We start from the raw sequence: 54,260 nt of genomic DNA on the forward strand, positions 1-54,260 counted from the left end.
TCCGGGAGGCGGGGGCCGCTTAGCGGCCCCCGCGGTGACTACTGGTCGGTGGGGTCCGCGTCGTCGCCGTCTTCGGCGTCGACGTCGGCAGGGGTGAGGATCGCGGCCACCTGGTGCGCTGCCGTGAGGACGCGGGCGGCGGTGGAGCGGATCAGGTCGGCGTCCGCGTCTGACCATCCGGCGACGTAGCCGATCGAGTAGGCGGCGGTGTCGAATCCGACCAGTCCGGCGACGACGTAGGCGACGCTCTCGGCCTCGGTTTCCATGAGGCCGCGGTGCTCGGCGTACTCGGTCAGGTCGTCGGTGTGGCCGAGAAGGATGTGCGCGAGCTCGTGAATGAGCGTCTTCGCGGAGTGCTTCGGGGCCAGGTGCGACCCGATCACGACGCGGCGGGCGGCGGGGTCGGTGAAGCCGTTGCGGCCTTCTCCCGGCTCGGTGTGCTCGACGCTCCACCCGTCCGCGACCAGGTGGGCGGTCAGGGTGCCGATGACGCCGTGGTCATCGGTTCCGGTCAGGGGCGCGGTGAGGGTCGACTGGTCGGCGGCGTCCGGGTCGATCGGGTCGGTCTGGGCGATGTCGAACACGGGCAGGATCGGGAACCGGGGGTAACGCTTCTCGACGTCTTCGCCGTTTTCGTCCTGCTCGGTCACCTTCTTGGTGCTATAGCCGAAGATGCGGAGCGACTTCTCTCCCTTGCGGACCTGGCGGCCGAGGGCCTGCCACTTCCGGAACCCCGCCACCCGCTCGGCATCGGGGCGCTGAGCGAGGATCAACAACACGTTGTTGAGGCTGTACGTGTGGAACGCGCCCGCGAACTGCAGGAAGGCCGTCCACCGGTCCGAGTCGCGCAGCTGCTCTACCTGCGCCGCGATCGACTCGTGCAACGCGGCTGCCTGCTCCTTCCGCTGCTCGGGGGTGACGGACGGGCGGCGGGTGTTGGCGGTGCGCTTCTTGGTGGCGGTGGTGGTGCTCATGGTCTGTACCTCCGGGGTCTCGATCGGGGAGGATGGGAGGCGGGAGGGGGCAATTACGAGTTGTCCCCTCCCGCCTTGGTTCACTCCGCGGGCGGCGTGAAGGTGATCGTGTCGACGAACGTGGCGACTTCGACCCCTTCGAGGACGAACGTGCTCGCGAGGGTCCAACCCAGCGACGCGGCGGTCTTGAGTTCCGCGGCCCGCTCTCGCAGTCCCGCCGTCCTCGCCTCAGCTGCGTCGTCGGCCTTGCTGACAACCCGGGTCAGCGTCTCGATCTGGTAGCGCATGTGCTCTTCCTCTCCCTCTCGTTTTTTTGCCGTGAAGGCGACTTGTCGCCGCTAGGACGGGAGGGTGGAGTGCAACCCGAAGGGCGGTGGGGGAGAGAATTTCGGCGCGAAATAAGGGAGCGAAGCGACCGCGTGCCGAAAATCTCGGAGGAGCCGGCGGCTTGCCGCTTGCGCGGAACCCGGACGTCCGTACGCTGCCGAAGGCTTCACGGCAAAGAAACGGGCCGGAGGCCCAGACAGCGCCGGCGAAGCCGGTTCCACTCGGAGTGAAGCGACTCCCGGCCTGGGCCGGAAGCTCTGGGCTGCGACCGGTCCTGCGCGCCGGAGATCCTTCGTCCTCCAGAGCGCTGTTCGCGGCGCCGCTCTGCGGTGTCGTCGCGCTGCGAGCTCCGTCGAGCAGCGCCGGGGTCAGGGAGGGGGCGGAGCCCCTTGCCGTTGCGGCGGAGCCGCGACGCCGCCCACGAACGCTGAGACGCCCCGATGAGACCGGTGCCGGGTGTGCGTGGGGGCCGCTGGCTGCGACCCCCACGCTGGTTCACCTACTCGGCCGCTGTGTCCGCGTCCTCGACCGGGTCGACCGGCTCGGGCTGGATGCCCGCGGCGATCTTCTCTACGTCGGTCAGGCGGTGGCCCCACGCAGCCAACTGGTTCAGGTACGCCGCACCCTCGGTGGTGGGACGACGCCACCACTCGCGGTTCGCCGCGTTCTCGAACGCGGACAGCACCACGGCAAGGGCGACGTGCGGAGCCTTCGCGGGGTGCTGCTCCACCCAGGTTGCGACCGTGTCAGCGCCGTAGCCGCTGCCCGACTCGATGCTGAGCAGGTCGCGGATACCGCCGCTGTTGTCGGCGCGCATCGTCCACCCGTGACGGGTGCCCGCGACAGCGGCGAACATCGTCCAGTCCTTCGGCAGCGTCTTCCGCTGGAGGAGCGACTTCACGAACTCGGTCCGGAGCGTGTCCGCGGCGTCCCACGCCTTGTTGTTGGCGATCAGTTCCCGGCGCGCGGCCTTCTCGGCCTCCTTCTGCTCGGCCGCTTCTTCCTCGGTCAGTTCCACAGCCGGGGCCGTGCTGAACGAGTACCGCGGGTACTTCACGTGGTGCGCCTCCGGGGTCGTGCACACCGGGATCGCCGTGTGCTCACCCCACGCCTGCAGCATGACGGCGTGACCGGCGCAGCCGGTCGCGTGCGCCTCCGGGTCGAGGATGGGCCGGTCCTCGGCGTCGTCGTCCGCGTCGGTCAGGCTCGACAGGGTCGTGTAGTCGTCCTCGCTCGTGACGACGCGGACGCCCTTGGCTTCCCACTCCCCCGCGATCCGGGCCATGTCGGCCTTGCCCTGCCGGTCCTGACGGATGCGCTCGGCCGTGAACGGCAGTTCTTCGGCGTAGCCCTCGTCCACGCACGCCTGCAGTTCCGCGATGGCCTCCGGGTCGTCCTGGAACTCCGCGAACAGCAGTGCGTCGTCCAGGGTGAGGGCCTGGTCGGTGACGGCCTTCGTCGCCGCTTCCGACTTCGCCACGGCGAGGGTCGCCTTCACGGTGTCCCGCTTCGTGCCGGTCTCCTTAGCAATCGCGGTGACCGACAGGCCCTCGATTTCCAGCTGCCGGTACGCGGCGAGCCGGTCACCGTCCGTCAGGGCGGTGCGGCGCTCGTTCGCGACCAACTGCTCCGCGATCCGCTTGGCCGTGTTGTCGTCACGCGCGGTGACGAACACGGGCACGTCGCACCCGGCCTCGATGGCTGCCAGGACACGCATCTGCCCGTCCCGGACGACCACGCGGCCGTCCTGGTCGCGGTAGCCGATGGTCGGCAGGAGCACTCCGTGCTGCTTCACGGAGGCGAGGAACGCGGGGTCGAGGTCGGCCGCGGTGCGGACGTTGTTCTCGATCGACACGTTCAACGCTGGGAGGGTGACCAGTTCCACGCCCGCGGTGGGAGCCTGCTCGGTGGTGCTGGGCTGGTCCGTCAGGTGGGTGACGGCGATGTTGTCGATGATGCTCATGGTTTTGCTACGCTTTCCGGTAGTGACCGGGTGCGGGTCCTGGCAATTGATCCTTGTCGGGAACTCCGCACCCGGTCTGTTTCATTCGGGGGTGGTTAGGCGTTGCTGCCGCTGACGGCTTGCAGCCACGCGGTGGTGACCTGGGCGCGCTGCGCCGGGGTCAGTGCGATCGTGTCGCCGTCGTCGTCCACGGCGACGAACACGCCTGCTCCATGGAGCCGGTACCCGGCCGGGTAGCCGCCGAGTCGGCGGACGGTTTCGGACAGGACCGGGCTGTGTTCGGCCCGGTAGAGCCCTTCGTCGTCCACGAACACGTCGATGCCGTTCGGCAGGCCAACGACGTCGAACAGGTCGGAACCGATCGCCTGATTGAGGCTCGCGACGTGGGAGCCGTCCGGGCCGACGGTGATCCGAACGTCCTCCATCGTTCCGTCGATGTTCAGGCGAAGCCCGATCAGTCCGGTCGTGGTGCGGGTTGCTGTCTTGATCATTTCGTTTCTCCATTCCCCTCCTCGTTTTTTTGCCGAGAAGGCGGTTTACCGCCTAGCGGCCGGGAAGGGTGTGTCTACCCGAAGGGCGGAGGGGGAGAGAATTTCGGCGCGAAATAAGGGAGCGCAGCGACCGCGTGCCGAAAATCTCGGAGGATCCGGCCGCGCAGCGGCTAGACGCAGCCCGGGAGGCTGCTACGAGGGAGCGCAGCGACCGAGCCGCCGAAGGCTTCTCGGTAAAAAAACGGGCCGCAGGCCCAAGGCACTGGTCGGCGGAGCCGGCTCCATACAGTCAGAACAGTCCGCCGTAGGCGGTCCGCGGAGCCCTTCCCCCTCTCGAGCTGCAGCGCCGGTAGCGGATCCTCTGCGAGATCGTGTTCGCTAGACACATGAGCGACTTCGTGCGGACCAGCCCCGGACGGAACCCGGACGATCGCGACGCGCGCGCCGTCGACCTCGTCGCCGACGAAATGCGGCCGGCCGTCCGGATCCTGATCCGCGGTGCCTTGCCGGCGACACTCGAGCACGGCGGACGCGTCTGGGTCGCGACTGGTGAGTTCCACGACGCCGGCGACCGCCGACCGATCGCCGTCAGACGTGAAGCGGCCCCGGCTCGTTGGGGGGAACAAGCCGGGGCCGGTGAGCACGCGGACCGGCTTTGGGGGCTGGTCCTCGTGCTGACGCTCGAAGCGTTGGGGGGAACAGCTCGAGCGCATCTCTACGGTACCTCCGCACCGCCGACACCGCTCGAGGTCGCGCTATGAGGGGGCTGTGCGGTCCGCGCGGTGCTTCACAGCCGCGCGCCAGACCCACGCGGCCGTCGCGGCCTGACCGCTCCCCCACTCGATCAGGACCGCGTCAGCGGTCGCGGCGATCGCCTTCGCCTCAACCCGACGGTCGACGCCGCGGTAGGTGCGGATCCACGCCCACACCGGCGCCGCCGGTGCGACGTCACCCGCGAGGCCGCCACGGGCCTCCTGCGGGATCGAGACCGCTTCCTCGGGCAACCAGCGTCCGCGTCGGCGGACGCCCATCAGCGGCGCCCCGGTGGCCGCAGAGACCGCTTCTTGAGCCGGTCCATCGGAACCCACACGTGGTGCACGAACCCCATGTGCACGAGCTGCACGTAGACCACGTCGCCGTCGGCCTGCTCGACAAACCCGGGACAGGTCTGCGGACCCGACCGAGTGAACTCGACCTGCACCCACACCGCCGGGTAGCCGGACACCCGGTCAGGGCCCGCCGGAGCATCGATGCCGAGCGGCTGATCCTCAGGGGGATCGGGATGGCTCGGCGGGGCCCACCGGTGTTCGGGCATGACCCCGATGATGACCGCGGCCGCCGACACCGCCGGTCTCAGTAGTACCGTCGGCGGCGGCCGTCCTGCACCTCCCCGATCAGATCCATGGTCCGCTCCAGCGCGGCCACGGTCAGCGGGTAGTCGTCCGCGGAGCGGTCGAGGAGGTTCAGCTTCCGGATCGCCCGCCGACGGGCGACGGCGAGCTCGTCGACGGAGAGCCACTGTAACGCCTCGAGCTCATCAGTCATCCCCGCGGAGCGTACTCGCGGACCAGACTCCCCCTCCCCCTGGCCAATCGCCTCGAGTGCTGCAGCCAACGACGTGCTCCCGAACACGGCCCGTCCGATGGCCTGCGCAGCGCAGCGAAGACAGGGCGCAGCCGCGACGCGGTATCACGACATGAACGAGCTGGGAGCGGGACGCCTCCCCGCGGCCAGCATCGAACGAAGATCCGCCTGAACAAGCTCCCACGGCGTCCATTGTCGGTATCGCTCCGCGAGCCACGGAGCTGTGATGCCGAACTGGCCCATCTCAGGACTCGGGAGGAAGTGACCAAACGGACTGTAGATCGGATCGCCGTTCTCCCACGCCATGTAGGGCCCGATCCGTTCCATGGCGCCGAACTCATCCACGTCGACCTGTTCTTCCTCGACCTCAAGGATCCTCGCGCCAGAAGCACACCACGACACGTTGCGACCATCAAAATCGGGATCAACCTGGACAGGCCCGATCGGCGCGACGCGGTACAAAGACCCGGCCACGTCGTCGTCAACCTTGTAGAGCCCGCAGTACCCGCGCGCCATCTCACGATCCGTCGTGAAGTACACCCGCCGTGAATCGGTGGTTCCGTCGGCGTAGCCCTTCTGCAACGAATGAGCAGTGTCCGTCCGACCTGCGATCAGAGCCGCGTGCGCGGTGAGTAAGACCTCACCAGTTTGCAGACCCGGGGCGCCCCCGTGCCAGAACGTCGCCCCCGTGAGCTGGCGGGCGAGCCGCTCTGCCGCAACAGCCGCTACCCGTCCCTCCCTTGCGCGACGGGCTTTCGCCTGCTTGCCGCTCATGCAGCCCTCCCTGCGATCGTCGATCGGTTCAACGGTACGGCGGCAAGTTCACATCGCCGATTCCCGCGACTAGACCCGGTCTTGAGCCGATGAGGGAGCCCCGGCTCAGCGCGGCTGGTTGCGGAAGTCGTAGAAGGACCGGTCGAGAGTCGGGTCCTGCAGCGTCCAGTTCCGCCCTGGCTTATCGAGAACACCGGTAACGGTAAGGGGGAACTTCTCCCGGTGAGCCTGGATGGCGATGTCATAGTCCTCGCCGCTCAGGGTGATGCTGATCTTCCGCCACGTGTTGTCGACGTCGGCGCGGAGCACGATGTCACCGGCACCAACGCCGTCATCGTCACGGTCGTCCCCACGACGCAATTCAATGACAGGTCCCATAACCGTGACCTGCTTCGGAGGATCCTTCCGGACGAGCCTCTCGGAGACGTGATCGAGCAGCTGGACCGTTTCGCGGGTCATTTCGATCTTGCTGGCCACCGGAGTGCGCTGGCGCTCGACTGGCGCCCATTCGAAGCTCATGTCCAACGAGCGGAGGCCCTCACCGGACCCCATCGACTGCAGAGCCTTCACCATCGGCAGACGCATCCCGGACGCGATCGCGTCGTCAATGTTGGGTGCGTCGAAACGATTTTCGGCGACCTGCTTGGTGACGTCGAGGCTGCGCGCCAGCGTGGTCATCACCTGCCGGGTGAACGACGGTGCGAGCTCGTCGTCAGCGTCGTCGGCAGGGGCCTCATCGACGGTCGGGGGGTCGAGGCGCGCAGCGACTGTGATGATGAAGCTGCCGCGCTTGGTGTGACCCATGCGGACGTCGTCGTTCAGAAAGTCGTTGACGGCGGTGGGAATTCGGCCACGTCCAGTGGAATGCGGGTTCGCGGCGGTGAGGGCCGCGGAACGAATCATGTCGTCGATGTTTTCCAGCAGTGCGGATGCTTGCCGGAGTGGGATGGTGCCATCGCTCATGTGCTGGTCGACGCGGACGAAGAAGAGGTCGGCGCTGACCGCGGCGACCTGCTCGGCGAGGTTAGCCACGCTCCAGTCGTAGGTGTCGCTGACGCGAGAGAGGGCTTGCGACAGGCGAGGCCCGTAGTCGTCGAGGCCGGTGTCGCGAGGGATGAGGATCCGGCGGACGAGATCGCCGGTTACGCCGGGTTCGGACCAGATCTGCGCATAGCCGAGATCGGTTTGGATGGTCCAGTTCTGGGTGGCGAGGAACTGTGTCAGGCGTGTGGCGTCGACGACGTTGGCGTAGTCGCCGGCATCGTCGATCAGTGTGCCCGCCATGTGCTTGCCTCCTTCATCAGTTCAAGCAGCGTCGCAGGGCTGAGCACGTTCGCCTTGGGCAGGTGCACCGTCTGCGATTCGTTCCCCGAGGTCAGGGCCGGGAGATGATGACCCCACTGGTAGTACATGTGACTGCGTGCCAGGAGACCGTCGACGCTGCTGTCCAACCAGAACGCAGCGTCGTCCGGCGTGACGAGCACGCAGAGCATGTACGGCGTCGTCCGGTTGGTGCGCTTCATCTTCTCAAGAGTGCGCCTCGAGAGCGACCAAGCAATGGTGTCGTCGCGGTCTACGCGTTCCTGGCCCGTGCACTTGAGTTGCACATCGATCCCGGCGTCACTTAGCCCGTCGGGGGTGAAGTCCCCGTAATCGACCGTCGAGCGCAGAGAGATGTCTCGAACGTCGTAGTCCTGCCGCCATGTGCCGACATCGAGACCGGTGGCGCTGGCGAGCATATGGAGGTAAGCGAAGCTGAGCTCTTCCTTCATCCCGCCAAGCGGCATCGAGCCCGCCGGTAGGACGTGGGACCGAGCCCACGTCGTCTGCACTGCCCCCGCGCTGGTCACGGGTCGATCCAACCACATCGGTGAGCATGACTCGCGCAGTTGGACCCGTTCACCTCGTCACTTTCGCGGCAATCATCAGCTGTGACGCTGGCGGGTGCTTCGGAGGGCCAGAGTGCCTGCTAAGACCGGCTCATCGAACCGGCGGCCGTGTCAGCTCGACGTAGCCCAGACGATGCCACCGACCAGGGTCAACCCGAGAACCACGGCCGCCCCTGAAAGCCAGGGCTTCGCAGGCGGGGCCCATGTCTGCTTGCCCCACCCCTGATACCGCACGGTTTTCACGACCCCGACCGCGGTCAAGAAAACGCCGATTACTGCTCCGACAATCAGGATGACGAGAGCGGGGGCGGCGTCTGACATGACGCGAGCCTAACCGTGCCATTCACCTTTGGTCAGGGTTGGTAACCTGCCGACATGCTCCGCCCTCCCCGCCGACCCGCACTGTGGGAAGTGGTGCTGACCGTCGTGATGGGCACAGCCTTTCTGGCGTACGGGATCCTTACTCTGGCCCTTTCCTCTCCCGAGCATCTGGCGTACGTGTCACCGTCTTATCGATCACGTGGGCTGTCCACTCAGGGCTGGTCGATCGTCGGCGTCGTCGTCGGCGCCGCGTTTGTACTAGCCGCTGGCTGGGCAGGTTACTGGCGTCGTCATTGGCCACACCCGGGTCTCGGCGCAGACTAGGCCCTGACCCCCAGCGTTTCGATAGCCGATCGGTCGACGAACCTGGCTCTGGCCGTTGTGACCAATCGCGCGGATGATGTGCGACGTGCTCTCGATTCGACCGCGATCCAGTGATGACTGCCATCTGATCGTGTCATGGGTGCCGGACGCCGAGGCGTTGAACCTCTTCGCCGGCCCCCGCCTGCGATGGCCTCTGACCCTCGACCAGCTGACGATGGACGAACAGAGCCCTGAACGAACGGCATGGGTGGTCGTCGACGCTGGTCCCGAACCGATCGGCCAGTTCGAACTCACGATGCGCGACGGCCATGCTCACCTCGGACGGGTTCTACTCGATCCCACCGTGCGAAGCCGCGGCTTGGCCCATGACTTGGTGCGGCTTGCCGTCGCCCGAGCACGTGCACTCGGTGCGACCTCGATTGGTCTCAACGTCGTGAAGGGCAACCGCCCGGCCGTGCGGACGTACGAACGCGCGGGCTTCGTCGAGACCAGTCGACACGATGCTGTCGGGTCTCTCGCGATGACATTGAACCTGGCAACCCATGTCCGATAGCCGATGGGTAGCCGCCTCGCCCGCATCGGGCGGCGCTACTTACCGATCAGCGAACATCGAGTACGAGGTCGGGCGCGTCAGCGAGCGAGGGTACGACGTGTTGCGGCACGAAGGTATCGGCGTCTCTGCGGAGGTGAGCCACATCGTCGCCCGTATTGGCGATCAGAACCGGCGTCATCCCTACTTGAGCCGCCCCCCAATGCTCACGGCTTCCACCGTCACCGATGAACCAGCACTCCTCAGGCGGCACGCCCAGCTGATCCGCTGCCGCCCGATATGCGCGCGGATCCGGCTTGCGGTAGCCCAGTGACCACGACAGCAATGTTCCATCTACCCAAGCGGAGAATGGCGTCGTTGCCCATGCCTCCACAGTTTCACTGCTGCAGTCCGACAGAATCGCCAGACGGTATCCCGACTCGCGCAGCCGACGAAGAACAGTACGTGCGTGCGGATGCGCCTGGCGGAGGGGTGCGGTAGCCCGGAGATGATGAGCTGCCCCCAGCCGCGCAGCGTCAGCCGTCAAACGGTGACCACAACGCTCACCGATGGCCACGAAGGTGGAAGCGGTGTCGCCGAGGGCTCCGGTGCAGCGCTCGTTGAAGCTGGCCCGCATCTGAGTCGAGAACACCGAGGGCTCGATTCCCAGCACTCGTGCCGTGCTTGCCAGGATGCGCTCTCGCTCACCTTCCGCGGCAGGGTCGGTCAAGGTTCCGAAGAGGTCAAACACAACGGCTCGCACCCCTTGATGATGCACCGGGGCGAGGCTTGTATCTGGACGTCCCGATAGCCGATGGTCAACCGAACCGTCTTTCAGTGGATGTCCCTTGGTCCGCAGCGGGTGGTCAGACGAGGATGAACACATGAGACACGTCGTGGTGGTCGGAGCGGGCATCGTTGGGGCGTCGATCGCTTACCACCTCGCCAAAGCTGGCGCTGCCGTGACCGTCGTAGAGGGCCGTCACGCCGCCTCCGGTGCGACTGGATCGTCCTTCGCCTGGATCGGCAGAGGACCCACCCCGCCTCGTCCGGCACAAGCGGCCCTGCGTGCTCTGGTCATCGATGACTACCGGCGACTGGAAGAAGAGCTGCCCGATATCCGAGTCCGCTGGAAAGGCTCACTCCGATGGGACAGCAGCAGCAACTCGGACACCGACGCGGACACCATCGACCCTGATGCGGTGTCTCGACTCGAACCGCACCTGGTTCACGTACCCCGGCGGGCGACGTTCGACCCGACAGACGGGGCTCTCGATCCCGTCGCCACAGTCGCGGCACTGCTCGCCGGCGCAGAGGTCGCCGGCGCACGAGTGCACAGCAACGAGCGAGTCCTCGCACTGACAGAGCGCGACGGCCGCGTGGTGGGGGTCCGAACGGAGAACGACAGTGTCCCGGCGGACATGGTGGTTATCGCCGCTGGCGCGGACGCGACGACGCTTTGCCGGGATCTCGGCGTTGACCTCCCGGTTGAACCGTCACCGTCGATCTTGGTCAGTTTCAGCTCCGCGCCGGAGGTCATCCGGACCCTGCTCAGCAGCGATCAGATCGAGGTCCGTCAAACAGACCAGGGCACATTCAAAGCCGCGTGGGACCACAACGGCGAGACCTCCGATGAGGAACTGTACGCGGTCGGGCAGGAGGTCTTGGCGCGAGTGCGCGCTGCGGTGTCGGGGATGGACGACGTACAACTGACTGACGTGCAGGTCGGCATCCGCCCCATGCCCCTCGACGAAGACCCGATCATCGGGAAGATTCCCGGACACAAGGGTGCATACGTAGCCGTGATGCACTCCGGCGTGACCCTCGCGCCGACCGTCGGACGCCTGGTAGCCCAGGACATCATCGGCGATCAAGAGCCGCCCGAACTGGCCCCCGTCCGCTATCGCACCAACCAGCAAAAGCCGTCTCGTTAGCCGATCGGCTATTGGGACAGCCTCGCCAGCGCTGATGGCGGTGTCTATCGCCGGCGATCGTCGCGGTCGCTAATACAGTGGTCCAGTGACTGTCACCACAGCCCTGCTCGGATTTGCTGCTGTTGCAGCGGTGCTTACCGTAATCCCGGGTCTCGATACCACCCTGGTCCTGCGCAGCGCCCTCACACAGTCCCGCAGGCACGCGTTCGTGACAGCGCTCGGGATCAACACCGGAGCGCTGATCTGGGGAGCAGCGGCAGCGGTTGGTGCCGCCGCGCTCTTGGCGGCATCCGAGGTGGCGTACCGGGTCGTCACCATCGGCGGCGCCGCGTACATGGCGTACCTCGGTGTCACCCTCGTCGTGAAGAGCTTCCAGCGCGGCCGGCTCGAAAGAGTGGCCACATCGGTGTCCGAGCGGGCAGCGCCGCTCTGGAGGGCGTTTCTCACAGGAATGTGGACGAACCTGCTCAACCCGAAGATCGGCGTGTTCTACGTTGCAACGATCCCGCAGTTCATCCCTGACGGCGTCTCACACCTTGGCATGGGTCTCCTCCTCGCCGGTGTGCACGACGTCCTCGGTCTCACGTGGCTTACCGGCATCATCATCGCCGCTCATGCTGCCCGTCGCTGGCTCGTCCACGACCGCGCTCGACGCATCATCGACCGCGTCGCGGGCACCGTGCTCATCGGCTTCGGTGCACGCCTCGCCCTGGAACGTCACTGAGCGGTCCGACCGGATCTCCGAATCAGTCCGATAGCCGATCGGCTATCGGGACGGGGTGCACGGCGTGACGAAGATGCAGAAGGGGTGCCCGGAAGGGTCAGCGAAGACGATGAGCGGTTCGACGGGGTCCGCGGACCGGTCCGTCAGGACTGCCGCTCCGAGGCGTACGGCGCGAGCCCGCTGCTGTTCGAGGGCTGCTGTCGAGTCCACTGTCAGGTCGAGGTGGAGCATCTGCGGGGGTGAGCCTGTCGGCCACTGAGGTCGCGGCAGGTCAGGAGCGAGTTGGAAGGCCAGACGGCGAGTTCCGTCGTCGGCGGTCAGCACCAACCACTCGGGCTGCTCCGACTCGTCGGCGTCGGGTGCGTCACCACCGCGGTACCGGAGTCCGAGGAGTGACCGGTAGAACTCGGCCAGCTCGCGCGGTGCAGGGGTGTCGATGACGGTCTGCAGGAGGTGTGGGACGTCGTCTGAGGAGGGCATGCCCCTGTCTACCGTCCGGACCGCCATCGCTGTCCGGGCGGAACTAAGCCTCGTCGGTCAATCGCTGGAACATGAGGTGGTCCTGCCACTCGCCGGCGATCTTCAGGTACTTCGGAGCGAGCCCGAACTGCTGGAAGCCGTTGCGTTGAAGAACTCGCTGTGACGGCTTGTTCCCCAGCAGTGTTTCGTCTTGGACTCGGTGCAGGCCGAGCGTTGCGAACGCGTATGTCAGGGCCGTCGCCACGGCATCCGTCGCGAGCCCTCTTCCTGTTCGCTCCTGGGCAACCCAGTAACCCATAGCGCATGACTGGAAGGCCCCGCGGACGATGCCACTAAGTGTTAGGCGACCCACCACCGCCCCGTTGTCATCAAGGATGATGAAGGGTGCTGCGTCTCCGCGGTCGTGTCTATCAAGCGCCGCGTCGACGTCGGCTCGTTGTCCGGCGTCGGTGAAGAACTCCTCGGAACGAGTCGGCTCCCACGGCGACAGGTAGGCGCGGTTTAGGACTTGCAGCTCAGCGAGGGCTGAGCTGTCGGCTGGTGTTACGAGTCGAAGTCGGGTCACATGACTAGTTTGCAGGCGGCCGCCAAAGCGTCCGTTAGACGATCGGCCTCCGGCACACCCAGCAGTGGCAAGCTAACCTGAGCTGCTTGGAGGCCTACGTCGTGAACTCAATCTTGCTTCTGCTCGCCGGCCCTCCCGGCGGCGCTGGTTCTCAGCACGGCATGTCCGTGCCGGTATGGCTCATCGTTGCGGCCGTTGTCGTCATTGTCATCGTCGGAGTGGTCGGCATCCTCCGGCGTCGTCGCTGACGTGTCCGATAGCCGATGGCTTAGTGGGACGGCCGGCGTCCGTAGTGGGCGATGTAGTGCCACACCTTCTTCACGTCCTGCGTCGGAGCGCCAACCGGCCTGTCCGTCAACGACGCGGGCGTGAGGTGTCCAGTGCGCTTGTCCGCTAGCTGGCGGGCGAGGGCGACGACGTCGGTACCTCGGTACTCGGGGTGGGCCTCGATCACCGCCACCGGAACGCGGTACCCCCGATGCCACTCAACCGTCAGGCCGGAACGGACAGCGAGGTCATGAACGTCGTCGTCCTGGAACGACGGATCAAGGACGAGTGCTTCTACGTCGTCGGGTACGGCCACTCCTCCGTGAACGTGGGCCTCCACGTAGTGGTCCAGTGGATCGGGGGTCGGAGCGTTTCGAGCAAGATCGAGCAGCTGCATGCGATCGCTCACCCCGAACGTCGTCGGCTCGAACGTGCTGTCAGGGAACGCGAACGTCGATCGAGGGAGGACGTTGGGTCGGAGCCGGAGGTGAGCCGATCCGAATCGAGGTGCCGGCCCGTAGGACCCGACCTCGGCGGAGTCGTCCAGTGCGCCGTACACGGGTCGGAGGTCCGGTCCGTGGTCGTCGTAAGCGCCTCCGAAGATGCGGCTTTCCCAACTCCACCTTTCCCCACCACGATGCGCAGTCAGACCACCATTGCTCGTACCGGTGAGGAACTGTGAGTGGTACCGCCGGTCGCTCAGGATGGCCGAGAGGGTGCAACTTCCGTCGAACGGGGAGTACGGGTGAAAGTGCAAGCTCACGCGGCTGGCATCGGGCAGCGAACGACCTGCGGCTGTGCGCTGCCGGACAAAGCGGATAGCCGACGCAACGGGGTCCATCCTTCATTCGACCACGATCGCTAGAACGTCCGATAGCCGATAGCCGATCAGCCTTCGGACGGCGAACTCACTGTCAGGCGTCCGTGGTCGACGTCGAGGACCGCGCGCGTTCCGAGTGGCACGGTGACGAGGTCCTCGATGTGACCGAGGGGAAGCCCACCGAGCACCGGCACACCGAGCGCATCGAAGTGGTCGCGCAAGGTGTTGACGATGGTCCAGCCGCGGTCCTCGTAGCCGGCGAACTGGTCGACGCTCCCGAGCGCGACGCCAGCGATACCGTCGAGCGTTCCGGAGTACCGAAGCTGCGTGAGTGCCCGGTCGACCATCCCCAGCCCGGCCGCTCGGTTGATCTCTAGAAGGAAGATCCCGCCGGACAGGTCGAAGTCCACGACCCCGACCGACCGAGCCAGCATCTCGAGGTTCCCGCCGAACAGCGGTCCCTCTGCGCTTCCCGTCGTCGTGAGTTCAGCCGAGAGGGCGCCGGCATCGGCGTCGACGACCGTGTCAGCATCTTCCATGAGGAGTCGCCGGACGTGGTCGCCGTGGGCGCCGGCGATCGCGCCGTGCAGCACCGGAACGCCAGCGGTGTTCCACACCTGGTGCAAGGCGGTGATGTCGCTGTACCCGACGAGCACCTTCGGGTCGGCACGAAGTGCCTCGACGTCGATGTCCGGAACGATGCGGAAGCTGCCGCATCCACCGACGGAAGCGATCACCGCACGAATCTCCGGATCCCGGATCGCGTCATTGAGATCAGCCGCGCGGTCGCCGTCACTGCCGGCGAGGTAGCCGCGGTGGTCAAGCGCATGTGGCGCAATGACCGCTTGCAGGCCCCATGCCTCGACTCGCTGAGTGATCCACCCCGGCACGGAGTCCTCTGGCCACGATGCGGGCGAGACGATTGCGACGGTGTCGCCAGCGGTCAACATGCGGGGTCTGAGCGTCGTTGCTTCCATGTCTCGGGACCCTACCCAGCACCCCCGTCTCCGTCGGGATCGTGTCTCGATAGGCGATCGATCGCCGTGCAGCTCCAAGTCGTACGCTCACCGCATGCGACGTGCTCTCGACTTCCTCGGCATCACCCGAGCCAAGGGATCGCCTCGCCCCAAACTGCTCACAGCGGTCATTGGTGGCTTCGGATTGTTCCTCGTCATCTTCGGCGGTGCCGTGATCGCTGGCAACATGGACGCCGGCCGACCCACTCCAATTTGGATCGGTAGCGCGTTGATCCTGGTCGGCCTGGCGTGCTGGATCGTTGAAGGTGTTCTGAGTAGTCGTACAACGGGCAGCGGGCCCTCTCAGTAGCCGGATGGCTACTCAGAGAGCCCATCGGGAAGCTAGTAAGCGGCGTCGGATTGGCCGGCGTCGTTGCTTCCTGTGGCGAGAAGGTGACCGTAGACGCACCGAGCGAGAGTCTGCGGGGAGCCGGCAGAGGCCCAAAGCGCCTGCGAAGACCGGCTCCTCGAACCGGCGGCCTTGTCAGCTCGACGTAGCCCAGACGATGCCACCGACCACCGTCAAGACGAGAACCACGGCCGCCGCTGAAAGCCAGGGCTTCGCAGGCGGGGCCCACGTCTGCTTGCCCCACCCCTGATACCGCACAGTTTTCACGACCCCGACCGCGGTCAAGAAAACGCCGATTACTGCTCCGACAATCAGGATGACGAGAACGGGGGCGGCGTCTGGCATGACGCGAGCCTAACCGTGCCATTCACCTTTGGTCAGGGTTGGTAACCTGCCGGCATGCTCCGTCCTCCCCGCCGACCCGCACTGTGGGAAGTGGTGCTGACCGTCGTGATGGGCACAGCCTTTCTGGCGTACGGGATCCTTACTCTTGTGCTCTCTTCCCCCGAGCATCTGGCGTACGTGTCACCGTCTTATCGATCACGTGGGCTGTCCACTCAGGGCTGGTCGATCGTCGGCGCCGTCGTCGGCGCCGCCTTTGTACTAGCCGCTGGCTGGGCAGGTTACTGGCGTCGTCATTGGCCGCACCCGGGTCCCGGCGCAGGCTAGGCCCGTGACCCCCAACGAATCAGCCACAGCTCGAAGCCGCAGATTCATCCGCATCCTGGGCTGGGTCGCTGCTCCGGTCGGAGCCATAGCGCTGATCACGGGAATCATCGAGTCAGTGACAGGCACCGGCCTGGGCTGGCTGTCCATCATCCTCAGCGTCGTCCTCCTCGGCCTCGGTGGGCTGCTCATGTGGGTAAGCACCGTCCCTCGGCGAAGCCGCTGATGACGTCTCAGTAGCCGATCGGAGTCCGGATAGCCGGCGGCGGGAGCGGACCAATTCATGCAGTGCTGTTCCCATTGCGTCCCGGCGGTGCTGGCCCTACCGTCGACGCATGGAACCCGGCACCGTCGTGATCCTCACCGGCCCACCCGGCGCAGGCAAGTCGACGACCGCACGCTCGCTTGCCACGTCGTTCGAGCGCTCGGTTCATCTGCATTCGGATGACTTCTGGCACTACATCGTCTCGGGCGCAATCCCGCCCTACCTACCTGAATCTCATGGCCAGAACGAGACCGTCATGGAGGTGCTTCGCAGTGCAGCGTTCGCGTACGCGGCTGGCGGGTACGTCACCTTCGTCGACGGCATCATTGGACCCTGGATGCTCGACCACTTCTTGAATCCGCGCGATCTCGGCAGTGTGCCTGCGATGCAGTACATCGTGCTGCGGCCGTCGCGAGAAGAAACGCTCCGACGCGCGCAGAGCAGGGGCACACAGGACGCCTTGGTCAGCTCGGGCCCTGTCGTGTCGCTGTGGGACCAGTTTTCGAACCTGGGCGAGTGGGAGGGTCATGCGATCGATACGACGTCACACTCCCCCGCGGACACCGTGGCCGCGGTGCAATCGGCGATGACCGGTGCTAGCTACATCCTGAGCGCATCGTCCTAGCCAGCGCTGCGCGGTGGGCCGTGAAGCACCGCTCGCGGGTGCAAGAAGGGACCATCTAGCGTCTCGATAGCCGATCGGCTATCGGACAGAGGGAGACAACAGCCCTCCAGCGAACACGGTCGTATCCGCTTAGGCGAGAGACCAGACCGAACCGGGGGTGACGAGGGTGAAGGTCACACCGAGAGCTTCTGCGAGTGCTCCGTCCGATCGCTGGCTGTCCCCGACGACGGAGGCGGCGCTTTCGCCTGATGCGACCAACGCCTCGCGGACAGTCCGAGCGAACAGCTCGGAGTCCTTTTCCGCACCGATCTCTCCGGAAACGAAGGTGCGCGCGAAACGTCCGGCGAGGCCGGCCAGTTCGAGCTTGCGTCGCTGTAGGGGTGAAGATCCGTTCGTGGCGCACCACAGGGTGTGCCGGGCGCTGAGCGCGTCCAGAGCACCGTCGACCCACTGGTAGGGGATCACTGCGGCTTCGCGGTGCTCGCGGAAGCTCATCGCTGCCACGGTCGGGTCCTCGCTGGGGAGCAGGTCTCTCCACGTCCGCCTGTGAAACTCACTTCCACGAAGGCGAGCGTTGCGCGGTAAGGCACCGAAACAGTCGAAGTCAGTCCAGAGCGCTTCCCAGGAGCTGACGCCCGCGAGAGGGGGTAGATCGCGGAGACCGGATGCCTGCCATCGCTCGCGGACCACGTCGAGAGCATCGTGGAGTGTGATCTGTTCGCTGGTGCCGGTGAGGGCTTCGGACAGTGTCTGATCCCGGGCTTCAACGTCCGGAATCAAGGTGTCGTCGAGATCTATCAGAATGACCGTCACCCCGCGACAGTACGACGGGCCTCAGCAGGACGCGACGGTTGCGGGTTCGTCAGGATCGATCGTTTCTGACGTAGCTGATCCATCAGCGAGTAGCGAGCGAACCGCCTACAGCAGCTTCCAGCAGCGACAAGGAACGCTCCCCCGCGTCGAGGCGCACACGGGTACCGACCGGCATCGGAAGGTTCGGGCCCGCGTGCCCGATCTCGACGTTCCCGAGCACTGGGATCTCGCGGCTACCGAGAACGTCGAGGACGATCTCGGCCAGCGTGGGTGACGACCCGCCTGGTGCCAGTCCAGCGACGTCACGAGGTACACCGACGACCATGCCGGCGATGCGGTCGAGGATGCCCGAGTGCCGGAGGACCTGCAGGTAGGACCAGACGTACGAGGCTTCCCCGCCCATCTCTTCCCAGAACAGCACCGCTCCGTCGAACCACTCAAGTGGCACTGCGAACCGGGTGGCCTGCACCAGCGCGACACGGTTGATGACGCCTCCGATCAGCATTCCCTCGGCGCGTCCTGAGCGCCAGCACTCCCACGCGGCACTTGTCGGCAACGCCCCGATCGGATCAGGGTCGGTCAGCAAACGGAAGTAAAGGGCCTCAAGCTCGTCGCGCCGTTGCTTCGTCGCCGACATCCAGTTGCCGCCGAAGCCTGGCGTGGCCATGTCGGCGTGGAATCCGATGAGACCCGTCTGCGAGTAGAGAGCCAGGTGCAGCAACGAGAGGTCGCTGTACCCCAGGATCGGCTTCGGATCGGCACGAATCGCGTCGAGATCGACCAGATCCAGGTACCCGAAAGCCGTCTGACCGCCGTCATTCGCAACGATGGCTCGGACCTCGGGATCACGAAGGAGAGTGTTCAACTCGGCAGCGATCTGCACTGGATCGGCGGCGCTCCACCATCTGCTGCGCCCAGCCTGCAGCAGCGGTGCACGACGCACCCGGAAGCCCATCCGCTCGAGCAGACGTTCCGTGTGCTCGACGTTCCCTTCGTACTCGGGAAGAAGCGGGGCGGACAGCGAAGCGATAACGACGAGATCCCCAGGCTGAAGCGCACGAGGACGGAGAAGTTGGCGCGCGGGTTCGGACACCGTACGAGTATCCGCCGCCAGCGCCGCAGGCGTCGAAGCAGGATCGGGACGGGTGCGGATGCGTCGTGGCCCCCTGTCACCTCGTCTCGGTAGCCGATCGGTCTTCGGGCGTTGAGACACTGGATGTGTGGCGGAGTTAATTTACGGATCATCGTGCCTGGCGGGTGATGGTTCAGGTCATGATGGTTGTCATGGTCGATCTCGAAGTGCTGGTACGTGCAGAAGTTTCCCGCTTCGTGACGACGACGGATGTCCCGGGTGTGGCGGTCGCGGTCGCAGCAGGCGGATTGATCGTTGACGCGGCCCATGGTGTCCTTAATGTTGACACGCAGCATCCCGTCGATAAGAAGACACTCTTCCCGGTTCAGTCGATCACGAAGGTGTTCACCGCCACTTTGGTCATGCAGCTCGTCGATGCCGGGCTCATCAGGCTCGCAGCGCCGGTGCAGGAGTACCTGCCTGAGTTCCACACGCAGGACCTCGAGGCGAGTCCAGAGATCACGGTTGAACACCTTCTGACCCATACGGGTGGGTTCGAGGGTGATCTGTGGGAGCCGACGACAAGTAACTCGGATGCGCTCGACCGGTTCGTGCGCGACTTGGTTGCCAACGCCGAGCAGTACAACAAACCGGGAGCCGTGTTCTCGTATTGCAGTGCAGGCTTCGGAGTTCTCGGCAGGCTGGTCGAGGTCGTGTGCGGTATGACCTACGAGGAGGCGCTGAGGACGTGCCTGCTCGTGCCCCTCGGCGTCGAGCGGGTGGCGTTCTCGGCCAGTCAAGCGCTGGCGTTCGCGACGGCGATTGGTCACGTCCGCGCGGACCCCTCCAGCCCGTTGGCCCCCACTCATGAGTGGGCACTCATGCCTCCGTCGAACCCTGCCGCGGGGAACCAGCTCGCGATGAACGCTCGCGGGCTCTTGGCCCTCGGGAAGATGTTCCTGGCCGAGGGTATCGCTTCAAGTGGCGAACGGCTCCTTAGCCAAGCTTCTGCCACGCAGATGCTCCAGCCGTACATCAATCACCGCAGCCAAACGGGTACCGAGTCATGGCAGGGGCTCGGCTGGCGTCTCCCCAGACCGGGCCTCGCCGAACATGGTGGTGGCGCCCCCGGTATCGCGGCGCTCTTGACGATTGCTCCTGACCGAGACGTCGCCGTGGTCGTTCTGACGAACAGTGACGCGGGCGGAGCATTGGCCGGCCAACTGTCCAATGCGCTTCTCTTCGATCTGGCCGGCATTCAACCGGAACCGGCTCCAGCCGTTCCAGCATCCGATCGGCTGGTGTCTGACGCTGCACCGTATCTCGGCGTGTATGCGAACCGGCAAACGCAGTTCGACGTGAGCAGTGGGAGCGACGGGCGGCTTTGGTTGACCGAGCAGCCATTGAACGAAGCAGCAGCGATGAACCAAATCGTGGGGACTGAGGTCTGGGCTGCCAGGAACGAGATCCGCCCAAACGGCGACGGCACTTTCTCCGTGGTTACTGGGACGCAGGCCACCCGGTTGGTGTCGTTCCTTGACCCAGCTCCAGACGGCGCGTTCCGGCTCTTTGCAGGGGAACGCGTTGCGTTGCGGCGGAAGGTTCCCCCGACATCGCCGTCTTGGGTTGGCGGGAACGCCTAACACGCTGCTGACCGCGGCCAGCAGCGTTCGTTAGCCGATCGACCAACGGACGAGCTAGAGCCCCGCTGCCTCTTCTTCAGCGACTGACCCGACAAGCTCGGCGATCTTGACAACGATGTCCCGCATTGGTTCCTCCGCCGTGCTGAAGCCTCCACGGGAGGCGAGCGTGGGGCTGACCTGGTCGAGCTCCTCGAACGTCACGCCATGCATAACCGGAACGAGAAGGCTGCGGCGGAGCAAGGCGCTCAGCTCGTTGCTCGCTACGCTCCGATCGGTCCGCAGCTTCTCGAGCATCGCGGGCGTCACGAGCACGATTCCCATGCGCGAGCTCACGAGACCTCTGTCGATGGCAACTCGCATGTCAGTACCGGGTCGAAGGCTTACCTCGCTAAACCAGACTGATACGTCCTCGTCGAGGAGCATGTCGTACACGTCTTTCGCATCAGCTTGACGGTCCGGCCACGCGTGGCACAGAAACACGTCCTGCTCCTGTGTGCGCACGACGACTGCCTCGCGCACCGATCCAAGATCTCGCACCTGCTGTGCAGTGTATGAAGCCGTCGACCCCTTCGGCTGCCACGAGGGCCGTGCGCTACGCGCGCCGGCACCCGTGCTTCCGCCGCTAGTCAGGCTTTCGCTCCTGCGCACCGGAGCACTTGGCGATGAGTACGAGGGATAGGACCGCGGAGCGGAGTATCCATACCCGCCGCTCCGTCCGTGGACTGGGCAGGCCGCGGCCCCGCTTGCGGTGTGATGACCTCGAGAAGGCGCAGTGCAGTAGGACATAGGTCAGACGGTAATAGTGACCACCGACATGAGCAATGGTCTGGTTCCCCTTAGGAACGAGCGGTGCCCGCGTTTAATGGCCGATCGGCGGCCGGGGCGTGAGACGTCTTACTTCGGATCAGCTCGATGCACCGCGCGGTAGACAGTGGCTCGTCCCACACCGAAGAGCTCGGCGAGGTCGCTAGTGGTATGGCTGCCGGCACGGTGCAGCTCGACCAGGTGCTTCTCCTGCGCCTTGTTGAGCTTGGGCTTGCCGCCGCGCAGCTTCCCGGCAGCCTTGGCGGTCGCCATCCCCTCACGGGTGCGGGCCCGGATAAGATCCGCTTCAAACTCGGCAACCATCCCGAGGACGTTGAACAGAAGCCGGCCCACGGGGTCCGTCGGGTCGTAGACCGCTCCCCCGAGGTTGAGTGCAACGCCCTTCTTGGTGAGTTCGTCGGCGATGTCAGTGGCGTCTCGGAGAGAACGAGCGAGGCGGTCGAGTTTCGTAACCACGAGAGTGTCGCCCGCGCGGACCGCTGCGAGGGCGGTGCGGAGGCCAGGACGTTCACGCGACGTTCCCGACATGCCGTGGTCGACGTGCACGTTCAGATCCTCGACACCAAGAGCGTGCAGGCCGTCCCGCTGTGCCGCGAGATCCTGCCCCGAGGTCGAGACGCGGGCATATCCGATCAGCATGATGCTGACTGTACTGTCAGCCGTACCCTTACCGGGCATTTTTGCGGGACAGTCTGTTGAGATGTGGGCAGCTTCGCTCCGTGTCGTCGGAATCGCTTCCTTCGGTGTCGGGACGTCGCGGGTGCGCGAGACGGCCCGCGTGACTTGGGGTTCGGGTGCATAATGGTGGTGTCTTCGGACCCGGTAGTGGGGCTTGCCGGACCCAACCTCGACAGTTGTCGACAACAGTCCCTATCTCAGCTGGTCGCGCTTCTGCGCGCCTGAGGTAGGGAGTGTCATGACAGCACCAATCGGTTCCGGACCGGTCGTCGTCGGCGTCCTGCCCGGCCTCGCTCCGGGGGTCATCGAGGTTGCGTCGTCTATCGCGCGGCGCTTCGGTACGACGCTGGTGTGCGTCAGCGTGGATGCATCGCTCTTCGATGCCGGTACGCGCTCGGACGGGTCGGTGATGGTGGAACCGATCGACCCTGACACCGCTGACACGACACCGCAGGGCTTGTCGGACAGTGACAAGGCGGCAGTACGTGCTGCCGCAACGACCTACGGCGTCGACGTCACGTTCGTCCCGGGTGTCGGGGATCCGAGCCGGGCACTGTCGCAGGTGGCCGAAGACCGCGACGCGGCGATGCTGGTCGTCGGGGCCAGGACGGGAGCGGGTCGAATCGCGGAGTTCTTCACGGGGTCGGTCGCGGTACGGCTGACCCATCAGCAGCACCGTTCAGTGCTCGTAGTGCCCGTTGATCCGGTCGGGTTCGATGCCCCACTGCCGTGGGACACCCCGTGACCGGCCAGCTTGTTCTGCTCCGCCACGGACAGAGCACTGCGAACGCTGCCGGTACCTTCACCGGCTTGCGAGACGTCGCGCTGACCGAACAGGGCAGCGCCGAAGCGAATCGGGCTGGGTTGCTACTTCTGCATGCCGGCATCCGACCGGACCTCGTGCTCACGTCGACGCTCGAGCGGGCGCTCCATACGGCGGAGCTCGTCACCGACGTCCTCGGACGTGATGCGCCGATCGAGTCGACGTGGCGGTTGAACGAGCGGAACTACGGCGCCCTCACCGGCATGTCCAAGCAGAATGCGCAAGCGGCGTTGGGGGCGGAGCAGTTCTTCGCTGTTCGTCGGACCCGCACGGGACGGCCACCACGCATGTCGATCCGCGCGTGGCTGGCGCTCCGGCGGACGCCGGCGCTTCGTGGACTGCCGTGGGCGGCACTTCGTCGAACCGAAACACTCTCCGACGTCATCCGCCGGGTCCAACCCGTCCTGTCGCACAGCATCACCCCGGCACTCCGCGACGGGCAGACAGTGCTCGTCGTCGCGCACGGCAACTCACTGCGGGCACTGTGTGCCTGCATGGACGGCCTAACTGACGGTGAGCTCGCGGACCTGAACCTCCCCACGGGCGAACCCCTGATCTACCGGTTCGACGGCGACGGTGGGTTCTGTCCGCGGGGTGGGGAGTACCTGCATCCGGCAGCACGAGCAGCAGCGGCAGCGGTCGCTGCGGAAGGTGGAACATGACCTCCCGAACGGACACGCACCTGCCCGATGGGCAGCTCCCGCCCGACCCAGACATCGACGCCAACGACCCGGAACGTATCGACCGGCCAGTGCATCTGCGGTGGCGGTACCTCGGTGTCGTCGCACTCGGCGGCGCCATCGGTACCGCCGCACGCGACGGACTCAGCACCGCGTTCCCCGCTCAGCAGGAGGTGTCCTGGGCGATCTTCTGGATCAACATCGCCGGCGCGCTCCTACTGGGTGTGCTGCTGGAACACCTCGCGCATCGCGGACCTGACGAGGGTCGCCGCCGGACACTGCGCCTGCTTCTGGGAACCGGTGTCCTCGGCGGGTTCACCACCTACAGCACCCTCGCGACCAGCACCGCGGTGTTGTTCCTCGCTGGCCGCGGGTTGGCCGGCACCGGGTACGCGCTCCTGACGGTCCTCGCCGGCGCGATCGCCACCGGTAGCGGCCTCGCGATCGCGGGTTTGGTCCGACCGAACGGGGCCACATCATGAGCGCCCTGGCCTTCCTCAGCGTCGCGGTCGCTGGCGGTGTCGGCGCGGCCGCACGGTTCTTCGTGGATGGTGCGATCAACCGGGGTCGGCAGTTCCGGCTCCCGGTCGGGACGCTGACGATCAACATCACCGGCTCGTTCCTGCTGGGCTTGATCACCGGCGCCGCCGGTCACCTCGGCGCCACCCCCGTCGCGGTGCTCGGAACAGGGCTCATGGGTGGCTACACCACGTTCAGCACCGCCAGCTTCGAGACCGTCCGCCTCGCACGCACTGGCCGCACCACCGCGGCTGCCGTGAACGGGCTCGGGATGCTCGTCGTCTCCGTCGCCGCAGCCGCCGGGGGCGTCACCCTCGGCACCCTCACTTGACCATCCGACTGGGAGACGAACAGCTCATGCACTTCGACATCACGATCGAGATCCCCCGCGGCAGCGGCAACAAGTACGAGGTCGACCACGTCACCGGACGGATCCGCCTGGACCGGGCGGTGTTCACCAGCATGGTGTTCCCGCAGGACTACGGCTCGACCGACGACACTCTCGGCGATGACGGCGACCCCCTCGACGCGCTCGTGCTGCTGCCCCGGCCCACGTTCCCCGGCGTCGTCATCGACGTCCGCCCGGTCGGGATGCTCCGCATGGTCGACGAGAACGGCGGCGATGACAAGATCCTCACCGTCCCCGCCGGAGACGTCCGCTTCGACCACGTCCAGGACATCTCCGACGTCGCCGAGCCGGTCCTGGCGGAGATCGAGCACTTCTTCGCCCACTACAAGGAGATCGAGCACGGCAAGCACGTCACCACCAACGGGTGGGCGAACCGTGTCGACGCCGAAGCCATCATCCGCGCCGCACAGGAACGGTTCACCCCGCACCCCTGACCGGCACCCGCGCACCCGACACCATCCAGTGCGCGCCCTGAACCGCCGTGGGGAGGCAACTGGCGCCCAGTGATCGCCAGGAGGTCGTCCCTCCGCCTCCCCGCGGCCCACACCCGCACGACCAACCCGAAAGGCGACAACCGCCGTGAACGACTACATCAGCAACGTCCACCACACCACCCACCATCAGGGCGAGTACGTGACCCACACCAGCCGCCCCGTCACCATCAGCAGCCTGCACGGCTCCCGGATCCTCGACTCCCGCGGCTACCCGACGATCCAGGTGCGTCTCGAGCTCGAGGACGGCACCGTCGTCACCGGTGACGCCCCCGCAGGCGCATCCACTGGCGCGCATGAGGCTGTCGAGCTTCGCGACGGCGGCAGCAGCTACGGCGGCCGCGACGTGAGCCAGGCACTGCACCTCATCACGACGGACGTCGCACCGATGATCACCGGCCAGTCGTGGACCTCGATCGGGCAGGCCGACGCCGCCCTCGCTGCCCTCGACGGCACCCCGAACCACCGCCGGCTCGGCGCGAACAGTGTCGTCGCGACCTCGATCGCGATGGCACGCGCTCTCGCCGCCGCAGCGGAGCTGCCGCTCTGGCGTTGGATCGCAGACGTCACCGGCAGCACGCCCCGCCTGCCCGTCCCGCACTTCAACGTGCTCAACGGCGGAGCGCACGCAGCGAACGCGCTCGACTTCCAGGAGTTCATGATCGCCCCGGTGAACGCCGAGACCATGACCGACGCGGTTCGGATCGGATCGGACGTCTACCACGCGCTGGCGGCACTGGTCCGGGAACGGTTCGGCAGTCTCGGTCTCGGGGACGAAGGCGGCTTCGCCCCGTCGATCGCCGCGCCCGAGGAGGCCCTCGACCTCCTCGTCGCCGCGATCAGTGCCGCCGGTTACGAGCCCGGCGTGGACACCGTCGCGATCGCACTCGACCCGGCGGCGAACGAGTTCGCGCTCGGTGACGGTAGCTACCGGGTCGTGGACCGCCGGCTCGACCGCGCAGGCATGGTCGACTACTACCGCGACCTCATCAGCCGGTATCCGATCCGGAGCATCGAAGACGGCTTCTCCGAAGATGACCACGGCGGCTGGAAGGCGATGTCGTTCGCGCTCGGCGACATGCTCCAGATCGTCGGCGATGATCTCTACGTCACCGATCCGCAGCGCATCCGCGACGGTGGGAAGGACGGGCTCTCGAACGCGGCGCTCATCAAGCCGAACCAGATCGGCACCGTCTCCCAGACCCTCGACGCGATCGGCGTCGCACGCTCGCTCGGGATGCGGAGCATGGTGTCGCACCGGTCCGGCGAGACCACCGACACGTTCATCGCGGACCTCGTCGTCGGCACCGGAACCGGACAGATCAAGTCCGGCGCACCCGCCCGCGGAGAACGCGTCGCCAAGTACAACCGGCTCACCGAGATCGCGGAGAACAATCCGGAGCTGCCCTACGGGCTGCGCTGACCCCGACCGGTCACCTCGTGGGCGACGCGCAGGAAAGCAGAACCAGCTGGCTGAGGCTCTCCCGACCAGATCGCCCGCAACGGCCGGGCAAGTGGCGGCCCAGCGAGCGGGACCCGCACCAGCGACCCGTCGTTGATGTCGGCGGCGACCGTGCGAAGGCTCATCACCGCCGGTGCAATTCCAGCCTGCGCGTTCGCCCGGATGATGCTCGTGGTCTCCAGCACCGCGGCCGGAACCGACATGCTCAAACCGGCCTCCCTGAGCCATGCGGCGAGGGTCGCGCGAGTTCCGGAACCTTCTTCCCGCAGGAGCAGAGCCGTCGCCGCCAGGACCTCCGCAGTGATCCCGGTCGACCGAGCCCAGGGATGTTCCGGCGCAACGACGACCGCGAGCTCATCGTCCGCGATCACCTGCGCGGACACACCTGCCGCCGTCACCGGGGTCTCCGTGAACCCGAGGTTCGCGCCACCCGACTGCACGAGGTCCGTCACCGCGGCGGAGTTGCCCGCGATCAGGCGCACCCGCACGTCGGGTTCGCGGCGGCGGAATTCGAGCAGCCAGCCCGGCAGCAGCAGCTCCGCGATCGTCTGTGACGCTGCGACGACGAGCGAACCCGTGGGAGTCTGCAGCGCAGCCACTCCTGCTTCGAGGTGGCGAGACGCGTCGAGGACCGGTCCGGCCAGCCCGACGACGAGCCTGCCGGTCTCGGTCAGCACCGACCCCGTGGTCGAGCGGTGCACCAACAAGTGACCGACCATGCGCTCGGCGACCCGGATCCGAGCAGACACTGCCTGTTGCGTGACGCCGAGCGCTCCAGCGGCAGCGGAGAGGGAGCCGGTCTCGGCGACGCGTGCGAGCACGTCGAGTGTGTCGAGGTCGAGGGTTCGGTCCGTGAGTCGCCGTAGTGCCACAATCATTGATTGTGCCCTGCCAAGAGGTTCCGGGTACCGCCAGAGGCAGGATTCGCGCAGGCTTGGCCCATGACAACGCTCCGCACGGACCCTGCACCCGCGAACGGTAGCCAGCTGCCCCAACGGCCGCAGACGGCGTTGTTCCGTGACCTGGAGCGGCCAGGCCTGATCGTGTCGAATCTCACACCGAACTGGTTCGCGTCGATCATGGGCACGGGGATCGTCGCTGTCGCAGCTGCGTCACTGCCGCTGCAGTTCCCCGGGCTGCGCCTCGCGGCGACGGTCGTGTGGGCGATCGCCGCGGTGCTCCTCGTCGCCCTCACGACCGCGACGGTGCTGCACTGGATCCGCTACCGGAGCACTGCAGCCGGGCACCAGCTCAACCCGGTGATCTCGCACTTCTACGGCGCACCACCGATGGCGTTCCTCACCGTCGGCGCCGGGACACTCCTGCTCGGCAAGGACTGGGTCGGCCTGCCCGCCGCCGTCACCATCGACTGGGTCCTGTGGACCATCGGCACCATCGGAGGACTGCTCACGGCAGTGCTCGTGCCGTACCTGGCGTTCACCCGCCACGAGAACAAGCCCGACTCCGCGTTCGGCGGCTGGCTGATGCCGATCGTCCCGCCGATGGTGTCCGCCTCCACCGGTGCGCTCCTGCTGCCGTACGCCCCCGCCGGGCAGGCGCGGGAGACGCTGCTGTGGTCCTGCTACGGCTTCTTCGGCCTCAGCCTCATCACGTCGCTGGTCGTGATCACGCTGATCTGGAACCGTCTCGCGCAGCACAAGGTCGGGGCCGCCGGCATGGTCCCGACTCTGTGGATCGTCCTCGGGCCGGTCGGACAGTCGATCACCGCGGTGAACCTCCTCGCATCGAACGCCCCCACCGTTGTCGATGCGAGTACCGCGCATGCCCTGCTGGTCGTGGCGCTGGTGTACGGGTTCGCGATGCTCGGCTTCGCGCTGCTGTGGACCGTCATCGCCCTCGCGATCACCATCCGCACTGCCCGCGAACACTTGCCGTTCAGCCTGACTTGGTGGTCCTTCACGTTCCCCGTCGGGACCTGCGTCACCGGCCTGAACGGGCTCGCCCTGCACTCAGGCCTGACCGTCGTTGCCGTCCTCGCCGTCATCTACTACGCCGGCCTCGTCGCCGCATGGATCACCGTTGCCCTTCGCACCTTTCACGGATCCGTCATCCGTGGCACCCTGCTGGCACCGCCACAGCCGGCATGAGTACCCCCGAGGAACTCGCTGACGTTCGATCGCTGAACGGTCTCGCGGAGACGTGGCGGACCGCGCCCGACGGCAGCCGACGGTTCGTCCCGAGCTTCGACCCACGATCCGGCGGCAGATTCAGCCGTGTCCTGGTCCTGATGCAGTCGCCTGGCCCCCAGACCATCGCCGCAGCGCACGCAGCGATCTGCAGCGAGGACAACCCGGGCCCGACCGCGGCCGCGTTCCGAGCAGCCCGTATCGAGTCCGGACTCGCACGCGGCGAGTACGTCCGCTGGAACCTTGTCCCATGGGAACTGCCCGACCGCGTGCGACTCGAGGACATCGACGAGGGGCGGCATGCCCTCGCCACACTGCTCGCGGCCCTCCCCGCTCTCACTGCGATCGTCACGTACGGGGCCGTTGCCCTCGACGGCGTCATGCGACACTTCACCCTGGACGAGCACCCCCGACTCCTTCCGGTCATCGCAGCACCACATCCGTCTCCCGCCAACGGCCGCCACCGATCGGAACAACACCTCCGTTCCGTGCAAGCACTCCGGCTCGCCGCGCGAGCGCGGCAGACGTAACAAATACGAACGATTCCGCTACAACTATCCGTACCGGCGCTCAGTCCGGGTGCGAGGCGCCGTGTCTTGTAGCGGAACCCAGTCCCAGAATCTACGTGCCGCCACTACCCCTCCTGGTCGAGTTTCGCTACGTTCTCTTCATGGGTCACCTTCTCGGGTATGCGCGCGTGTCCACCACAGACCAGGACGCGTCGCTGCAGATCGACGCGCTCAACGCCGCTGGCTGCTACCGCGTGTTCGTCGACACCATGTCCGGGTCGCTCCAACACCGGCCCGAGCTCGACAAGCTCCTCGACCAGCTCCGCCCCGGCGACACTCTCGTCGTCTGGCGACTCGACCGGCTCGGCCGGTCCATCCGGCACCTCATCGATCAGCTGCACGCTCTCGCCGAGCGCGGCATCGGGTTCCGGTCCCTGCAGGAGACCATCGACACCACCTCGCCCGGCGGCCGGCTCGTGTTCCACGTCTTCGCCGCGTTGGCGGAGTTCGAACGGGACCTCATCAAGGAACGCACCAACGCCGGCCTCGCCGCCGCTCGAGCCCGCGGCCGCACCGGCGGCCGACCATCTCGGCTCTCCGCGGACCAGGTGCGCACCGCACGCCGGCTCTACGAACAGCAGGACATGACCGTCGCGCAGATCGGCGACGTGCTCGGCGTTAGCCGCACCACCATCTACCGTGCACTCGCGAAGCACGCCGAGCCCGTCGCGGCGCGACGAACCAAGCCTTCCCCAACGATGTAGCTGGCTATGGACGCGAGCGAGCGGTGGGGCATCCTTCGACTGCACGTCGAGGACGCCATCCCGCTCGCCACCCTGGCCCGCACCACGGGCGTCGCTGAGCGCACCCTGCAACGCTGGTTGGCCCGCTACCGAACCGGCGGATACCCGGCTCTCGCCGACGGCACCCGCACCGATCACGGCGCCCGACGGACGGCACCGGAACTGGTGCGCCTGATTGAGGGGCTCGCACTCACCAAGCCACGACCTTCGATCGCCACGATTCACCGCCAGGTCGACAATTACTGCACCAAACGAGGTCTCTCAGCGCCGTCGTACTCCGTTGTGCGGTCGATCGTGAACGGGCTTGATCCCGGGATGGTGACGCTCGCGCTTGAGGGGCCCGCGTCATATCGGGACAAGCACGAACTGCTGCTCCGACGTCGTGCGGATCGCCCCAACGCGATCTGGCAGGCGGACCACACGATGCTCGATCTGCTCATCGTCGGACCCGACGGCAAGCCCGAACGGCCGTGGTTGACGGTGATCCTCGACGACTACTCCCGCGCGGTCTGCGGGTACATGGTGTTCCTCGGCGCCCCATCCGCCGCGAACACCGCGCTCGCGCTCCGGCAAGCGATCTGGCACAAGCCGGAACCGGACTGGCCTGTCTGCGGGATCCCAGACGTGCTCTACACAGACCACGGGTCCGACTTCACCAGCCACCGAATCGGCGACACCGCCGCCGTGCTGCACCTCCGCATCATCCACTCGCAGGTCGCTCGCCCCCAGGGCCGCGGGAAGATCGAGCGGTTCTTCGGCACCATCAACACCGAGCTGCTCCCAACGCTCCCCGGCCACCTCGCACCCGGATCCTCGGCGCCGGCGCCGACGCCGGCGCTGGATCTCGCCGGTGTCGACAGTGCCATCAACACGTTCATCCGCCGCTACAACGCCCGCATCCACCGCGAGCTCCGGAAGAGCCCACTGGAAGCGTGGATCGCAGACGGGTGGCTGCCACGAATGCCGGACTCCCTCGAGCAGCTCGACGGGTTCCTGCTCACCGTCCCGACCACGCGTGTCGTGCAACGAGACGGCATCCACTTCGAAGGGCTCCGCTACACCGCAACCACTCTCGCACCCTTCGTGGGCAGCACCGTCAGCGTCCGGTACGACCCCCGCGACGTCACCGAGATCCGTGTCTTTCACCGCGACGCGTTCCTGTGCACCGCGATCAGTACCGCGCATCAGACCGAGACCATCAGTCTCAAGCAGATCCAGGCCGCCCGGAACGCGCAACGAAGAGCCCTGCGCGGGCAGATCCGCGAACGCATCGCGATCGTCCGCCCCACACCCGATGATCACACCCCACCAGCACCCGCACCGGCACCGGATCAACCGCGACTGATGACCTACGAGGAGGACCGGTCATGACGAGCCAGTTCATCATCACGAAGGAACACCGTCGGTTCGCGGAGTTCGCCGACGCCGTCCGGAAGCAGAACACCATCGGCGTCTGCTTCGGCCCCGCTGGCGTCGGCAAGACCCTCTCCGCACGCCGCTACGCCCACTGGGACAGCATCGGCCCGTTCATCGCCAGATGGGCCGCACGCAGCGAAGACGACACGAAGATCTACGCCGCCGCCCACCGAGCCCGCACCGTCTTCTACACGCCCGAGGTCTCCGCCACGATGCGCGCCCTGCAGGACGACCTCCGGCACGACATGCTCCGCACCGAACGCTGCATCGAGGAACACCTCCTGCTCCAGGGTCGCCACTTCGACCACGCACACGGCCCCAACCCGTCCCTGCTCGAGCTGATCATCATCGACGAGTCCGAACGCCTCACCGGCAACGCGATCGAGTGGCTCCGCGACCAGTACGACCGCACCGGCATAGCGATGATCCTCATCGGCATGCCCGGCATCGAGAAGCAGTTCAGCCACTACCCGCAGCTCTACAGCCGCCTCGGTTTCGCCCACCAGTACCGTCCGCTCGGCCACGACGAGCTGCTCTTCGTCCTCGAACGTCAATGGCGCAAGCTCGGCAAGACGCTCGACCCCGACGACTTCACCGACGCGCAAGCCATCGCCGCCGTCGAACGCATCACCCGCGGCAACTTCCGGCTCCTTGAGCGCCTCCTCCCTCAGATCCAACGCGTCCTGAAGATCAACGAGCTCGACGTCATCACCAACGACGTCGTCGAGGCCGCCCGCAGCACCCTCGTCATCGGCACCACCTGACCCGACACCGATCGCAGCGAAAACGACGACACAGAGCGAGGCTGCTCACAGTTGAGACTTGACGAACCTAAGCGTCGCCTGAGTTCTTGATCCGCTCCCCCACCGCCGCAGGTGTGTCCGGGGAGCGACCGGCTATCGGGACGAATCGGTATGCCCCGTCATCCCCTCGGTGGATAGTCTTCCCAGATGAACGATGCGCCCGATTGGGGCTCAGGGGATCAGACCGCCGAGCCGTTCGAGGATGGGTTATACGGCATCGCGAGCCTGCTCTCCGGATGGGCACCAAGTCTGACGACGGCGTTGCTCGATGAAGATCGACGACGACAACACACGCTCCTCACACTCGCCACGCACTTCCCACAGACCCTCGTCGGAGCGAACCGGGCCATCGAGGTTGCGACTGCCGCGGTCGAATTCGTCGGGCACTCCGACTTCGAGCCGTTGGGTGAGCTCGTTCGACGCACGGCAGCGAACCTCCAGATCAGTTTCGATGGCGTACTCACCCGACGTGAGTCGGTCGTCATGGATACCTGCCGGGACCAGATGGAGATTGCTGCGCTCGCGCAAGACTTCCTGCACGAGCCGCAGCGGATCCCGAAGTGGCTTAGCGGGAAAGATCGCGCTCGCGAGTTCGGGTTCAAGAGGCTCATCGAAAAGTACGAGTCAGACCTCCTCATCCTCCCGACCGGCGGGAGGCCAGGCCTCTTGCGCGAATACGCCGCTCACAGCGAGGGCCTCCACCCACGAGCCGAAACAGTGAACCCGGGGACGCTGCCGAAGACGCCCGTCCCGATCTCTCTGGAGTGGTGGCTACCGATGACGATAAGAGAAATTTTGCATCACGCGCATGCCACACTCGCGCAGCTCGACCTCGCGTTGTGCTTCCACTTGAAGCGGGAGGACTGGCCACTCGGCGTCGTCAACGCCGCCGATGATGACCCGCTGATCTTTGCTATCGGGCAACTCGCGCAACTCGCGCAACTCCAGAGTCAGATGCTCGCTCAGGCGAACGTTGACACCCCTGGCATATGAGTTGCACCGGGAGCCCGGTGAGGAATCCATTGCCGGACGCCGCGGCGCGGTACGTTGCGGTCGTGCAGATCGTCGAAGGCGTTTGTGTTTGGTGGAGCGACGACGACGGCTGGGGCGCCCTTCGTTCGAAGGCGCTCGAGTCCGATGTCTTCGTGCACTTCTCCGTCCTGAGTGGTCCCGGCTTCCTCTCACTGCGGCCCGGTCAAGGCGTGCGCTTCGAGGTGGAGCCCTACCCCGCCGGACAGGACGGGTACTTCTTCCGAGCGCACAACGTCACGGGCACCTGATCAGTAGCCGATCGCCTACCGGGCAGGACCGCCAGGTGCGGCGCGGAGGGCTTTGAGGTCCCGCATCCACGCCACTTCCCGCTCGAGCTGACCCGTTTCGGTGAACAGGCGCACTTGCTGCGTGTCAGACAGTACGGCCGCGAGCTCGTTCCGGTCTGCCAGACCGAAGCCAAGTTTCTGCCAGAACGGCCCCGATCTGCGTGAGAAGAGCCACGCCCGCGTCGCGCCCGAGCCAACTGCTTCTTCGAGAGCGAATCTCGCGAGACGGGTGCCGGCACCCGCGATGCGCCGTGCGCTCGAGACCGCGACGCTCCGGATCAAGACGTCTGCACCGTCAGCGCTGGCTTCGTAGCCGGTGCTGCCGACAATTTTGCCATCGTGGTCGCGCTCTACCCACACTCGCACGGCGGTCGAGTCGAGCCCAGCGATAGTGAGGTCAGCTTCGCTGAGGAACGCGCGAAGCTCCTGGAGATCGTCGTTGCTTACCGGCGAGTAGGTCATAACTCATGCTCTCGCACCACGCCGCCCGGTAGCGGATCGGCTATCGGGCGGTAGGTACGAGCGGCTGGAGACTTGATCCGTCGCCGATGCCCCTGCGCGACGCGGTGAACGCCGCTCGGGGGCAGCGCGCGGATCAAGACACGACGCCCGGGTCCCTGGGCAGGAGGACGAGCTTGCCGCGGGCGTTGCCGCTGCGGCTGATGGTGAGCGCGGTTTGCCAGTCCTCGAGAGGGAACGTGGCGGCAACCGGCACTCGGAAGCGTCCTTCGGCGGCGAGTGCGGCGAACTCGGGAAGGGCCTCGACGCGGTCGGTGAGGTCCTCGGTGGCGGAGGAGCGGGTGCCGAGCTCGGCGGCAGCGGCGAAGTCAGCAATCGTCAGGACCCGCTTCGGGTCCCCGCCGACAATGCGGATGAGGTCGGGCAGCGAGCCGCCGACTGGTGCGGTGTCGAGTGCACCGGCGACCGGACCATCCGCGAGTTCCGCTACGCGCCCCGCCATGCCGTCGCCGTACGAGGTGACGGTGACGCCAAGGTCGCGCAGCTGCTGTGCATAGGTCGCGCCCGCGCTCGCGATGACGTGCATGCCGCGGAGGAGCGCGATCTGCACGGCCGCGAACCCGATCGTGCTCCCGGCGCCGTGCACGAGGATCGTCTCGCCCGGTTCGAGTCCGAGCCAGCGCAGGTGCGCGTAGGCGGTGTCGACGGTCATCGGTAGCGCCGCGGCCTGCACGAGGTCGAGGCCCGCCGGGACAGGGAACCAACGGTTCATTACCGCGAAGTCGGACGCGCCCGCGGACGGCGAGTTTGCCCAGTCGGCGGTGCCGAACACCACGTCGCCGACGGAGACGGCACCGACGCCGTCGCCGACGGCATCGACGGTGCCCGCGACGTCGCAACCGACGCCACGCGGCAGGGTCCCCGCGAAGAGGCCACCGCATAGCGCCCAGTCGGCTGGTGCGAGTCCGGCAGCGTGCACGCGTACACGGATCCGGCCGGACCCCGGCTCGGGTACCGGCGCCGTCTCGAACCGGAGGACTGCTTCCGGTTCGCCGTACTCGTGGAACCGCAGGGTGCGCATTATGTCTGTCATCGGAGTCTCCTGGTCTGTCAAGCGTTGCGACAGGTAATGACGCAACGAATCGTCAGTGGCTGACTTTACGTTCTGTCAGTCGCTGACGCAACCTGCTAGCATCTGGGCATGCCTCGGGACGGACGGATCGTGCGGGAGCGACTCCAGCGCGCTGCGCTGGAGCTGTTCGCCGAGCGTGGTTTCGATGGTGCGACAACGGAGCAGATTGCGGCGCGGGCAGGCGTCACTGAGCGCACGTACTTCCGGCACTTTCCCGACAAGCGGGAAGTGTTGTTCGCCTCCGAGGACGAACTCCGCGAAGTCACCGCGGGGGCCGTCGCCGCGGCGCCGAGAGACCTGCCGGCGATGCCGGCATTGCGATACGCGTTCCATGACGTCGTGCCCCTCATTGAACGGAACCGGCCGCTGGCAGAGTTGCGGGCGCCGATCATCCGGTCCGCTCCCGCACTCCTCGAACGCGAGCAGGCCAAGGCCGCAGCGCTGGTCAACCTGGTCGCGGCCGGCCTGGTCGCCCGCGGAATTTCTGAACGCGAAGCGTTGCTCTGCGCCCGTGTCGGAATGGACACATTCAGCACCGCCATCCGACGCTGGACGCCTGGGTCGACCGTCCTGCACCACGAACTCGATGGCGCATTCGCAGAGCTGCAGCAGCTTGCGGCGACGTTGCACTCCGAACGGCCCGAATGACCGCTCGGCTGCCCGATTCCAAGTAGCGCCCGTGGACAGGACGCGTCGCAACGAGGATCTGAGCCCGATTCGTGCGAGCGATCAACCGTCGGACTCACGGTCAGCGACCGGATTAACCATCCCCTGCCGGGCGGCGCTGGCTGGGTCCCGGGGTCGGCCGGTAGCTCACCGACTACCGGACGGGCGTATCGGCACTAGCGTTAGCCACTGAATCGACCGACGAACTGCTCACTCACCGTCCACAGGTGCTCCTGGACTGCGAAATTGAGGGCCCAGGGATGCGGTGCCGCGGGGCGCTGTCGATCGAAGAAGAGCCCCGTGACGCCCTCAAGTGTCGGGTCAAGAGCGAGCCGGGCTGTCGTTGCAACCCCGAGCGAGATGGGTTCTCCGTCGCGGCGGCCCACCATTTTCGTCGGCATCTCGGACGCAGGGTGAAGGCTCGTCACGGTCACGTTCGCGGGATCTGTCGTGCGTGCGAGGCGGATCCCGAAAGCGACCTGCGCAAGCTTTGACTGGCAGTAGGCCCGCATCCCGTCGTAGCGGTCTTCGAGCATGACGTCATCGAAGTCGACCGGCGCCTGCCCGATAGAGCTCACCAGCACGACTCGTGCCCGCGCCGACGCCTCGAGGCGCTCTCGCAGTTGGGTGATCAGGAGGTAGTGGGCCAGGTAATTGACGGCGAAGTTCAGCTCGTACCCATCGATGCTCTCGCGTCGAGGCCCACCCCCGATGCCAGCGTTCGCGATCAGAACGTCAATGCGTGGTTCGGCGGCCAGCAGGGCGTCCGTCATCTCCCGCACTTCGGCAAGCGAGGAGAAATCCGCTCGATACGTGCGCACCGTGGTCGGGAGTGCTTTTGCCACCTCATCGAGGCGCCGCTGACTGCGGCCGTGGAGCAGGAGCGTGTGCCCTTGCCGAGCGAGGTCGTGCGCGAGGGCTCGGCCCAGGCCGTCTGTCGCTCCCGTGATCAGGATCGTTTTCGTCGTCATGTGAGTTCCTTCGGCTGCTGGCCTGGCGGGGCAGCCCAGTCGGGCAGCTGCTTGACATTGCAATATTCGCGTGTGAACATTCAGCAATGAATAACTCCCAGAAGCAAGACCAGACGGCAGCTCGAGTCGTCATCATCGGCGCCGGCGTCGCGGGGCTCACCCTGGCGACGCTGCTGACGCAGTCCGGTGTGGACTGCGTCGTGGTCGAACGCCGCGACCGCGCCTACATCGAGCAACGCAACCGAGCCGGAGTGGTCGAAGCGCGCGGCGTGGACATGTTCGAGCGGTGGGGACTGGCCGAGCGACTGCTCGCAGGGCCCGTCGCGCAGACGATCGACTACCGGATCAACGGCATGCCGGAGGTATTCACGATCGACGTCGAAGGACGCCAGCCCAGCCGGTTCTGCACGCAGCAGATGCTCGTGAACAACCTCCTCCACGTGCTCCTGGACGAGATGGGCGGTGACGTCCGCTTCGAGACCACCGACGTCGTCGTGCGCAACGAGGACGGGCAGCGCCCCTCCGTGTCGTTCTCGGACGCCGAAGGGCGACACGAGATCGAGTGCGACCACATCGTCGGCAGCGACGGGGACCGTGGCGTCAGCCGCGCATCCATCCCTGACGGAGTCCTGACGACGTACCACTACGAATTCGGGTACGCCTGGCTCGCCGCCCTCGTCGAGGCGCCCGTCATCGGGGCGGCGATCATGGCTCCGAGTGACCATGGGTTCGTCGGACAGCTTCCCCGCGGCCCACAGCGCAGCCGCTACTACCTGCAGTGCGAGCTCAGCGACACCGCCGAAGACTGGCCCGACGAGCGGATCTGGAAGGAGATCCGCCTGCGCCTGAACGACGACAGCATCCAAGCCGCCGAGGTACACGAGAAGTTCTTCGTGCCCCTCCGCAGCGTCGTCCACGCACCCATGCGACACCGCAACCTGTTCCTCGCCGGCGACGCAGCACACCTTGTCCCACCTGCCAGCGCCAAGGGCATGAACCTCGCCCTATTCGACGTCGACACCCTGGCCCTGGCCCTCGTCGCCGCCGTTAGCGATGGCGACGCCGAAGCCCTCGACACCTACTCGGACACCTGCCTTGAGCGAGTCTGGAACTACCAGGACTTTGCGCTTTGGATGACGGACACCATGCACAACGCTGGCGACCCCACCCAGCACGGCACATTCCTGCAGATGACAGCCCGCGCCAGGCTCGCCCAGCTGCACGCCTCCCCCACCGCTGCCCGCCTCCACGCCGAGTACCAGCTCGGCCTCAACTAGCCGCCACTACCTCAGCGCTCGCCCCTCTCGTCGCAACGCCACCCAACCCTGCGAGAGGGGCAAAGCCGCTACATGGGAGCATCGAGTATGAGCATCGACCCGACCCGTCTCCTCGTGCTCGGCGCCGTCCGACAAGAACAGCCCGCCAGCGGGTACGCGATCATGCGCGAACTCACCGGCTGGGGGGTCCAGGACTGGGCCAGCGTCAACCCCGGATCCATCTACGGTGCACTTCGCACTCTCGACAAGGAAGGCCTCGTCGCCCTCGACACGGAAGCGGCCGAGAAGGGCTCTCGCGCCTACAAGACCAGCGCCAAGTACGCGCTCACCTCCGAGGGTGACATCGCCTTCACCCAGCTCTTGGGGACGGCACTCCAAGACATCGACCCGTACCGCCCCGCCCCGTTTATGGCTGCGCTCTGCTTCCTCGTCGACCTCCCTCGGAACCAAGTCATCATGGCGCTCCGAGACCGCGCGTCCGGCCTCAAAGAACAGCTCAACGCCTTCCGTCAGGACGAGACGAACGTGTCCATCGATCCGGACAAGCCTGTGCATTCGACCGAGTTCATCCGTCTTGCCGCCAGCCGCATCGACGGGGAACGCGCCTACGTCGAAGCGCTCATCGAGCGCCTTACGACCGGTAGCTACGATTTCGGCAAGTGAACGGCTCCCCCGCTCTCCCTCGCCCGACGACGAGCGCAGCAACATGGTCGCTATCACGGATACGGGCGGCGGTCTTCCCCGGACACATCGTCACGCTCAACGGTCCCCTGTTCGCAACGTCAGCGATGACGACGCCGAGCAACTCGCCCGCCTCCTCGGCCGGGTGAGCGAGCACCTCCGCGCTCGGCACGCATCCTCCACCAGCAGAGCCACGCGAGCCGGGAAGCTGTATGTGCCTTCCTAGGGGGCGCGTTGCACCACCGAAGGCGAGCGGCCCCCAGGCCGGATCTCGTCAGCCTAGTCCCGCTCCATCAGACATCGGGCCAGGTGGACGTCCGTAACAAGGGACTTCACCAGCCCGGATTCAATGGCCGCTCCCACGGCGTCGGTCTTCGCTTCTCCGCCGGCGACTGCGATCACTTCTGGGATCGCCCGGAGTTGCTCGGCAGTGATCGCCATCGAGCGGTCGTCAATAGAGGAGATGATGCGTCCGTGGCGGTCGAAGAGCGTCGCACCGACCTCCCCGACAGCGCCTTCCGCGATGAGCGCCTGTGCGATACCAGCTTCGTTGGCGGCGTCAAAGAGTTGCGATGCCGGAGGGTTCCAGCTGCCGACCGCGACGACGCCGATGGTGACTCTGGTGAACCGTGCGTACGCGTCGGCGATACCGCGGTCACTGCGAAGTGCTCGAGCCGCGTCGGCGCTGGCAACAAAGAGCGGCGCGAAGATGGGGTAGGTCCGGCCGCCGGAGACTTGCCCTACGCGGCGGATAATCTCCACACCGTGCTCCTCCACAGGACCGGCGACACCACCAAGCGCGACCACGTCGCAGTACGGCAGCCGCGTCAGGTGCCGGGTCATGGCATCCAACGTGCGGCCGGCAGTGAGTCCGAGTAAGTCGTCCGACGTCACGATCTCTTGCAGCAAGTCCGCCGCAACCCGTCCGAGCGCGTCTTGCACAACCTCTGAGCTGTCGCTAGGCGTGGCGACCGCGAACGCGCGGTTGAGTCCGAACTTCGAGCGAAGCCCGGCGGAGAGCTCCAGGTCCACTGCTGTGGGGGTGTCGATCTCGATGCGGACGATGCCCACCTCTTGAGCCTTTTCGAGCATTCGAGCGACCTTGAAGCGGGAGATGCCGAGTTCGTCCGCGATCTCGACGCGGCTCTTTCCGTCGCGGTAGTAGCGGCTCGCGGCGAGGCTCAGCCGGACAAGTTCGTCAGGTCCCATGGTGCGGCTCCTTCGCGTCCTGTACGTCACCCATCCTACAGGGTCGCTCATATGAGCGCTATTGGCGCACATATGATTGCCCCTGTTACCTTCTCTTCACCGGCCGCCGACAGTGCCGATGCGCGAGGAAGCGCCGTTGCTCCTCGCAGGAAGAGAGTGAGAGATGAGTGATCGCATCATCGATCAGCAGCCCGGCGGCAACGCCACGGAGACGCTGTCGACCGAGGCGCAGCCGGTAGTGCTCGAGTGCACCGGCATCAAGAAGGCGTTCTCCGGCATCCCTGTCCTCAAGGGGGTCTCGCTGCAGCTGCAGCCCGGCACCATCACCGCGCTGGCCGGTGAGAATGGCGCGGGGAAGTCCACGCTGATGAAGATCGCCTCGGGCCAGTACCGAGCCGACGCCGGCGACGTGCGTGTCCGCGGTGAACTCCTCACCTCCGGTAGCACCCAGTCGGCGAACCGGCTCGGCGTCGCGATCGTCCCGCAGGAACTCGCGTCACTGCTGGACCTGACTGTCTACGAAAACATCTTCATCGGCCGCGAACTTAAGGGGCCGTTCGGCCTGCGTCGAAAGGCGATGATCGAGGAAGCGCGGAAGGACCTACAGCAGTTCGGCCTGCAGTTCGACCCGACCCGCAAGATGGGCACCCTCCCCGTCGGTATTCGCCAGATCATCGAGATCATCAAGGCGACCAACACGGGAGCCCGAGCGATCCTCCTCGACGAACCGTCCAGCGCCATCGCCGAACGCGAAGTGCAGCAGCTGCTCGACGTCATGCGGGCGCTCCGCGATCAGGGCGTCGCGTTGCTGTTCACCACGCACAAGATGGAAGAGATGCGCGCCGTCGCCGACCACGTGGTCGTCCTCCGCGACGGCGGCCTCGTCCTCGACGAAGCAATGAGCGCCGTCTCCGACGACGACATCGTCACCGCGATGATCGGCCGCGAACTGGAGGATCTCTTCCCGGACCGTCCCGACCACTCCGACGACGTCGTCCTCGACATCCACGACCTTCACGTCGAAGGTGCGCCGGAACCGGTCAGCATCTCTGTCCGCCGCGGCGAGATCATCGGACTCGCCGGCCTTGTCGGCGCGGGGCGCACCGAACTCATCGAGGGCATCTTCGGTGTTCGCCGCACCACGGCCGGCACCATCACCGTCGACGGCAAGCCGCTGAAACGCAACGACCCCTACGCGTCCATCGGGGCGAACATCGCCCTCGTCCCCGAGGATCGCAAGGGCGCCGGCGGGGTGCTGTCCATGGACATTCTCGACAACGGCAGCCTCCCCCGCCTGAAGTCCTTCACCGCCGCCGGGTGGCTCCGACAGGGCGCCCGTCGAGCCGCCGTCTCCGAAGCGACCGACTCTGTGCGGCTTCGCAGCCGTGGTCTCGGGCAGAGCATGGAGACCCTCTCCGGCGGCAACCAGCAGAAAGTCGTCTTCGCCCGCTGGCTGACCGGGACCGTCGACGTGCTCCTGCTCGACGAACCCACCCGCGGCGTCGACGTCGGCGCACGCAGCGAGATCTACCGCATCATCACCGAACTCGCCGCGAAGGGCATGGCCGTGATCATGGCCTCCAGCGACATGCCGGAGATCCTCAGCCTCTCCCACCGCGCGCTCGTCCTTCGCGAAGGCCGCATCACCGGCACGCTCGACGCCACCGAACTCGCCGCTCACGACGTCCAGGACCGCATCTTCCGCCTCGCCAGCGGCCTGAGCGCCACCCCGACAACCGGCATCCCCACCTCCACCGAGAAGGAAACTGCACGATGACCACCGAAGCCCTCACCCCGACCGGCCGGAGGCGGATCGACGCCAAGCTCATCCGGCACATCGCCATCCGCTACGCGATGGTCATTGTCCTCCTGCTGGTCATGTGCTTCTTCGCATACCGCAGCGCCCGATTCGCGACCCTCGACAACGGCATCACGATCCTTATCGCCGCCGCACCGTTCGCGCTCATCGCCATCGGCCAAACCCTCGTCATCCTCACCGGCGGTATCGACCTCTCCGTCGGCAGCGTCATCGCGCTGAGCTCCATGACCGGAGCCCTCGCCGCGAAGACCTTCCCCGACCAGATCTGGATCGCCGTCATCGTCTCCGTCCTCGTCGGCCTGGCCGCCGGCTCCATCAACGGGTTCGTCGTGTCGGTGATCAAGGTGCCACCCTTCATCGCCACACTCGGCATGCTCACCCTCGCATCCGGTGCCGCATACGTCGTCGGCGGCGGCGCGCCCATCAACGGCCTCCCCGCCGGCTTCGGCGCCATCGCCAACACTCGATTCCTCGGCCTGACCATCCCGGTCATCCTGATGATCGTCGGGATCGTCGGCCTCGGCATCGTGATGCGCCGCACCGCGTTCGGCCTGCGCATCTACGCCGTCGGCGGTAACCCGCTCGCCGCGCAGATCGCCGGCATCAAGACCGGCCGTGTCCTGTTCAGCGTCTACGCCATCAGCGGCGCCCTCGCCGGCCTGTCCGGCCTGATGCTCGCCTCCCGCGTCATCACCGGGTCCCCGACCCTCGGCCAGGGATACGAACTCGACGCGATTGCCGCCGTCGTCATCGGCGGCGCCAGCCTCCTCGGCGGCCGCGGCACCATCTGGGGTACCGCCCTCGGCCTCCTGCTCATCCAGACCCTCAACAACGGTCTGGACATCCTCACCGTCCCCGCCTATTGGCAGGACGTGATCAAGGGGATCCTCATCGTCGCGGCCGTCGCCGTTGACGTCTGGGCCGCCAAACGGCGCGCCTGACACCGTCCGCACCACAGCCCTGCCGCAACCGCGGCTCCACCACCCCCGTACACGGAGAGCATCAATGAAGATCACCAAGGGTTTCGCGCGCATCACCAGCATCGGTGTCGCCCTCATCGCCGTCGGCGCCCTCGCCGGCTGCGGCGCAGGCGACCCGAGTGCCAACCAGGACAGCAGCAGCGGCAAGAAGCCGATCACGGTCGGTATCAGCGTCTACGACATGTCCTCCTTCATCACCGAAGGCAAGGAAGGCATCGACAAGTACGCCGCGGAGAACGACATCACCGTCAAGTGGAACTCCGCCAACAATGACGTCAGCACCCAGGCCGACCAGGTCGACCAGTACGTCAACGCCGGCGTCGACGCCATCATCGTCGTCCCCGTCCAGGCCGACACACTCCAGCCGCAGGTCGCCGAGGCGAAGGCGGCGAAGATCCCGATCCTCGACGTCAACGCCACCCTGAACAACAAGGACGTCAGCGCCAGCGTGCAGCCCGATGACGTCGCCGCCGGTGCGCAGGAAGCGCAGATGATGATGGACAAGCTCGGCGGGAAGGGCAACGTCGTCATCCTCCAGGGTCCCCTCGGCGGCTCCGGTGAGATCAACCGCGGCAAGGGCATCGACCAGGTCCTCAAGAAGTACCCGGACGTGAAGGTCCTCGCCAAGGACACCGCGAACTGGAACCGGTCCGAGGCGGTCAACAAGACCAAGAACTGGATCTCCGCGTTCGGCGACAAGATCGACGGCGTCATCTCGCAGAACGACGACATGGGTCTCGGTGCGCTCCAGGCACTGAAGGAAGCGAACATGTCGAAGCCGATCGTCGGCATCGACGGCATCGAGGACGGCCTCAACGCGGTGAAGAACGGCACCTTCATCGGTACCTCTCTGCAGAACGGCACCGTCGAGCTCGCCACCGGACTCGCCGTCGCCGCCCAGGTCGCCCGCGGCGAAGCCACCACCGATGACGCGAAGAACCCGATCTACACGATGCCGGCCATCACGAAGGACAACGTCGACGACGCGATCAAGCACGTCGTCTCCGAACGTCCCGCGTTCCTGAAGGACCTGACGAAGCTGATCAACAGCAACCTCAAGACCGGTGACATCGCCTACGAGGGTCTGCCCGGACAGAAGAAGTAGCTGTCCCGTCGGGGCCGAGGCACACCCTGGCTCGGCCCCGACACCCACCTGCAACCAAGGCACACGCGATGACTGACACCACCAGCCCCACCCAGCTCCCAACCGACGCGATCCTCGCCGCCGCACAGATCAGCGTGCAGCGCGAAGCGGACGCGCTGACGTCCCTCGCGGCCCAGCTCGACGCATCGTTCGTGCAAGTCGTCCTCGACGTGCTCGCCGTCACCGGCAAGGTCATCACCACCGGTTCCGGTACCTCCGGCGCCGTCGCGTACCGCCTCGCACACCTGCTCTCCGTATCCGGAACGCCCGCGTTCTACCTGCCGTGCCTCGACGCACTCCACGGCAGCCTCGGCGCGGTCACTGCCGACGATTACGTCATCGCCTTCTCCAAAGGCGGACGCTCCGAAGAGCTCAACCAACTCGTCCGCCGCCTCGGTGAACGCGGCATCACCGTCCTCGCCGTCACCGAAACCCCCGACTCGCCATTCGCAGCAGCAGCCGCCCACGTTGCTTCGATCAGCACACAACCGTCGACTGCCGACCCGGGTGAACTGATCGCCATGGGCTCCACCCTCGTCGCCGGCGCTTGGGGTGACGCGCTCGCATCGACGCTGATGCGTCTTCGCGACCACAGTTGGAGTGAAGTCGTCAACATCCACCCTGGCGGCACCGTCGGCCAGCAGACCACTTTCCCTGATGAGCTCACGCTCGAGAACGGAGTCACCCGATGACTCGGACCCTTGTCGCCGGTGTCGACTCGTCGACACAGTCCTGCAAGGTCGAACTCCGCGACCCAGAGACCGGCGCCTTCGTCGCCGGTGGATCCGCTCCGCACCCGCCGGTGTTCCCGCCGACGAGTGAGCAGGACCCGAACGCCTGGTGGGACGCGTTCGTCGCCGCCTTCCGGCAAGCACTGCAGGTCAGTGGCGCTGCCCCCGGAGCGATTCGCGCTATCTCCGTTGCCGCGCAATGCCATGGTCTCGTCGCCCTCGACGCGCACGACCGTGTCATTCGACCAGCGAAGCTGTGGAACGACACGACGTCGACCCCGGAACTGCAGGACCTCCGGCAGCAGCTCGGCGACCGACGCATCGTCGAAGCCGTTGGGACGCTGCCGACCGCAGCGTTCACCATCAGCAAGGTCGCCTGGCTCGCACACCATGAGCCCGAGAACTTCGCTCAGGCACGCACCTTCCTGCTGCCGCACGACTACCTGACGTTCCGGCTCACCGGCGCGAAGATCACCGACCGGTCAGAAGCATCCGGCACCGGCTACTTCAACGCGAACACCAACACGTACCTCCCCGATTTCCTCGCCGCCATCGACGACCACCGCGACTGGTCGCCGCAACTCCCCACCGTCCTCGGTCCTGACGACGCTGCCGGTACCGTCCTCCCCGACGTACTAAGCGAGCTCGGCCTCACCGGCGCCGTCGTTGTCGGTGCGGGCGGCGGCGACCAGCACGCCGCAGCCCTCGGCCTAGGAATCGTCCCCGGCGACGTCGTCTACTCCTTCGGCACCTCCGGCGTTGTCTCCGCACTCAGCCGTACCGCCGTACACGACTACGACGGTGCGGTCGACGGCGTCGCCGACATGACCGACGGCTTCATGCCCCTGTGCTCCACCTTGAACGCTGCGAAAGTCACCGACACGTTCGCTCGCATCCTCGGCGCGGACCACACCGAACTCGCTCGCCTCGCGCTCGCAGCGCCAACGGATCGCACCGGCCCGGTCCTCGCCGCGTTCCTCGACGGTGAGCGCACCCCCGACCGTCCGAACGCCACCGGCACCCTCACCGGCATCACGACGAGTACCAGCCGTGAAGAGATCGCGCGTGCCGCGTTCGAAGGCGTCATCCTTGGCCTCGTCTCCGGTCAGCGGAACCTGGAACGGATGCAGGTCGCTACTGACGGCACCATCCTTGCCGTCGGCGGCGGCTCCCGCTCCGCCGCGTACACGCAGCTGCTCGCCGACGCCCTGCAGCGGCCGGTGCATGTCGCCGATGTCGACGAAGCAACCGCCCGCGGCGCCGCCGTGCAAGCCGCAGCTGTCGCCGCCGGCACCACCGTCGCCGACACCCGAACGGCGTGGACGCCGACGACCCGCATCGCCGCCGAACCGCGGACCGTCGACCGGACGCCGGAAAACGACTACGGCACGGTCGCTGGGCTGACTGCATTGGACCGCCGATGACCGCCCAGCTCCCCGCGGTGGCCGACGCACCCGCGGACGACACCGTCACCGTCGCTGGATGGCACGCCGCCGTCCCGAACGCACTCGCCGGCAGCCTCTACGCCGTCGCACCGGAACTGCGCATGCAGGCAGCGCACGTCCTCGCCGACGCTGACGTCGCCATCCACCTCGACGTCATCATCGATCCCGACGGCGACCAGGTCGGCGTCACCCTCGAGGACCTGCTCAACGTCCGCACCGAAGCACCCGACGCCCGCGTCGACGTGCACATCATCGTCCTCGAACGTGCCGACGCCGCCGCCGACGGTTACGAACAGTCCGCACGCCGTGTCCGCCGCGCGCTCCTCGACACGTTGGCGGTCTCCGCCGTCATCCGCGCCGAACGAGTCTGCGCCAGCCCAGCACTGCTGAACATCGAACCGGCAGCATGGGCCCGCGTTCGCGCATCCGGCGCCGACGTGTGGGCTGAGATCGTGCCCGGCGACGACGGCAATACCCTCCCCGACGGTGTCGACGGTGCCCTCGTCATGTTCATCCGCCCCGGTAGCGTCGACGCCGCCGCCCCCGACCGCCTGCAGGTGATCGCCGACCTGGCACGAAGCATGCCTGTCGGCGCCGACGGTGGCATTACCTCCGAGCTCGCACACCTATGCGTCGAAGCGGGCGCCTCCGTCGTCGTGTCAGGCCGTGCACTGCTATCCACGACCACGACAAGCGCATCCCATCCGAACCACAGAACAGGAGTTCCTCCCATGAGCACCACGATCCCGTCTACTTCTCGTACCAGCGTCCTCACCGGTGCGAAGGAACTCGCCATCGAGGAACGCGCCGTGCCGCAGCCCGCCGCGGACGAGGTCCTCGTCGAGGTCGCCGCCGTCGGCGTCTGCGGATCCGACGTGCACTACTACCGGCACGGCCGTATCGGCGACTTCGTCGTCGACGGGCCCCTCGTCCTCGGCCATGAACTCTCCGGCAGCATCGTCGCCGTCGGCGCGGGCATCGACCAGACCCGTGTCGGTGAGCGTGTCGCCATCGAACCGCAGCGCCCCTGCCACCGCTGCCGTCAGTGCCTCGCCGGCCGGTACAACCTCTGCCCGAACATGGAGTTCTACGCCACCCCGCCGATCGACGGCGCGTTCACCGGGTACGTCACCATCCAGGCCGAGTTCGCACACCCCGTCCCGGACAGCATCTCCGACGAAGCCGCCGCGCTCCTCGAACCGCTCTCCGTCGCCATCACCACGATGCGTAAGGCCGGCATCGTCCCCGGATCCCGTGTCCTCATCGCCGGCGCCGGCCCGATCGGCATCATCTGCGCACAGACCGCCCGCGCATTCGGTGCTGCGGAGATCATCGTCAGCGACCTCGTTCCCGAACGCCGTGAACGCGCCCTGAAGTACGGGGCGACGGCGGTTATCGACCCCGCAGCCACCGATGTCGCCACCGCCGGTCTCTCCGTCGACGCGTTCATCGACGCCAGCGGTGCCCCGCGGGCCGTGTTCTCCGGTATCAAGGCCGTCGGACCTGCTGGCCGCGCCGTCCTCGTCGGCCTCGGCAACTCCGAGATGACGTTGCCCGTCGAGCACATCCAGAACCTCGAGATCATCGTCACCGGTATCTTCCGCTACACCGACACCTGGCCGGCCGGCATCCACCTCGTCGCCACCGGCCAGATCGACCTCGACTCCCTCGTCACCGGACGCTTCGACCTCGACCACGTCGCCGAAGCCCTCGACAGCGACCTCGACCCGGACAGCCTCAAGTCCATCGTCTACCCGACGAAGTAACCCACCCCCAACCTCCTCACCTCGAACCTGGTCCGCACCGCAACGCCGCACGGACCGCACGCATCGAAAGGCATCACATGACCTCCCCATTCAGCCTGCAGGGCCAGACCGCCATCGTCACCGGCGGCAACCAGGGCCTCGGCAAGTCGTTCGCGTTCGGACTCGCCGAAGCTGGCGCACGCGTCGCCATCGTCGGCCGTTCCGCCGAACGCAACGAGCAGGTCGCCGCGGAGGCCGCCGAAGCCGGCTACGAGTTCGTCACCATCACCGCCGACATCACCGACGACGCGCAGGTAACCCGCATGACCGAGGAAGCCCTCGCCGCGTTCGGCAAGATCGACATCCTCGTCAACAACGCCGGCACCTGCTACCACAACGAAGCATTCGCCGTCACTGACGACGAGTGGAGCGACGTGTTCAACCTCAACGTCCGAGCCCTCTGGAAGGCGACCATCGCAGTCGGCGCGCACATGCGCGACGCCGGCTCCGGGTCCATCGTCAACATCGGCAGCATGTCCGGCATCATCGTCAACCGCCCCCAGTGGCAGCCGGCGTACAACGCTTCCAAGGCCGCCGTGCACCACCTGACGAAGTCCCTCGCCGTCGAGTGGGCGAAGTACGGGATCCGCGTCAACGCTCTCGCACCTGGCTACGTGAAGACCGAGATGGCTCCGGTGGACCGTGAGGACTTCAAGCGGTACTGGATCGACGACGCCCCGCAGCAGCGGTTCGCCCTCCCGGAAGAGATCGCACCGAGCGTGGTCTTCCTCGCCAGCAACGCAGCATCATTCATCACCGGTTCAGTGCTCGTCGCTGACGGTGGATACACCGCCGTCTAACGACGACAAGAAGGGAACATCATGACCGACATCCGTCGCGTCGTCGTCAACTCCTTCGACGACATCGAAGTCGAAACCGTCCCCGCTCCCGAGGTCAGCGCCGGCGAGATCCAAGTCCGCAGCACTGTCGTCGGGATCTGCGGCTCCGACATCCACGCCGCTCACGGCCGCCACCCCTTCATGTCGCTGCCGTTCTGGCCCGGCCACGAGGTTGTCGGCGTCGCCGAAGCGGTCGGCGACGGCGTCTCCGACGACATCGTCGGCAAGCGTGTCGTCATCGAACCGAACCTCGCTTGCGGTGTCTGTGACCAGTGCAAGGCCGGCCGCTACAACATCTGCGCCAAGCTCGACGTGTTCGGCTGCCAGACACCCGGTGGCCTCACCGACCGGTTCATCATCCCCGCCGACCGGGTGATCCCCCTCCCGGACGACCTCGACGACACCTGGGCGGCGCTCGTGGAACCGCTTGCCACCCCCGTCCACGCGGTGCGCCGCGCCGGAGACCTCACCGGCAAGCGGGTCGTCGTCGTCGGCGCCGGCCCCATCGGCCTGTTCGTCACCATCGCCGCCCTCGAGGCGGGAGCCGAACGCGTCGTCGTCGCTGACCTCCTCGACAGCAAGCGTGCCCGAGCGGAACGTCTCGGCGCGCACGGATCCTTCGACCCGACCGCTGAGGACGCAGCCGACCAGGCTGTCGCTGCCCTGCAGGGCCGTGCTCACGTCGTGTTCGATTGCGTGTCCCGGGAGTCAACGGTGCACCTTGCCATCGAGGTGCTCGACAAGGGCGGCGCGCTGATGACCATCGGTGTCCCGGCCGGGCCCACGAAGGTCGACCTCGATCTAGTTCAGGACCGCGAGCTCAGCATCACCGGCAACCTCATGTACGTCCGCGAAGACGTCGACCATGCCATCGCCCTCCTGCGCCGCAAGCCGTTCCCCCTGGAGGAAGTCGTCACCGCGACATTCCCACTCGACCAGGCCGCCGAAGCGTTCCACACCTCCGACGACCCGGAACAGGTCAAGGTCCTCGTCACCGTCAGCTGACCAAGCTCCCCACCCGCAACACCTCCTCAGAGCGGGGCGCACTCCGGTGCGCCCCGCTCTCTGACGAAAGAGCGAAACAGTATGAGCACCACACCTACCCCCACCGCCAACATCGGCGTGGTCGGCCTCGCCGTGATGGGTTCGAATCTCGCACGCAACCTCGCGTCGCGTGAGGGCAACACGGTCGCGGTGTACAACCGCACCTACGCCCGCACCGAAGAACTCATCAAGGAGCACGGCGACGCCGGCTTCATCGCGTCCGAGGACATCGACGGCTTCGTCGCCTCGCTCTCGAAGCCGCGCACGGCGATCATCATGGTGCAGGCCGGCAAGGGCACCGACGCGGTCATCTCCCAGCTCGCCGAGAAGTTCGAACCCGGTGACATCATCGTCGACGGCGGCAACGCCAACTTCCACGACACGATCCGGCGTGAGCACGACCTGCGCGAGAAGGGTCTCAACTTCGTCGGCACGGGCATCTCCGGTGGTGAAGAGGGCGCGCTCAAGGGGCCGTCGATCATGCCCGGCGGCTCCAAGGAAGCCTGGGAGACCCTCGGGCCGATCCTGAAGTCGATCGCGGCGGTCGCCGAGGGCGAGCCCTGCGTGACCCACATCGGCACCGACGGCGCCGGGCACTTCGTGAAGATGGTGCACAACGGCATCGAGTACGCCGACATGCAGCTCATCGCCGAGTCCTACGACCTGCTCCGCCGCGTCGGGGGGCTCTCCGTCGAGGACCTGGTCAAGGTGTTCCAGGAGTGGAACGGCGGCGACCTCGAGTCCTACCTCATCGAGATCACCGTCGAGGTCCTGAAGCAGCGCGACGCCGACTCGGGCAAGCCGCTCGTCGACGTCATCCGCGACGAAGCGGGCTCCAAGGGCACCGGCGTGTGGACCGTGCAGAACGCGGTCGGTCTCGGCATCCCGGTCTCCGGCATCGGCGAAGCGGTGTTCGCCCGCGCGGTGTCGTCGAAGCCGTCGCAGCGTGCCGCCGTGCAGCAGGCGTTCCCGGACCGGCCCGACATCGCCGAGGTCCCCGACGGCTTCGAGGACGACGTCCGCGCGGCGCTCTACGCGTCGAAGGTGGTCGCGTACGCCCAGGGCTTCGACCTGATCATCGCCGGGGCCAAGGAGTACGGCTGGGACATCAACCTCGGCAACGTGGCGAAGATCTGGCGCGGTGGCTGCATCATCCGCGCGCAGTTCCTCAACCGCATCGTCGAGGCGTACGACAAGAACCCGGAGCTCGAGTCGCTGCTGGTGGACCCGTACTTCGCGAACGCCGTCGCTGAAGGCGAAGCGGCTTGGCGCCGCATCGTCGGGATCGCCGCCGCGTCGGGGATCCCCGCACCCGGGTTCTCCTCAGCACTGTCCTACTTCGACTCCCTCGCATCCGAGCGGCTCCCCGCCGCGCTGATCCAGGGCCAGCGCGACTTCTTCGGCGCACACACCTACCAGCGCATCGACAAGGACGGCACCTTCCACACGCTGTGGTCCGACGACGACCGCCGCGAAGTCGACCAGGAACCGTCGACCAAGGCAGGCCAGTGATGCTGCCCTCGATCACGGACGTCCTCAGCGAGTTGTCTGACACCCTCGACGGGGTTCAGCACGGGTCTTACCGCCAGGCCCTCGACCTCCTCCGTGACGCACCCAGCAGAGTGCTCGTCAGCGGTCAAGGTCGCAGCGGCATGGTCGCGCAGATGGCGGCTATGCGTCTGATGCACCTCGGCCTCGCAGCGCACGCCGTCGGTGAGCCGACCGCACCACCGGTGCGAGAAGGCGACATCCTGGTCATCATCTCCGGGTCCGGAGAGACACCGATCAGTAATGCGTTCGCCAGCCAGGCGCAGAACGAAGGAGCATCCGTCCTAGCGATCACGAAGGCGCCGACCAGCACCCTCGCACGAGCAGCCGACGTAACCCTTACGGTCGCGCCAATCACGTCGGCACAATTCGCTGGCAGCATGTTCGAGCAAGCTGCGTTGATCCTCCTCGACGTGATCGTCCTCGACCTGAGTGGCGGCGCCACGGACATCTACGCCGAAATGGCTCAACGGCACACCAATCTGCAGTAGGAGTCCGTCGCGCTTCCCGGGGGCAAGCGCGGGTCGCGCCCGGGAAGCAAATTGCCTAGAACGGTTGACGACTCAGCCCTCGACGCCAGCTATCGAGCGGGATTCGATCGAGCGCCCCGGTTATGCAGTCGAGGCTTGGGCTACATCCAGGTCACCTGCCCGCACTTTCGACAGACTCACTACTTGTCGCCAACTTCGCTCGGGGGGTATCGGCGACGCCGCGAGTGTCAGTTAATCTGATCAGAATATTTTGCTGCCGTTCTGCCGGCGCTACGGCGGTCTCAACACCCAATCCTTGCCGGTAGAACCACGCGAGCCGGGTCGTGTTCGTTGAGCCACCAGTTAGCGAGCGGCTAGAAACGATCGGCGCCATGCGGCCACCTAATCCGAGATGTGCTCCGTCCCGGCAGGAAGCTGTGCGGGTCGTCGCAGCGGCCGCCCCGCACAACCGACGGCGAGAAGCCCTACTCCTGCGGTGAAGACCCCGACCCACCCGATGGCATCAGGCACGCTCGTGACGCTTCCGACCGCGCCGGCCGCGAGCACAACGGTTGCGCAAGACGCGTAAGCGACGCCAGCGAACACCGACGCCGCTTTGCCCTGCTCTGCGGGGCTCAGTTCCGCGGCGACCGTGGCCAGTCCAAGGCTGTAGGCAGGGCCTTGACCGAGCCCAGCCACGACCGCACCGATCAGGATCAGGTCCGAGTCAGCTGCACGAAGCGCCCACGCCAGGAGGGCGAACCCGCCAGCCATGAGCGCCACAACATGCCAGGCACGGACGCGTGCGATCTGTCGCCGAACCACTATCTGGCCGATCCACGCCGATGCGAGGAACACGCTGGATGGTAGGACGGCCTGCAGCAGCGTAGCGGAATCGGCCAGACGTCGTTCCTCGGCCGGGATGAGGGCGAGTACGACTCCGGCGGTGGACCAGGCAATCGCTCCCAGGAGGTAGCCCGCCGCCCGATGGCGCCGACGGTAGGGCGACACGGCCCGGTCGTTGGAGCGTGAGGCTGCGTCTGACACAGGAGCGGGTCGCGGAGCGAACCAAATCAGGGGAACGCCGATGAGGACGACGCCGGTGCCGTGGAGCAGATAGCTGAGCAGGAGCGGCCCAGGCAAGAAGGTGCCGATCACCCCACCAACGAGGTTGCCTCCTAGCGAGCCGAGGACTGCGCTGGTGGCGACCATGGTGCGTGCTCGCTCTCCAAGGTGAGCGAGGGCGATGCTCGCGGCCGCACCTGTGGCCAGTCCGACACCGATACCGGAAAGGGCTCGGCCGGCGAAGAGTGCGAGGAGGTGACTGCTCCCGGCGAGGAACGCGGCGTCCGCAAGGAGGGTGGCTCCCAGGGCGAGGAGCAACGTGGCGCGCGGGGTGCCGATCTTGCGCCGACTCGCGACGACCGAGCAGGCCAGCGCCAGGACGAGCGCTGCCAGGTACAAGCTGAACAACGTCCCCTGCAGCAGCGGCGTGAGGTCGAACCGGTAAACGTATTCGGGTTGAAGCGGGTTGGGGAGATTCGCTCCGGCAATCGTTGCGCAGAGGGCCGCGACCGATGTCACCCCAATCGCTTGATCGCGCGTCATACCCGCGTCTTAGGTGACGTTCTCGATGTGGCCTGAGGTCAGGACACGGAGATCGTCGAAAGTGGTCGGAAAGACGGCGTTAGGCGCGCCTGCGGCGACCCAGATGCGTTCGTGGACTGCGAGAGAAGCGTCGATGATGGTCCGGATGGGGCGAAGGTGCCCGATGGGAGATACCCCGCCTATGGCTTGCCCTGTGGTCTCCTTGACGAACGCGGGCGTGGCACGGTCAAGGGCCGCCACGCCGATTCGCTCGGCGAGGGCCTTCGTGTTCACTCGGTGCGCCCCGCTCGTCATGACGAGAATTGGCTCAACACCGGTGGTGAAGATCAAGCTGTTCGCGATCGCGGCCACGGGGCAGTTCAGGGCGGCGGCAGCGTCGTCAGCGGTCCGCGTGGATGCGGCGAGGACGAGCACGTCGGCGGTACGTCCGCTGCTCGTGAGCAGGTCTTGGATGCGTTGCGCGCCAGCGGGAAGCTTCTCGGTCACTGTGTTCCTGTCGGTCGTTCGATGGGGGTTGAGGGCGCCGGCAACGCGCTCCGGAGGTAGACGTCCAAGCCGTCGACCTGTGCCTGGCGGAGGAAGTGCCGCCGGGTCAGGGCACGGGCGGATGCGGTGTTGTCGGGGGACACGCGTGCGGAGAAGTCGGATGTCCCGTAGAGGCTGGGGAGCACATCGAGGCCGTGATCGATGAGGGCGCCGGCCAGGCCTTTGCCCCACTGTTCCGGGGCAACCCAGTAGCCGATCTCGACAGCGGCGTCCCGTCGCGTGGAGACGAACAGGCCGACGGGGCGGCCGTCTTCTTCGGCGATGAACCACCGCACCGCCCCCAGCTCACCGGTGGCGCCGTGCCGAAGAGCGAGCATCGCGCGTTTGCTGATCTGATCGGCGCTCCACGGTTGACCGTCACCGACGAAGCGAGTCACGCGTTCGTCTCGGGCCAGAGTGGCGAAAAAGTCGAGGTCACGTTCCTGGAACGGTCTCAGAATGATCTCCGGCCGGCTCAGGGCGGTGTGTCCGGTCATGCGCTAACCGCCGCGATGGCCTGGAGCTCGACCGTGAGAGTTGGTAGCGCGAGCTGGGTGATGAGAGTGGTCCGGGCGGGCGGGTTCTCCGGCCATCGCGCCCTGAACGCC

The 54,260-nt window shown here is 66.6% G+C and carries 63 protein-coding genes (1 of these 63 running past the window's edge); 34 read left to right on the forward strand and 29 right to left on the reverse strand.

Features of this window, described 5'->3' with window-relative positions:
• Nucleotides 1-38: 38 nt before the first annotated feature.
• From OXR63_RS06175 to OXR63_RS06190, 4 genes are all read right to left on the reverse strand, one after another.
• Entirely contained in the window at nt 39-974 is a 936-nt protein-coding gene (locus OXR63_RS06175; RefSeq protein WP_267420981.1) for an ArdC-like ssDNA-binding domain-containing protein, read from the reverse strand.
• Nucleotides 975-1,054: 80 nt separating this feature from the next.
• Nucleotides 1,055-1,261, reverse strand: a complete 207-nt coding sequence (locus OXR63_RS06180) for a hypothetical protein (protein ID WP_267420984.1) — start codon at nt 1,259-1,261, stop codon at nt 1,055-1,057.
• 539 nt (nt 1,262-1,800) lie between these two features.
• Nucleotides 1,801-3,264: a ParB/RepB/Spo0J family partition protein gene (locus OXR63_RS06185; protein ID WP_267420987.1), complete on the reverse strand. Its 1,464-nt coding sequence runs from the start codon at nt 3,262-3,264 to the stop codon at nt 1,801-1,803.
• Nucleotides 3,265-3,359: 95 nt separating this feature from the next.
• Entirely contained in the window at nt 3,360-3,755 is a 396-nt protein-coding gene (locus tag OXR63_RS06190; RefSeq protein ID WP_267420990.1) for a DUF3846 domain-containing protein, read from the reverse strand.
• 386 nt (nt 3,756-4,141) lie between these two features.
• Here OXR63_RS06190 and OXR63_RS06195 point away from each other — a divergent pair, with 386 nt between their 5' ends.
• Nucleotides 4,142-4,516, forward strand: a complete 375-nt coding sequence (locus OXR63_RS06195) for a hypothetical protein (protein ID WP_267420991.1) — start codon at nt 4,142-4,144, stop codon at nt 4,514-4,516.
• Here OXR63_RS06195 and OXR63_RS06200 read toward each other — a convergent pair.
• From OXR63_RS06200 to OXR63_RS06225, 6 genes are all read right to left on the reverse strand, one after another.
• Nucleotides 4,511-4,786, reverse strand: a complete 276-nt coding sequence (locus OXR63_RS06200) for a hypothetical protein (protein WP_267420993.1) — start codon at nt 4,784-4,786, stop codon at nt 4,511-4,513. The two genes, OXR63_RS06195 and OXR63_RS06200, sit on opposite strands and share 6 nt — an antisense overlap.
• Nucleotides 4,786-5,070, reverse strand: a complete 285-nt coding sequence (locus OXR63_RS06205; RefSeq protein ID WP_267420995.1) for a hypothetical protein — start codon at nt 5,068-5,070, stop codon at nt 4,786-4,788. The genes OXR63_RS06200 and OXR63_RS06205 overlap by 1 nt, the downstream gene beginning before the upstream one ends.
• A gap of 38 nt (nt 5,071-5,108) precedes the next feature.
• Nucleotides 5,109-5,300, reverse strand: coding sequence for a hypothetical protein (locus tag OXR63_RS06210; protein ID WP_267420997.1), 192 nt, complete (start codon nt 5,298-5,300; stop codon nt 5,109-5,111).
• A 144-nt stretch (nt 5,301-5,444) separates the two neighbouring features.
• Nucleotides 5,445-6,113 carry a hypothetical protein gene (locus OXR63_RS06215; protein WP_267420999.1) on the reverse strand — a complete coding sequence of 223 codons (669 nt, stop codon included), beginning with the start codon at nt 6,111-6,113 and terminating at the stop codon, nt 5,445-5,447.
• A 105-nt stretch (nt 6,114-6,218) separates the two neighbouring features.
• A complete protein-coding gene (locus OXR63_RS06220; RefSeq protein WP_267421001.1) occupies nt 6,219-7,397 on the reverse strand; it encodes a hypothetical protein in 1,179 nt (392 codons plus the stop codon).
• Entirely contained in the window at nt 7,382-7,963 is a 582-nt protein-coding gene (locus tag OXR63_RS06225; RefSeq protein WP_267421003.1) for a DUF4365 domain-containing protein, read from the reverse strand. Before OXR63_RS06225 ends, OXR63_RS06220 begins: the two co-directional genes overlap by 16 nt.
• A gap of 769 nt (nt 7,964-8,732) precedes the next feature.
• Here OXR63_RS06225 and OXR63_RS06230 point away from each other — a divergent pair.
• Nucleotides 8,733-9,200: a GNAT family N-acetyltransferase gene (locus tag OXR63_RS06230; RefSeq protein WP_267421004.1), complete on the forward strand. Its 468-nt coding sequence runs from the start codon at nt 8,733-8,735 to the stop codon at nt 9,198-9,200.
• Between the two features lie 46 nt (nt 9,201-9,246).
• On the opposite strand, the gene OXR63_RS06235 is transcribed toward OXR63_RS06230, so the two are convergent.
• Entirely contained in the window at nt 9,247-9,927 is a 681-nt protein-coding gene (locus OXR63_RS06235) for an HAD family hydrolase (protein ID WP_267421005.1), read from the reverse strand.
• Between the two features lie 133 nt (nt 9,928-10,060).
• Between OXR63_RS06235 and OXR63_RS06240 the strand changes: the two genes are divergently transcribed.
• Nucleotides 10,061-11,110: an NAD(P)/FAD-dependent oxidoreductase gene (locus tag OXR63_RS06240; RefSeq protein ID WP_267421007.1), complete on the forward strand. Its 1,050-nt coding sequence runs from the start codon at nt 10,061-10,063 to the stop codon at nt 11,108-11,110.
• A gap of 85 nt (nt 11,111-11,195) precedes the next feature.
• Nucleotides 11,196-11,834, forward strand: a complete 639-nt coding sequence (locus tag OXR63_RS06245) for a LysE family translocator (protein WP_267421008.1) — start codon at nt 11,196-11,198, stop codon at nt 11,832-11,834.
• Nucleotides 11,835-11,876: 42 nt separating this feature from the next.
• On the opposite strand, the gene OXR63_RS06250 is transcribed toward OXR63_RS06245, so the two are convergent.
• From OXR63_RS06250 to OXR63_RS06265, 4 genes are all read right to left on the reverse strand, one after another.
• Nucleotides 11,877-12,314, reverse strand: coding sequence for a VOC family protein (locus tag OXR63_RS06250; RefSeq protein ID WP_267421010.1), 438 nt, complete (start codon nt 12,312-12,314; stop codon nt 11,877-11,879).
• Between the two features lie 43 nt (nt 12,315-12,357).
• Nucleotides 12,358-12,879 carry a GNAT family N-acetyltransferase gene (locus OXR63_RS06255; protein ID WP_267421012.1) on the reverse strand — a complete coding sequence of 174 codons (522 nt, stop codon included), beginning with the start codon at nt 12,877-12,879 and terminating at the stop codon, nt 12,358-12,360.
• A 268-nt stretch (nt 12,880-13,147) separates the two neighbouring features.
• Entirely contained in the window at nt 13,148-13,987 is an 840-nt protein-coding gene (locus OXR63_RS06260; RefSeq protein ID WP_267421013.1) for a DUF3626 domain-containing protein, read from the reverse strand.
• A 47-nt stretch (nt 13,988-14,034) separates the two neighbouring features.
• Entirely contained in the window at nt 14,035-14,943 is a 909-nt protein-coding gene (locus OXR63_RS06265; protein WP_267421015.1) for a S66 peptidase family protein, read from the reverse strand.
• Nucleotides 14,944-15,037: 94 nt separating this feature from the next.
• Here OXR63_RS06265 and OXR63_RS06270 point away from each other — a divergent pair, with 94 nt between their 5' ends.
• Nucleotides 15,038-15,292, forward strand: a complete 255-nt coding sequence (locus OXR63_RS06270) for a hypothetical protein (protein WP_267421016.1) — start codon at nt 15,038-15,040, stop codon at nt 15,290-15,292.
• 174 nt (nt 15,293-15,466) lie between these two features.
• Here OXR63_RS06270 and OXR63_RS06275 read toward each other — a convergent pair whose 3' ends face one another.
• Nucleotides 15,467-15,676, reverse strand: coding sequence for a hypothetical protein (locus OXR63_RS06275; RefSeq protein ID WP_267421018.1), 210 nt, complete (start codon nt 15,674-15,676; stop codon nt 15,467-15,469).
• A 328-nt stretch (nt 15,677-16,004) separates the two neighbouring features.
• On the opposite strand from OXR63_RS06275, the gene OXR63_RS06280 reads away from it, so the two are divergent.
• Both OXR63_RS06280 and OXR63_RS06285 read left to right on the forward strand, forming a co-directional pair.
• Entirely contained in the window at nt 16,005-16,223 is a 219-nt protein-coding gene (locus tag OXR63_RS06280; protein ID WP_267421019.1) for a hypothetical protein, read from the forward strand.
• A gap of 109 nt (nt 16,224-16,332) precedes the next feature.
• A complete protein-coding gene (locus tag OXR63_RS06285; RefSeq protein ID WP_267421021.1) occupies nt 16,333-16,887 on the forward strand; it encodes an AAA family ATPase in 555 nt (184 codons plus the stop codon).
• A gap of 129 nt (nt 16,888-17,016) precedes the next feature.
• Here the strand turns inward: OXR63_RS06285 and OXR63_RS18350 are convergent, their stop codons facing one another.
• On the reverse strand, nt 17,017-17,700 hold the full coding sequence (locus OXR63_RS18350; RefSeq protein ID WP_267421023.1) for an HAD family hydrolase: 684 nt from the start codon (nt 17,698-17,700) through the stop codon (nt 17,017-17,019).
• Nucleotides 17,701-17,782: 82 nt separating this feature from the next.
• Entirely contained in the window at nt 17,783-18,793 is a 1,011-nt protein-coding gene (locus OXR63_RS06295) for a S66 peptidase family protein (protein WP_267421026.1), read from the reverse strand.
• A gap of 191 nt (nt 18,794-18,984) precedes the next feature.
• Between OXR63_RS06295 and OXR63_RS06300 the strand changes: the two genes are divergently transcribed.
• Nucleotides 18,985-20,415: a serine hydrolase domain-containing protein gene (locus tag OXR63_RS06300; protein WP_267421029.1), complete on the forward strand. Its 1,431-nt coding sequence runs from the start codon at nt 18,985-18,987 to the stop codon at nt 20,413-20,415.
• Between the two features lie 54 nt (nt 20,416-20,469).
• Here OXR63_RS06300 and OXR63_RS18355 read toward each other — a convergent pair whose 3' ends face one another.
• Both OXR63_RS18355 and OXR63_RS06310 read right to left on the reverse strand, forming a co-directional pair.
• The gene (locus tag OXR63_RS18355) at nt 20,470-20,934 is read right to left on the reverse strand and encodes a toll/interleukin-1 receptor domain-containing protein (RefSeq protein WP_267421031.1); all 465 of its coding nucleotides are present in this window, start codon (nt 20,932-20,934) and stop codon (nt 20,470-20,472) included.
• Between the two features lie 375 nt (nt 20,935-21,309).
• The gene (locus OXR63_RS06310; RefSeq protein ID WP_267421033.1) at nt 21,310-21,879 is read right to left on the reverse strand and encodes a recombinase family protein; all 570 of its coding nucleotides are present in this window, start codon (nt 21,877-21,879) and stop codon (nt 21,310-21,312) included.
• A gap of 277 nt (nt 21,880-22,156) precedes the next feature.
• On the opposite strand from OXR63_RS06310, the gene OXR63_RS06315 reads away from it, so the two are divergent.
• From OXR63_RS06315 to eno, 6 genes are all read left to right on the forward strand, one after another.
• Entirely contained in the window at nt 22,157-22,663 is a 507-nt protein-coding gene (locus tag OXR63_RS06315) for a universal stress protein (protein WP_060915497.1), read from the forward strand.
• Nucleotides 22,660-23,403: a 2,3-bisphosphoglycerate-dependent phosphoglycerate mutase gene (locus OXR63_RS06320; RefSeq protein ID WP_055960826.1), complete on the forward strand. Its 744-nt coding sequence runs from the start codon at nt 22,660-22,662 to the stop codon at nt 23,401-23,403. Before OXR63_RS06315 ends, OXR63_RS06320 begins: the two co-directional genes overlap by 4 nt.
• The gene (locus OXR63_RS06325; RefSeq protein ID WP_228506157.1) at nt 23,400-23,903 is read left to right on the forward strand and encodes a fluoride efflux transporter FluC; all 504 of its coding nucleotides are present in this window, start codon (nt 23,400-23,402) and stop codon (nt 23,901-23,903) included. Before OXR63_RS06320 ends, OXR63_RS06325 begins: the two co-directional genes overlap by 4 nt.
• Nucleotides 23,900-24,271, forward strand: coding sequence for a fluoride efflux transporter FluC (locus tag OXR63_RS06330; protein WP_055960823.1), 372 nt, complete (start codon nt 23,900-23,902; stop codon nt 24,269-24,271). The genes OXR63_RS06325 and OXR63_RS06330 overlap by 4 nt, the downstream gene beginning before the upstream one ends.
• A 26-nt stretch (nt 24,272-24,297) precedes the next feature.
• Nucleotides 24,298-24,783 (forward strand): inorganic diphosphatase, encoded by a 486-nt coding sequence (locus OXR63_RS06335; protein ID WP_267421244.1) that lies wholly within the window; start codon nt 24,298-24,300, stop codon nt 24,781-24,783.
• Between the two features lie 145 nt (nt 24,784-24,928).
• Complete coding sequence (eno, locus tag OXR63_RS06340; protein ID WP_083393829.1) at nt 24,929-26,263, forward strand: phosphopyruvate hydratase; 1,335 nt, start codon at nt 24,929-24,931, stop codon at nt 26,261-26,263.
• Here eno and OXR63_RS06345 read toward each other — a convergent pair.
• Nucleotides 26,248-27,180 (reverse strand): LysR family transcriptional regulator, encoded by a 933-nt coding sequence (locus OXR63_RS06345; RefSeq protein ID WP_267421245.1) that lies wholly within the window; start codon nt 27,178-27,180, stop codon nt 26,248-26,250. The two genes, eno and OXR63_RS06345, sit on opposite strands and share 16 nt — an antisense overlap.
• Nucleotides 27,181-27,345: 165 nt before the next feature.
• Between OXR63_RS06345 and OXR63_RS06350 the strand changes: the two genes are divergently transcribed.
• The 7 genes from OXR63_RS06350 (at nt 27,346) to OXR63_RS06380 (ending at nt 33,260) form a co-directional block, all read left to right on the forward strand.
• Entirely contained in the window at nt 27,346-28,410 is a 1,065-nt protein-coding gene (locus tag OXR63_RS06350; protein ID WP_240614499.1) for a TDT family transporter, read from the forward strand.
• A 140-nt stretch (nt 28,411-28,550) separates the two neighbouring features.
• Nucleotides 28,551-28,979 carry a uracil-DNA glycosylase gene (locus tag OXR63_RS06355; protein ID WP_228506156.1) on the forward strand — a complete coding sequence of 143 codons (429 nt, stop codon included), beginning with the start codon at nt 28,551-28,553 and terminating at the stop codon, nt 28,977-28,979.
• A 140-nt stretch (nt 28,980-29,119) separates the two neighbouring features.
• A complete protein-coding gene (locus OXR63_RS06360) occupies nt 29,120-29,722 on the forward strand; it encodes a recombinase family protein (RefSeq protein WP_055960814.1) in 603 nt (200 codons plus the stop codon).
• A gap of 6 nt (nt 29,723-29,728) precedes the next feature.
• Nucleotides 29,729-31,132, forward strand: coding sequence for a Mu transposase C-terminal domain-containing protein (locus tag OXR63_RS06365; RefSeq protein ID WP_071301383.1), 1,404 nt, complete (start codon nt 29,729-29,731; stop codon nt 31,130-31,132).
• Nucleotides 31,129-31,941 carry an AAA family ATPase gene (locus tag OXR63_RS06370; RefSeq protein ID WP_055960810.1) on the forward strand — a complete coding sequence of 271 codons (813 nt, stop codon included), beginning with the start codon at nt 31,129-31,131 and terminating at the stop codon, nt 31,939-31,941. Before OXR63_RS06365 ends, OXR63_RS06370 begins: the two co-directional genes overlap by 4 nt.
• A 186-nt stretch (nt 31,942-32,127) precedes the next feature.
• The gene (locus OXR63_RS06375) at nt 32,128-32,973 is read left to right on the forward strand and encodes a hypothetical protein (protein ID WP_267421078.1); all 846 of its coding nucleotides are present in this window, start codon (nt 32,128-32,130) and stop codon (nt 32,971-32,973) included.
• A gap of 62 nt (nt 32,974-33,035) precedes the next feature.
• Nucleotides 33,036-33,260 carry a cold-shock protein gene (locus OXR63_RS06380; protein ID WP_194662942.1) on the forward strand — a complete coding sequence of 75 codons (225 nt, stop codon included), beginning with the start codon at nt 33,036-33,038 and terminating at the stop codon, nt 33,258-33,260.
• Between the two features lie 15 nt (nt 33,261-33,275).
• Here OXR63_RS06380 and OXR63_RS06385 read toward each other — a convergent pair whose 3' ends face one another.
• On the reverse strand, nt 33,276-33,761 hold the full coding sequence (locus tag OXR63_RS06385) for a GNAT family N-acetyltransferase (protein WP_267421084.1): 486 nt from the start codon (nt 33,759-33,761) through the stop codon (nt 33,276-33,278).
• A gap of 133 nt (nt 33,762-33,894) precedes the next feature.
• The gene (locus tag OXR63_RS06390; protein ID WP_267421086.1) at nt 33,895-34,851 is read right to left on the reverse strand and encodes an NADP-dependent oxidoreductase; all 957 of its coding nucleotides are present in this window, start codon (nt 34,849-34,851) and stop codon (nt 33,895-33,897) included.
• Between the two features lie 108 nt (nt 34,852-34,959).
• Between OXR63_RS06390 and OXR63_RS06395 the strand changes: the two genes are divergently transcribed.
• Nucleotides 34,960-35,538 carry a TetR/AcrR family transcriptional regulator gene (locus OXR63_RS06395; protein ID WP_267421089.1) on the forward strand — a complete coding sequence of 193 codons (579 nt, stop codon included), beginning with the start codon at nt 34,960-34,962 and terminating at the stop codon, nt 35,536-35,538.
• A 200-nt stretch (nt 35,539-35,738) separates the two neighbouring features.
• On the opposite strand, the gene OXR63_RS06400 is transcribed toward OXR63_RS06395, so the two are convergent.
• Complete coding sequence (locus OXR63_RS06400; protein WP_267421090.1) at nt 35,739-36,527, reverse strand: SDR family NAD(P)-dependent oxidoreductase; 789 nt, start codon at nt 36,525-36,527, stop codon at nt 35,739-35,741.
• A gap of 86 nt (nt 36,528-36,613) precedes the next feature.
• On the opposite strand from OXR63_RS06400, the gene OXR63_RS06405 reads away from it, so the two are divergent.
• Nucleotides 36,614-37,804, forward strand: coding sequence for a 4-hydroxybenzoate 3-monooxygenase (locus OXR63_RS06405; protein WP_267421091.1), 1,191 nt, complete (start codon nt 36,614-36,616; stop codon nt 37,802-37,804).
• Nucleotides 37,805-37,891: 87 nt separating this feature from the next.
• Nucleotides 37,892-38,467: a PadR family transcriptional regulator gene (locus OXR63_RS06410; RefSeq protein WP_267421092.1), complete on the forward strand. Its 576-nt coding sequence runs from the start codon at nt 37,892-37,894 to the stop codon at nt 38,465-38,467.
• 297 nt (nt 38,468-38,764) lie between these two features.
• On the opposite strand, the gene OXR63_RS06415 is transcribed toward OXR63_RS06410, so the two are convergent.
• Nucleotides 38,765-39,694 carry a sugar-binding transcriptional regulator gene (locus OXR63_RS06415; RefSeq protein WP_267421094.1) on the reverse strand — a complete coding sequence of 310 codons (930 nt, stop codon included), beginning with the start codon at nt 39,692-39,694 and terminating at the stop codon, nt 38,765-38,767.
• 163 nt (nt 39,695-39,857) lie between these two features.
• Between OXR63_RS06415 and OXR63_RS06420 the strand changes: the two genes are divergently transcribed.
• The 10 genes from OXR63_RS06420 (at nt 39,858) to OXR63_RS06465 (ending at nt 51,540) form a co-directional block, all read left to right on the forward strand.
• Nucleotides 39,858-41,471: a sugar ABC transporter ATP-binding protein gene (locus OXR63_RS06420; protein WP_267421096.1), complete on the forward strand. Its 1,614-nt coding sequence runs from the start codon at nt 39,858-39,860 to the stop codon at nt 41,469-41,471.
• Nucleotides 41,468-42,454, forward strand: coding sequence for an ABC transporter permease (locus OXR63_RS06425; protein ID WP_267421098.1), 987 nt, complete (start codon nt 41,468-41,470; stop codon nt 42,452-42,454). Before OXR63_RS06420 ends, OXR63_RS06425 begins: the two co-directional genes overlap by 4 nt.
• A 64-nt stretch (nt 42,455-42,518) precedes the next feature.
• Entirely contained in the window at nt 42,519-43,598 is a 1,080-nt protein-coding gene (locus OXR63_RS06430) for a substrate-binding domain-containing protein (RefSeq protein WP_267421101.1), read from the forward strand.
• 68 nt (nt 43,599-43,666) lie between these two features.
• Nucleotides 43,667-44,329 (forward strand): SIS domain-containing protein, encoded by a 663-nt coding sequence (locus OXR63_RS06435; protein ID WP_267421102.1) that lies wholly within the window; start codon nt 43,667-43,669, stop codon nt 44,327-44,329.
• A complete protein-coding gene (xylB, locus tag OXR63_RS06440) occupies nt 44,326-45,792 on the forward strand; it encodes a xylulokinase (RefSeq protein ID WP_267421103.1) in 1,467 nt (488 codons plus the stop codon). The genes OXR63_RS06435 and xylB overlap by 4 nt, the downstream gene beginning before the upstream one ends.
• A 752-nt stretch (nt 45,793-46,544) precedes the next feature.
• A complete protein-coding gene (locus OXR63_RS06445) occupies nt 46,545-47,579 on the forward strand; it encodes an NAD(P)-dependent alcohol dehydrogenase (RefSeq protein ID WP_267421246.1) in 1,035 nt (344 codons plus the stop codon).
• Between the two features lie 77 nt (nt 47,580-47,656).
• Complete coding sequence (locus OXR63_RS06450; RefSeq protein ID WP_267421104.1) at nt 47,657-48,418, forward strand: SDR family NAD(P)-dependent oxidoreductase; 762 nt, start codon at nt 47,657-47,659, stop codon at nt 48,416-48,418.
• A 21-nt stretch (nt 48,419-48,439) separates the two neighbouring features.
• Nucleotides 48,440-49,462 (forward strand): zinc-dependent alcohol dehydrogenase, encoded by a 1,023-nt coding sequence (locus OXR63_RS06455; protein ID WP_267421106.1) that lies wholly within the window; start codon nt 48,440-48,442, stop codon nt 49,460-49,462.
• 81 nt (nt 49,463-49,543) lie between these two features.
• Complete coding sequence (gndA, locus tag OXR63_RS06460) at nt 49,544-51,013, forward strand: NADP-dependent phosphogluconate dehydrogenase (RefSeq protein WP_267421109.1); 1,470 nt, start codon at nt 49,544-49,546, stop codon at nt 51,011-51,013.
• The gene (locus OXR63_RS06465) at nt 51,013-51,540 is read left to right on the forward strand and encodes an SIS domain-containing protein (RefSeq protein ID WP_267421112.1); all 528 of its coding nucleotides are present in this window, start codon (nt 51,013-51,015) and stop codon (nt 51,538-51,540) included. The genes gndA and OXR63_RS06465 overlap by 1 nt, the downstream gene beginning before the upstream one ends.
• Before the next feature lie 381 nt (nt 51,541-51,921).
• Here OXR63_RS06465 and OXR63_RS06470 read toward each other — a convergent pair whose 3' ends face one another.
• The 4 genes in view from OXR63_RS06470 to OXR63_RS06485 are tightly spaced (at most 9 nt apart) and all read right to left on the reverse strand, a layout consistent with a single transcriptional unit that may run on beyond the window.
• Nucleotides 51,922-53,127, reverse strand: coding sequence for an MFS transporter (locus OXR63_RS06470; RefSeq protein WP_267421114.1), 1,206 nt, complete (start codon nt 53,125-53,127; stop codon nt 51,922-51,924).
• Between the two features lie 9 nt (nt 53,128-53,136).
• Nucleotides 53,137-53,613, reverse strand: a complete 477-nt coding sequence (locus OXR63_RS06475; protein ID WP_267421117.1) for a YbaK/EbsC family protein — start codon at nt 53,611-53,613, stop codon at nt 53,137-53,139.
• Complete coding sequence (locus OXR63_RS06480; RefSeq protein WP_267421119.1) at nt 53,610-54,149, reverse strand: GNAT family N-acetyltransferase; 540 nt, start codon at nt 54,147-54,149, stop codon at nt 53,610-53,612. The genes OXR63_RS06475 and OXR63_RS06480 overlap by 4 nt, the downstream gene beginning before the upstream one ends.
• On the reverse strand, nt 54,146-54,260 hold the end of the coding sequence (locus OXR63_RS06485) for a RidA family protein (RefSeq protein WP_267421121.1). 257 nt of this gene lie beyond the right edge of the window; only the last 115 of its 372 coding nucleotides appear in the window; its start codon lies off the right edge, out of view — the gene reads right to left on this strand; it ends in the stop codon at nt 54,146-54,148. The genes OXR63_RS06480 and OXR63_RS06485 overlap by 4 nt, the downstream gene beginning before the upstream one ends.

The sequence above is a fragment of the Curtobacterium sp. GC_Cur_3 genome (assembly GCF_026544205.1).
Taxonomy (GTDB): Bacteria; Actinomycetota; Actinomycetes; order Actinomycetales; family Microbacteriaceae; genus Curtobacterium.

Coding starts and splice junctions, on each gene's coding strand:
- OXR63_RS06250 (WP_267421010.1), bottom strand. CDS start 12,314: ATGCCCTCCTCAGACGACGTCCCACACCTCCTGCAGACCGTCATCGAC.
- OXR63_RS06480 (WP_267421119.1), bottom strand. CDS start 54,149: ATGACCGGACACACCGCCCTGAGCCGGCCGGAGATCATTCTGAGACCG.
- OXR63_RS06330 (WP_055960823.1), top strand. CDS start 23,900: ATGAGCGCCCTGGCCTTCCTCAGCGTCGCGGTCGCTGGCGGTGTCGGC.
- OXR63_RS06180 (WP_267420984.1), bottom strand. CDS start 1,261: ATGCGCTACCAGATCGAGACGCTGACCCGGGTTGTCAGCAAGGCCGAC.
- OXR63_RS06205 (WP_267420995.1), bottom strand. CDS start 5,070: ATGCCCGAACACCGGTGGGCCCCGCCGAGCCATCCCGATCCCCCTGAG.
- OXR63_RS06425 (WP_267421098.1), top strand. CDS start 41,468: ATGACCACCGAAGCCCTCACCCCGACCGGCCGGAGGCGGATCGACGCC.
- OXR63_RS06360 (WP_055960814.1), top strand. CDS start 29,120: ATGGGTCACCTTCTCGGGTATGCGCGCGTGTCCACCACAGACCAGGAC.
- OXR63_RS06200 (WP_267420993.1), bottom strand. CDS start 4,786: ATGGGCGTCCGCCGACGCGGACGCTGGTTGCCCGAGGAAGCGGTCTCG.
- OXR63_RS06410 (WP_267421092.1), top strand. CDS start 37,892: ATGAGCATCGACCCGACCCGTCTCCTCGTGCTCGGCGCCGTCCGACAA.
- OXR63_RS06375 (WP_267421078.1), top strand. CDS start 32,128: ATGAACGATGCGCCCGATTGGGGCTCAGGGGATCAGACCGCCGAGCCG.
- OXR63_RS06435 (WP_267421102.1), top strand. CDS start 43,667: ATGACTGACACCACCAGCCCCACCCAGCTCCCAACCGACGCGATCCTC.
- OXR63_RS06260 (WP_267421013.1), bottom strand. CDS start 13,987: ATGGACCCCGTTGCGTCGGCTATCCGCTTTGTCCGGCAGCGCACAGCC.
- OXR63_RS06185 (WP_267420987.1), bottom strand. CDS start 3,264: ATGAGCATCATCGACAACATCGCCGTCACCCACCTGACGGACCAGCCC.
- OXR63_RS06240 (WP_267421007.1), top strand. CDS start 10,061: ATGAGACACGTCGTGGTGGTCGGAGCGGGCATCGTTGGGGCGTCGATC.
- OXR63_RS06405 (WP_267421091.1), top strand. CDS start 36,614: ATGAATAACTCCCAGAAGCAAGACCAGACGGCAGCTCGAGTCGTCATC.
- OXR63_RS06175 (WP_267420981.1), bottom strand. CDS start 974: ATGAGCACCACCACCGCCACCAAGAAGCGCACCGCCAACACCCGCCGC.
- OXR63_RS06450 (WP_267421104.1), top strand. CDS start 47,657: ATGACCTCCCCATTCAGCCTGCAGGGCCAGACCGCCATCGTCACCGGC.
- OXR63_RS06275 (WP_267421018.1), bottom strand. CDS start 15,676: ATGCCAGACGCCGCCCCCGTTCTCGTCATCCTGATTGTCGGAGCAGTA.
- OXR63_RS06345 (WP_267421245.1), bottom strand. CDS start 27,180: ATGATTGTGGCACTACGGCGACTCACGGACCGAACCCTCGACCTCGAC.
- OXR63_RS06300 (WP_267421029.1), top strand. CDS start 18,985: ATGGTCGATCTCGAAGTGCTGGTACGTGCAGAAGTTTCCCGCTTCGTG.
- gndA (WP_267421109.1), top strand. CDS start 49,544: ATGAGCACCACACCTACCCCCACCGCCAACATCGGCGTGGTCGGCCTC.
- OXR63_RS06285 (WP_267421021.1), top strand. CDS start 16,333: ATGGAACCCGGCACCGTCGTGATCCTCACCGGCCCACCCGGCGCAGGC.
- OXR63_RS06335 (WP_267421244.1), top strand. CDS start 24,298: ATGCACTTCGACATCACGATCGAGATCCCCCGCGGCAGCGGCAACAAG.
- OXR63_RS06265 (WP_267421015.1), bottom strand. CDS start 14,943: ATGGAAGCAACGACGCTCAGACCCCGCATGTTGACCGCTGGCGACACC.
- OXR63_RS06370 (WP_055960810.1), top strand. CDS start 31,129: ATGACGAGCCAGTTCATCATCACGAAGGAACACCGTCGGTTCGCGGAG.
- OXR63_RS06315 (WP_060915497.1), top strand. CDS start 22,157: ATGACAGCACCAATCGGTTCCGGACCGGTCGTCGTCGGCGTCCTGCCC.
- OXR63_RS06470 (WP_267421114.1), bottom strand. CDS start 53,127: ATGACGCGCGATCAAGCGATTGGGGTGACATCGGTCGCGGCCCTCTGC.
- OXR63_RS06430 (WP_267421101.1), top strand. CDS start 42,519: ATGAAGATCACCAAGGGTTTCGCGCGCATCACCAGCATCGGTGTCGCC.
- OXR63_RS06190 (WP_267420990.1), bottom strand. CDS start 3,755: ATGATCAAGACAGCAACCCGCACCACGACCGGACTGATCGGGCTTCGC.
- OXR63_RS06420 (WP_267421096.1), top strand. CDS start 39,858: ATGAGTGATCGCATCATCGATCAGCAGCCCGGCGGCAACGCCACGGAG.
- OXR63_RS06445 (WP_267421246.1), top strand. CDS start 46,545: ATGAGCACCACGATCCCGTCTACTTCTCGTACCAGCGTCCTCACCGGT.
- OXR63_RS06365 (WP_071301383.1), top strand. CDS start 29,729: ATGGACGCGAGCGAGCGGTGGGGCATCCTTCGACTGCACGTCGAGGAC.
- OXR63_RS06310 (WP_267421033.1), bottom strand. CDS start 21,879: ATGCTGATCGGATATGCCCGCGTCTCGACCTCGGGGCAGGATCTCGCG.
- OXR63_RS06195 (WP_267420991.1), top strand. CDS start 4,142: ATGAGCGACTTCGTGCGGACCAGCCCCGGACGGAACCCGGACGATCGC.
- OXR63_RS06465 (WP_267421112.1), top strand. CDS start 51,013: ATGCTGCCCTCGATCACGGACGTCCTCAGCGAGTTGTCTGACACCCTC.
- xylB (WP_267421103.1), top strand. CDS start 44,326: ATGACTCGGACCCTTGTCGCCGGTGTCGACTCGTCGACACAGTCCTGC.
- OXR63_RS06270 (WP_267421016.1), top strand. CDS start 15,038: ATGCGACGTGCTCTCGACTTCCTCGGCATCACCCGAGCCAAGGGATCG.
- OXR63_RS06455 (WP_267421106.1), top strand. CDS start 48,440: ATGACCGACATCCGTCGCGTCGTCGTCAACTCCTTCGACGACATCGAA.
- OXR63_RS06415 (WP_267421094.1), bottom strand. CDS start 39,694: ATGGGACCTGACGAACTTGTCCGGCTGAGCCTCGCCGCGAGCCGCTAC.
- OXR63_RS06385 (WP_267421084.1), bottom strand. CDS start 33,761: ATGACCTACTCGCCGGTAAGCAACGACGATCTCCAGGAGCTTCGCGCG.
- OXR63_RS06220 (WP_267421001.1), bottom strand. CDS start 7,397: ATGGCGGGCACACTGATCGACGATGCCGGCGACTACGCCAACGTCGTC.
- OXR63_RS06325 (WP_228506157.1), top strand. CDS start 23,400: ATGACCTCCCGAACGGACACGCACCTGCCCGATGGGCAGCTCCCGCCC.
- OXR63_RS06400 (WP_267421090.1), bottom strand. CDS start 36,527: ATGACGACGAAAACGATCCTGATCACGGGAGCGACAGACGGCCTGGGC.
- OXR63_RS06215 (WP_267420999.1), bottom strand. CDS start 6,113: ATGAGCGGCAAGCAGGCGAAAGCCCGTCGCGCAAGGGAGGGACGGGTA.
- OXR63_RS06355 (WP_228506156.1), top strand. CDS start 28,551: ATGCAGTCGCCTGGCCCCCAGACCATCGCCGCAGCGCACGCAGCGATC.
- OXR63_RS06210 (WP_267420997.1), bottom strand. CDS start 5,300: ATGACTGATGAGCTCGAGGCGTTACAGTGGCTCTCCGTCGACGAGCTC.
- OXR63_RS06390 (WP_267421086.1), bottom strand. CDS start 34,851: ATGACAGACATAATGCGCACCCTGCGGTTCCACGAGTACGGCGAACCG.
- OXR63_RS06395 (WP_267421089.1), top strand. CDS start 34,960: ATGCCTCGGGACGGACGGATCGTGCGGGAGCGACTCCAGCGCGCTGCG.